Genomic DNA, 57,671 nt, shown 5'->3' with positions numbered 1-57,671 from the left:
ACGCCTCAGCGGCGACGGTTACGCGTGGCTGGAACTCTCCGGCGAGGTAGTCCACTACGACCTGGGTCCCGGCGAAACCCTCCGCGTCCACCCCGGCCACGTCGGATTGTTCGACGCCACAGTCGATTTCGACATCACCATGGTCAAGGGCATCCGCAATGTCCTCTTCGGCGGCGACGGCCTCTTCCTCGCCGCCCTCACCGGCCCCGGCCGAGTCTGGCTCCAGTCCTTGACCATCACCAACCTCGCCCACTCCCTGATCCCATACCTCCCCATCCCCGAAGTCGGCACTCAACAGCGCTGATGTTCTCGAGTGTGCGCACGGCGCGGGCGTCGTGAACACCGGCATTGTGGGCCGAGGGCATCGGTGTGCCGCCCTGGGCCGACCGCGGCACAGCGGCGCACGGGGATATGCCGAACGGTGCCGGCCGAGCCCCTGGTCGATCGGGTTGGGACGCGCGGGGGACGTGGTCGACGCGGGCGTCAGGCCGAGAGTTCGAGCGGGAGGGAGGCGGCGGCGTAGCGGTCCAGCGCGACCTCGGCGAGCAGTGGGTGCGCGCCGATCGTCGCGGCCTGCGGCAGCCACGGTAGGGCGTCTCGCAGGCGGTCGGTGAGCAGGCCCGGGGCCAGGAACCAGGGCGCGATGAGGATCCGCTCGGCTCCGCGCGCCCGCAGCCGGGCGAATGCCTTCTGCACCGTGGGTTGGGTGGTGGCGAAGCAGATTTCGGTATCCCAGCCGGTCATGGCGGAGAGCAGTCGCGCCACATCGCCGGTGCGGGTATTGGCGGCCGCGGATGAAGAGCCCACGGCGGCAACGGCTATGCCCCAGCGGGGACCGGCGGGCCGTCGCCGGACGTGCGGGGACGCGAGCTCGGTCAGGGCCGCGGACGCGCCGTCGGCGGCCATGGCGGCCGCGATGCGATCGCGCAGGGCGATGATCAGATGCGGATCGGGACCGAGCACCTCGGCCTGGGTCAAGCGCAGCTGGGGATGGCGGGCGCGCGCGTCTTCCAGCAGTCCGGGAAGATCCACGCGCGCGTGAAAAGCACTGCCCAGCAGCAGCGGAACCACAATGGCACGCGAATGTCTTTCGGACGCAACGGCATCCACGACCTGATCCACCGACGGGGTGCTCAGATCCAGAAAGGCCAGGCGCACATCGAGATCCGGCCGCTGGGCCGCGATCCGCGCTACCACGGCACGCATGGTCGCGGCCGAGCGCGGATCCCGGCTGCCGTGCGCCACGGCGATGAGCGCGGGCGCGTGCTCGAGTCGGAAGGGACCGCCGCGCACCGTCGACAGGGCACCGGGAGCGCGGTGGGCGGCGGCTCCGCCCGGCGGGACGGCCGGAACCGCGTCGTTGCCGGGCGGATTCACCTCAGACTCCGGCTTCGGAGCCGAATTCGGCCGGAGCGCCGACCTCGACCGCCGTCAGCGCGTCGCCGACCAGGCCGGCGGCGAGGGTATTGCCGCCCGCGGGATCGATCAGCAGGAACGAACCGGTGTGGCGGTCGACGTTGTAGTCGTCGGCCACGATCGGGTCGGCCACGCGCACCGAGATGCGGCCGATGTCGTTGAGCGACAGCGACTCCGGGTTCGGATCGGCGGCCAGATGCTGCTCGTCGAAGCGCTCCAGCAGCGCGCCCACAATGGCCTGGGTAGTGCGGGTGCCGTGCTTGAGCAGCAGGCGCGCGCCCGGGCGCAGCGGCTTGTCTCCGAGCCAGCAGACGGTCGCGTCGAAGGAATCGATCGGCTCGGGGGCGTCGGCGGCGGCGGCGATCACGTCACCGCGCGAGACGTCCACGTCGTCGGCCAGGACGAGGGTGACGCTGCGGCCCGGCTGCGCCGACGCCAGTTCGCCGTTCGGGGTGTCGATGCGCTCGACCGTGGTGCGGGTGCCGGACGGCAGCACCACGACCTCGTCGCCCTTCGACACCACACCCGCCGCGACCTGTCCCGCGTAACCGCGGTAGTCCGGGTACTCGGCGGTGCGCGGGCGGATCACGTACTGCACCGGGAAACGCAGCCCCACCCGATGGCGGCCGTGCGCGTCCGCGTCCACCGGCACCGACTCCAGGTGCTCGATGAGCGAGGGTCCGCTGTAGTACGGGGTGTTGGCCGAGCGCGAGGCCACATTGTCACCGTGCAGCGCGGAGACCGGGATCTGTTGAACGTCCTCCGGAGACCAGCCGAGCTTGGTTGTCAGCTCGTTGAATTCGGACGAGATCCGCTCGAACACGCCCGCCGGATCGTCGACCAGATCGATCTTGTTGACCGCCAGCACCAGCTTCGGCACACCCAGCAGCGCCATGACCGCGGTGTGCCGGCGGGTCTGCTCGATGACGCCTTTACGGGCATCCACCAGCAGGATCACCAGCTGCGCCGTCGACGCGCCCGAGACCGTGTTACGGGTGTACTGCACGTGGCCCGGGGTGTCGGCGAGCACGAAAGACCGCTTGGGCGTGGCGAAGTAGCGGTATGCCACGTCGATGGTGATGCCCTGCTCGCGCTCGGCGCGCAGGCCGTCCACCAGCAGCGACAGATCCGGCGTGGACAGACCCTTGTCGACCGAGGCGCGGGTCACCGCGTCGATCTGGTCCGCCAGCACGGATTTGGTGTCGTACAGCAGCCGGCCGACCAGAGTGGACTTGCCGTCGTCGACCGATCCGGCGGTGGCCAGTCTCAACAGGTCGGACATCAGAAGTAACCCTCTCGTTTGCGGTCGTCCATGGCTGCTCGGGACACGCGGTCGTCGCTCGCCCAGGGTTGGACGCGGTGCGCCACGCCAGGTGCCCTCATCAGAAGTAGCCTTCTCGTTTGCGGTCTTCCATCGCCGCTTCCGACACTCGGTCGTCGCCACGCGTCGCGCCACGCTCGGTGAGGCGGGAGGCCGCGACCTCGGCGAGAATCGCCTCGTTGTCGGCCGCCTCGGAAAGTATTGCGCCGGTGGTGGATCCGTCGCCGACAGTGCGGTAGCGCACCGACTTGATCAGCAGTTCCTCGTTCTCGGCCGGGCCGCCCCACACGCCGGGGGTCATCCACATGCCGTCGCGCTGGTAGACCGGACGCTCGTGGGCGTAGTAGATGCTGGCCAGCTCCACGTCCTCGCGGGCGATGTAGCGCCAGATGTCGAGCTCGGTCCAGTTGGAGATCGGGAACACGCGCACGTGCTCGCCCGGAGCGTGGCGACCGTTGTACAGGTTCCACAGCTCCGGTCGCTGCCGCTTGGGGTCCCAGCGGCCGAAGGCGTCGCGCAGCGAGAAGATGCGCTCCTTGGCGCGCGAGCGCTCCTCGTCGCGTCGGCCGCCGCCGAAGACCGCGTCGAAGCGGTTCTCATTGATGGCGTCCAGCAGCGGCACGGTCTGCAGTGGGTTGCGGATGCCGTCCGGGCGCTCGGTCAGGCGGCCGTCGGCGAGGTAGTCCTCCACCGAGGCGACATGCAGTCGCAGCCCGTACTTCTCGACCACCTTGTCGCGGAACTCGAGGACCTCGGGCAGGTTGTGCCCGGTGTCCACGTGCAGCAGCGCGAACGGCAGCGGCGCGGGCCAGAAGGCCTTGATCGCCAGGTGCAGCAGGACGGTGGAGTCCTTGCCGCCGGAGAACAGGATCACCGGCCGCTCGAATTCGCCCGCCACCTCACGGAAGATGTGGATGGACTCGGATTCGAGGGCGGCGAGGGTGTCGAATTCTGCTCCCAGCGGAGCGAGGACATCGGATTCAGCGAGAGAGGTCATGACGCGTGCAACCCGCATTCGGTCTTGGCGAGCCCGGCCCAGCGGCCGGATCGCGGATCGGATCCCGGTTCCGGCTTCCGCGTGCACGGAGCGCAACCGATGGACGGATACCCCTCCTCCACAAGGGGATTGACGAGGATGCCGTTGGCCTCGATGTAGGCCGCCATCTCGTCATCGGACCAGGCGGCGATCGGGTTGATCTTCACCAGGCCGAAGGCCTCGTCGTAGGAGATGAGGGGCGCGTTGGCGCGAGTCGGCGCCTCCACCCGGCGGATGCCGGTAACCCAGGCGTTGTAACCCGCCAGGGACTTCTTCAGGGGAACGACCTTGCGCAGGCGGCAGCATTCACCGGCGTCCCGTGCGAACAGATCCTTGCCCAGCAGCTGATCCTGTTCGGCCACAGTGTGTTCCGGCTCTACGTTCACGATGTTCACGCCGTAGACCAGTTCCACCGCGTCCCGAGTGCCGATGGTCTCGGCGAAGTGGTACCCGGTGTCGAGGAACAGCACGTCCACGCCGGAGCGGACCTGTGAGGCCAGCTGCACCAGTACCGCGTCCTGCATATTGGACGCCACAATGTAATTCGAGCCGAAGGTGTCCTCGGTCCACTGCAGCAGTTCCTGCGCGGTCGCGTCGGGGCCGAGCTCGGCATTGCCCTTCTCGGCCAGGGAGCGCAGCTCGGATTCCGCGAGTTTCGTTGTGGTCATGGATGTTTCTCCCAACTACCGCAGGTCTGCTTCATCGGCTCGGACCGCCCACCGCGCGAAACGCTCACCCTCATCACGGTTCTTGACGAAGTTGCGCACGACACGCTCGATGTAATCCCCCAGCTCTTCGCTGGTGACCTTGTGCTGGCGCAACTTCCGGCCGAAACCGGAGTCGAGACCAAGGCTGCCACCGAGGTGAACCTGGAAGCCTTCGATCTGATTCCCCTCGCCATCGTCGACCAGCTGGCCCTTGAAGCCGATGTCGGCGATCTGCGAGCGGCCGCAGGAATTGGGGCAGCCGTTGATATTGATGGTGATCGGAACGTCCAGCTGTGCGTTGATGTCGGCGAGCCGCTGCTCCAGCTCGGGCGCCAGCACCTGCGATCGCTTGCGGGTCTCGGTGAACGACAGCTTGCAGAACTCGATACCGCTGCACGCCAGCAGGTTTCGCCGCCAGTGCGACGGGCGGCCGTGCAGGCCCAGCGGTTCCAGCTGCTCGATGAGCCACTCGACCTTGTCGTCGGGCACGTCGAGCACGATCAGCTTCTGGTACGGGGTGAACCGGACGCGATCAGAACCCGCGGCCTCCACGGCGTCGGCCACCTGGGTCAGGACGGTGCCCGACACGCGGCCCGCGATGGGGGAGAAGCCGATGGCGTTGCGGCCGTTGCGCAACTTCTGCACGCCGATGTGGTCGATCGGGCGCTGCGGCTGCTCGGGGGCCGGGCCGTCGATGAGCTTGCGCTTCAGGTACTCGTCCTCGAGCACCTGGCGGAACTTCTCGATGCCCCAGTCCTTCACCAGGAACTTGAGGCGGGCCTTGGTGCGCAGGCGGCGGTAGCCGTAGTCACGGAACAGCGCCACGACGGCCTCCCACACGTCCGGCACCTCGGCCAGCGGCACCCACGCTCCCACGCGCTGCGCCAGCATCGGGTTGGTGGACAGGCCGCCGCCGACCCACAGGTCCAGGCCCGGGCCGTGCTCGGGATGCTCGACACCGATGAAGGCGACGTCGTTGATCTCATGCACCACGTCCTGCTGACCGGAGATGGCGGTCTTGAACTTGCGCGGCAGGTTGGAGTATTCCTTCTTGCCGATGTATCGCTTGACGATCTCATCGACGGCCCAGGTGGGATCGATGATCTCGGTGAGCGATTCACCCGCCAGCGGGGAACCCAGCACCACGCGCGGGCAGTCGCCGCACGCCTCGGTGGTCTGCAGACCGACCTCTTCGAGCCGCCGCCAGATCTCCGGCACGTTCTCGATCTCGATCCAGTGATACTGGACGTTCTCGCGGTCGGACAGGTCCGCGGTGTCGCGGGCGAACTCGGTGGAGATGCCGGCGATGGTGCGCAGCTGCTTCAGGTTGAGTGCGCCGCCGTCGCAGCGCACTCGCATCATGAAGTAGCGGGCCTCGAGCAGGTCGATGTTCTCGTCGCCGGTGAAGGTGCCGTCGTAGCCCTGCTCGCGCTGGGTGTAGAGACCCCACCAGCGCATGCGGCCGCGCAGATCACTCTTGTCGATGGAGTCGAATCCGGCCTTGGAGTAGATGTTCTCGATGCGCGCCCGCACGTTCAGCGGGTTGTCGTCCTTCTTGCTCTGTTCGTTGGCATTGAGCGGCTCGCGGTACCCGAGCGCCCACTGCCCCTCGGACTTGCGCTTCACCGGCCGCGCGGTGCGCTCCCGCGGCGCGACGGGCGCTTCCGATCGCGGGCGATCCGGGCGCACGCGTCGCCCGGTGACGGGCTTCTCGGGCTGGGCGGAATGAGCGCTGTCGGAACTGGTGGCGTCGGTGCTCGACGTCATGGGGTCGCTCCTGAAGAGTCTTGCGGGCAGGCGGAAGGGCTGGCTCACGCCTCCGATATCAGAGAACCGGCTCTTACGGCGTCAGGCGGACGCCGGATTCCGGGAGAATGGGAGCCGATCTACCGGAGGCTTCCCGGCAGACAGCTCGCGCTGCAGACACGCTTGAAGTCGACATGGCGACGCGCCACGAGTCGAACTCCAAGTCCAGTCATGCGGCTTATTGTGCCACGTCAGACGGGTCGTTCCGACTGCTGGGTCGAATTTTCCGCAGTTTTCCGGGAAATCCCCTGGATATCTCGTCCGATTTGTGACGGGCGTCATAGATCAATGCCCGGCTAACCTTTGGACGGTTGACCTGGACGGACGGGCGTCGAGATTACGTGCTCCGGTCGCCGTCGGCCGCCGCGAGCCGGGCCTTGGCCGCGGCCAGCCGGCTCAGCTCATCGGCCAGTTCCGGCGAGATCGCCCAGTCCGGGCGATCGATGAATCCGGCCGGTAAGTACTCGGAGCGGATGGCGGTCCGATAGCCCAGATCCCGCGCCCAGCAGGCCAGACCCAGTAGCGGCAGGGCGAAGACGCCCTCGGGATCGTTGCGCCAGGCGTCGGTGTCGAAGAATGCGCGATGCAGCCGCAGCGCATTGGTCAGCTCCCAGTCGAAGCCGTCCGAATCGCCGTCCGCCAGCCGGATGAACACGTCCACCACCGGGCGGAACAGCAGGTCCGTCACCCGCTGCGCGCCCACCCGGCTGGTGGTGTCCAGCGCCCAGGCCGCCTCGTAGACGCTCTTCGGGCCGAACCGCCAGGCCGTCTGCAGCAGTCGCACCCACTCGTACTGGAAGTCGTCGAAGGCGCCGTCGCCGAACTCGCGCAGCCGCTCGATCGGGTATTCGACCAGTTCACCCATGGCCTCGGCGTCCCGGGCGACGAGCGCCCACCAGAACGCGGCCCGCCAGCCCGCCACCCTGTCGTGGCGGTCGAATCCGGATTCGATGCCGACGGCCCGGAACCGCCGCGTCACCGTCTGCTCGGTCGAGTGGGCGAAATACCAGGTCCGCGCCCGCAATGCGGCCGGATCCGATATGAGCATCGCTGCCAGCAGCGAGCCGTCCATGGACCGTGAGAAGTTCGGTCCCTCCGGCCGCACCGGCATCCGCGACCGATAGACCACCGGAGCCACCGAGCCCTCGTCGACCTCCCTGATCGACCTGGCATCGATCTCGTGCCGCGGCACCTCGATCATCGGCTCGCCCCCGTCCGCACCTGGAGCCGCTCGCGCGGCTCGCCGAAATCCCTTGGAATGTATCCGGATTCGCGGTCGCACGCAGTCCGAGAACGGGTCCCGTCGCGGGCGGGTGCGCTGTGACCCGGACAACCGGTCACACTGGATGGGTGACCTCCACTGCTCCCGAACGGACCTCCGGCACCGCCGCGGCGGACGCGCCCGTGCTGCGCGATTTCGGGGGCGGGGCGTTCGGGATCTATGTGCACGTGCCGTTCTGCGCGACGCGGTGCGGATACTGCGACTTCAACACCTATACGGCGGGTGAGCTGGGCAGTTCGTCCTCGCCGGAGTCGTGGTTCGAGGCGCTGCGCCGGGAACTGGCCACTGCCGCACGGGAATTCGACGCGCTGCCGTCGGCGACGCCCGCGGTCGAGACGGTATTCGTGGGCGGCGGGACGCCGTCGCTGCTCGGTGGGGACGGGCTCGCCGGGGTCCTCGACGCCATCCGCGACAACTTCACCCTCGCTCCCGGCGCGGAGGTGACCACCGAATCCAATCCGGAATCCACCTCGCCCGAATTCTTCGACCGCATCCGCGCGGCCGGATACACCCGCGTCTCGCTCGGCATGCAGTCCGCCGCCCAGCACGTGCTGAAGATCTTGGACCGCACCCACACGCCCGGCCGGGCCGTGGCCGCTGCCGAGGAAGCGCGCGCCGCGGGCATCGAGCACGTCAATCTCGACCTCATCTACGGCACGCCCGGGGAAACCGACGCGGATCTGGACGCCAGCCTCGACGCCGTGCTGTCCGCGGGCGTCGACCACGTATCGGCCTACTCCCTGATCGTGGAGGACGGCACCGCCCTGGCTCGCCGCGTCCGGCGCGGTGAACTCCCCGCCCCCGACGACGACGTCCTGGCCGCGCGCTACGAGCGCCTCGACGCCCGCCTGGCCGCCGCGGGCCTGGATTGGTACGAGGTTTCCAACTGGGCCGCCTCCGACCGGGCCCGCTGCCGCCACAACCTGGGCTACTGGGACGGCGGCGACTGGCTCGGCGCGGGCCCGGGCGCGCACAGTCATGTCGGCGGCGTCCGCTGGTGGAACGTGAAACATCCTGCGCGCTACGCGGATCGAGTCCTCGCGGGCGGCCTCCCCGCCGCCGGCTGGGAATCCCTCACCGCCGACGAGCGCTACACCGAACGCGTCATGCTCACCGTCCGCCTGCGCACCGGCCTCCCACTGGCCGATCTCGACGCCGACGGCCGCGCCGCCGTCGACCGCGTCATCGCCGACGGCCTCGCCGAGCGCGTGAACGACCGCGTGATTCTCACCGACCGCGGCCGTCTGCTCGCGGACGGCGTTGTCCGCACCCTCCTGGGCTGACATAACTCGCTTCCGCGATCGACGCCTCCCACGCCGGCCCGTTCCTCCTATCCGGCCGATGCCGCCACAGTGGTGTAGGCGGCTGCCAGTCGGTGACAATGGGGCATGGCGCTCTCATCGTCCATGGTGCCGATCGGCACGCCCGCACCGGAATTCACGCTGCCCGCGGTGGATGGCACCGAGGTCTCGCTGGACAGTTTCGCGAAGGATCCCGTGCTGTTGGTGGCGTTCCTGTCGAACCACTGTCCCTACGTGCGCAGAATCGAGGACGCGTTCGGGGCGGTGACCGCGGAGCTGGCCGAGCGGGGGCTGGCCACGGTCGCGATCTGCAGCAACGACGTCGTCAACTATCCCGATGACGATGCCGCGCAGCTGCGAGATCAGGTGCGGCGGGCCGGGTTTCGGTTCCCGTATCTGGTCGATGAGTCGCAGGAGGTGGCCCGCGCGTATCGGGCCGCGTGCACACCGGACCTGTTCCTCTATGACGCCGACCGGCGGCTGGCCTATCGCGGGCGGTTCGACGCCGCCACCCCGGGCAATCGGGAACCGGCCGACGGCTCCTCACTACGGGCCGCGTTCGAGCTGGTCCTGGCCGGTCGGCCCGTGCCCGAACCGCACACGCCGAGCGTGGGCTGCGGCATCAAGTGGAAGCAGGGCGGGGCACCTGGCGGCTGGCTGGCTCCGCCCAGGTGACGGGCGGTGGCACGGCAACTTGCGTCGGGGCCACTAAACTGGAGGAGATAATCCGGGAGATCCGCGTGGCCGGCACCGAAAAATCGGCTGTTGCCTGCCGCGGAGGGCTCGGGCGTGCACGACGCGTACCCGAGGGCGAGCAAGGAGGTGGGGCCACCATGTCGAGCACCGAGCAGCGACGGCTCGAGGTCCTGCGGGCCATCGTCGCGGACTACATCGCGACGAAGGAACCCATCGGGTCCAAGACCCTGGTGGAGCGGCACAATCTGGGCGTGTCCAGCGCCACTGTCCGCAATGACATGGCGGTGCTGGAGGCCGAGGGCTACATCACCCAGCCGCACACCTCGTCCGGCCGTATCCCCACCGACAAGGGCTACCGTCAGTTCGTCGACCACATCGCCGAGGTCAAGCCGCTATCGAGCGCGGAACGCCGGGCGATCATGGAATTCCTGGAGAGCGGCGTCGATCTCGACGATGTGCTGCGCCGCGGTGTCCGCCTGTTGGCCCAGCTGACCCGGCAGGTCGCCATGGTCCAGTACCCGACCGTGTCCGCCTCCACCGTGCGTCATATCGAGGTCGTCGCGCTGAACCCGGCCCGGCTGCTGCTGGTGGTCATCACCGACACCGGCCGCGTCGATCAACGCCTGGTCGATCTCGGCAACCTGATCAGCGAGCAGGATCTGGCCGCCCTGCGCGGCATGCTCGGCAAGGCCATGGAGGGCAAGCGCCTGGCCGCCGCCTCCGCATCGGTCGCCGAACTGCCCGAGCATTCCCCGCCGAAGCTGCGCGATGTCCTGATCCGCGTCTCCACCGTGCTGGTCGAGACCCTGGTCGAGCATCCCGAGGAGCGGCTCGTGCTGGGCGGCACCGCCAATCTCACGCGCAATGCCTCCGACTTCGCCGGGAATGGTTTCCCCGGTTCGATGCGTACGGTGCTGGAGGCCCTCGAGGAGCAGGTGATCGTACTGAAGCTGCTGGCTGCGGCGCAGGTCCCGGGTACCGTGACGGTGCAGATCGGCGAGGAGACTCAGCTCGAGCAGATGCGCGGGACGGCCGTGGTGTCCACCGGTTACGGCGTGACCGGTACGGTGCTCGGAGGTATGGGGGTGCTGGGGCCGACCCGCATGGACTACCCGGGGACCATCGCCTCGGTGGCGGCGGTCGCCCGATACATCGGTGAGGTGCTCGCCGAACGGTGAGCAAGCGGAGAGACGAAACAGGACTAGAGAGCACACGTGGCACGGGACTATTACGCACTGCTCGGAGTCGCACGCAATGCGACCGACCAGGAGATCAAGCGCGCCTACCGAAAGCTGGCGCGCGAACTGCATCCCGACGTCAACCCGGATCCGGAGGCACAGGAGAAGTTCCGCGAGGTCTCCACGGCCTACGAGGTGCTGGCCGACCCGGAGAAGCGGCGCGTCGTCGACCTCGGCGGTGATCCGTTGGAATCCGGCGCCGGCATGGGCGGCGGCTTCTCCGGCGCCGGCTTCGGCGGTCTGGGCGACGTGTTCGAGGCCTTCTTCGGGGGCATGAACACCTCCGCCGGGGGCCGCAAGCCGCGCGGCCGCGTGCAGCCCGGCGCGGATTCGCTGCTGCGCACGCGACTGTCGTTGCAGGAGTGCGCGGTCGGGGTCACCAAGCACCTGACCGTCGACACCGCCATCCTCTGCGATCTGTGCCAGGGCTCGGGCACCAACGGCAACTCCAAGCCGGTGCGCTGCGAAACCTGTGGCGGCGCGGGCGAAGTGCAGACCGTGCAGCGGTCCTTCCTGGGCCAGGTCATGACCTCCCGGCCCTGCCCCACCTGCCGTGGTGCGGGCGAGACCATCCCCGACCCCTGCCGCAAGTGCGGCGGCGACGGCCGCGTGCGCTCGCGCCGCGAGATCGCCGCGCCCATCCCGGCCGGTGTAGCCAACGGCATGCGGGTACGGCTGGCCGCGCAGGGCGAGGTCGGCCCCGGCGGCGGCCCGGCCGGCGACCTGTACGTGGAGATCGTCGAGCAGCCGCACGACACCTTCGTACGCGACGGCGACGACCTGCACTGCACCATCCGGGTCCCGATGGTGGACGCCGCGCTCGGCGCCACCGTCGTCATCGACACCATCCTCGACGGCCCGGTGGAACTGACCATCCCGGCCGGCACGCAGCCCGGCGAGGCGTCGGTGCTGCGCGGCCACGGCATGCCCAAACTGCGCGCCAACTCGCGCGGCGACCTGATCGCGCACCTCGACATCGTGGTGCCGACCAAGCTCGACTCCAAGCAGGCCGACCTGCTGCACAAGTACAAGGGCATGCGGGTGAACGAGCACACCGAGGTGCTGTCGGCGCAGTCCGAGCACAACTCGGGCCTGTTCGCGCGCCTGCGGGCCTCCTTCAGCGGACGCTGATCCGTTGGCCGCCACCGTCTTCTACCTCGACGACATCCCCGAACCGGGTGCGACCGCGGTGCTGGACGGCCCCGAGGGCCGTCACGCTGCCACGGTGCGCCGCATCCGGGTCGGGGAACCCATCACCCTCTCCGACGGGCACGGGATCCTCGCCGATTCGGAAGTGGTTGCGGCCCAGAAGGATCGCCTCGAACTGAAGGTGCTGGCCAAGCGGGTGGCCGAACCCTGGACCCCGCAGGTGACGGTGGTGCAGGCGCTGCCCAAGTCCGACCGTTCGGAACTGGCGGTCGAACTGATGACGGAGGCGGGCGCCGACGCCATCGTCCCCTGGCAGGCCCTGCGCTGCGTCTCCAACTGGGAGGCCAAGGCCCGCAAGGGCGTCGAGAAGTGGCGTGCCGCGGCCAAACAGGCCGCGCGCCAATCCCGCCGGGCCTACATCCCGGATGTCGCGGAGCTGCACAGTACGCGGGACCTGCTCGCATTGGTCCGTACCGCGAAGGCGAACGGTGCGGTCGTCGCCGCCCTCCATGAGTCCGGCGAATCCCGTTTGACCGAACTGTCTTTCGACGGCGTCCCCGAGGTCGTCCTCATCGTCGGCCCCGAAGGCGGCTTGGACGATGCGGAGCTGACGGCCCTCGCCGACGTCGGCGCCGACATCGTGCTGCTCGGCCCGACCGTGCTGCGCACCTCCACCGCCGCCGCCGTCGCCCTCGGCGCGCTGGGCGCGCTCACCCCGCGCTGGTAGTCGGCCCCGGCCCGGTTCGCCACGGAATGGATTCGGGCCTGCGGCAGTTGGATGACACCGCGTCGTTCTCCCTGCTGATAGCGGTTTATTCACTGGGCGGTGTCGGTGGGCGGCGGTAAACTTCTGTCAACGCAAACGGCATCGAGACCGGAAAGCAGGCCATAGCCACTTTTGAGAACACCAGGCGAACTCGGCGATCAGAGCACACCCATTGCCGGCATCGGCGCCGGCGGCAACGGTTCCGGACCAGCGGGACGGACCGTTCGTTCCAGCATCGAATTGGCACCGGAATCGGTGTTCGGATTCCTGGGTTCGGCTGACGAGAACCTGCGTGAACTCGAGCGCCTCCTGGATGCCGACATCCACGTCCGCGGCAATTCCGTCACCCTGACCGGCAAACCGGCCGATGTCGCGCTGGCGGAGCGCGTGGTGGCCCAGCTGGTGGCGCTCACCGCGCGCAACCGGGTGGTCACGCCCGAGGCGGTGCGGCACACCTACACCATGCTCACCGAGGGTTCCTCGGATTCCCCGGCGGAGGTGCTGAGCCTGGACATCCTGTCCCGGCGCGGCAAGACCATCCGGCCCAAGACCCTCAACCAGAAGCGTTACGTCGATGCCATCGACGCGCACACCATCGTCTTCGGGGTGGGCCCGGCCGGTACCGGCAAGACGTATCTGGCCATGGCCAAGGCCGTGCAGGCGTTGCAGTCCAAGCAGGTCAACCGCATCATCCTGACCCGGCCCGCGGTCGAGGCGGGTGAGCGGCTGGGGTTCCTGCCGGGCACGTTGAACGAAAAGATCGACCCGTATCTGCGTCCGCTGTACGACGCGCTGCACGACATGATGGATCCCGAGGCGATCCCGAAGCTCATGCAGGCCGGTGTCATCGAGGTCGCGCCACTGGCGTATATGCGTGGTAGAACGCTTAATGATTCTTTCATCATTCTTGATGAGGCGCAGAACACCACGGCCGAGCAGATGAAGATGTTCCTCACGCGCCTGGGCTTCGGGTCCAAGATCGTGGTGACCGGTGACATCACCCAGGTCGATCTGCCCAATAACGCGCGGTCGGGTCTGCGGGCTGCGACGGAGATCCTGCACGCCATCGACGACATCCATATCGCGGAACTCACCAGCGCCGATGTGGTCCGTCACCGGCTGGTCGGGGCTATCGTCGACGCCTACGACCGATACGAGGCGGAGTCGCGGCCACCGGCCGCCGTCCACTATCCGGGCAATCGCGCGCAACGACGTGCCGCGAGCCGGGGCGAGCGACACTGAACTCGGCCACTAGGCTGATCGGGTGAGTATCGAGATCGCCAACGAATCGGGTATCGAGGTATCCGAAGAAGAACTGGTCAGCGTCGCGCGCTTCGTGATCGGCCAGATGGACGTCCATCCGGCGGCGGAACTGTCGATGGTGCTGGTCGATCTCGACACCATGGCGGATCTGCACATGCGGTGGATGGACCTACCGGGTCCGACCGACGTCATGTCGTTCCCCATGGACGAGCTCGAACCGGGCGGGCGGCCCGACGCCGCCGAGCCCGGCCCGTCCATGCTCGGCGATATCGTGCTCTGCCCGGAGTTCGCGGCCCAGCAGGCCGAGAAGGCCGGGCATTCCATGGATCACGAGCTGGCGCTGCTGACCGTGCACGGCGTCCTGCACCTCCTCGGCTACGACCATGCCGAGCCGGAGGAGGAAAAGGAGATGTTCGCGCTCCAGGCCTCCCTGCTCGCGGGCTGGTACGAGCACGTGCGCCGGGAACAGGTTCGCGAGGAACTGGCCGAGCGCGATCGCCGGCTACTGGGCAAGACCGGATTCACCGATTCCACCGGTGATCCGCTGGGTCCGGCGTGAATTCCTTCGTTCTGCTCCTGCTGGCGATCGTCCTGGTCCCCGCGGGCGGCGTCTTCGCGGCGCTGGATTCGGCGCTGAACACCATCTCGCCCGCGCGCGTGGAGGATCTGGTGCGCGCCGAGCGCGCCGGGGCTTCGCGGCTGGCGCGCATCATCGCGGATCGGCCGCGCTACGTGAATCTCATGGTGCTGCTGCGCCTCACGTGCGAGATCACCGCGACGGTGCTGCTGGCGGCGGTGCTCATGGCCTGGTTCGACGAGGTTCCGGCGTTGCTGATCACCGCGGCGGTCATGGTGCTGGTCGACTACCTGGTGATCGGTGTCGGACCGCGCACGCTGGGCCGCCAGCACGCGTATTCGCTGGCGCTGGGCGCGTCGCTGCCCTTGCAGGCCATCGGCTCGCTGCTGGGCCCGATCAGCCGGCTGCTGATTCTGATCGGTAATGCGATCACCCCCGGCAAGGGTTTCCGCAACGGCCCCTTCGCTTCCGAGATCGAACTGCGTGAGGTGGTGGATCTGGCGGGCGAGCGCGGCGTGGTGGACGCCGACGAGCGCCGCATGATCCAGTCCGTCTTCGAGCTCGACACCACTCCGGCGCGCGAGGTCATGGTGCCGCGCACCGAGATGGTGTGGATCGAGGCGGAGAAGACCGCGGCGCAGGCCATGTCGCTGGCGGTGCGGTCCGGGCACTCGCGGATCCCGGTGATCGGCGAGAACGTCGACGACATTCTCGGCATCGTGTATCTGAAAGACCTTGTGCCGTACGCGGATCGGAACCGGAAGGTGAAGGTGCGGCAGGTCATGCGGCCCGCCGTGTTCATGCCCGACTCGAAGCCGCTGGACGCGCTGCTGGACGAGATGCAGCGCCGCCGCAACCATATGGCGGTGCTGGTGGACGAGTACGGCGGCATCGCCGGGCTGGTCACCATCGAGGACATCCTCGAGGAGATCGTGGGCGAGATCGCCGACGAGTACGACAGGGACGAGATCGCGCCGATCGAGAAGATCGGCAGCGGCAAGTTCCGGGTCTCGGCGCGACTGCCCGTGGACGATCTGGGTGAACTGTTCGACATGCAGATCGAGGAGGAGGACGTCGACACCGTCGGCGGTCTGCTCGCCCATGCGCTGGGCCGCGTCCCGCTGCCCGGCTCCAAGGCCGTCATCCACGGCCTGCAATTGAAGGGGGAGGGCGGGGCCGATGCCCGCGGCCGCATGCGGATCCATACCGTGGTGGTGCGCAAGGCCCCGGAGAGGACGAGACCCGAACCGGCGGACAGTGAGCCGGCCGCGGGCGCACACGAGGATGGAGAGGCCGATGACTGAATTGGATGTCGAGGACAACAAGCTGTTGGTCCTCGCTCGTGGCGCCATGGGCCGCACCGGCGGCAGTGGCGGCGCGGCCGTGCGCGACACCGATGGACGCACGTATGCCGCCGGGATGGTGGAGCTGTCCGTGCTGAAGCTGACGGCGTTGCAGGCGGCGGTGGCGGCCGCGATCTCCAGTGGCGCCGAGGGTTTCGAGGCGGCCGTGGTGGTCGCGGGCAAGCTGTCGGATCTCGGGGTGTCGGCGGTGCGGGAGGTATCGCCTTCGGCGCGAATCATTTTCACCGATGCCAAGGGTGCGGTGTTCGAGGTGCTGGAGGCGGGTTCGCCCGCGGATTACGGCGTCGAGAATCCCATTGCGGCACAGCGGCCCACCGCCGACAACGTGGCGGGGGAGCGCGCGGTCCCGGCGGGCTTCGATCTGGACAGCGAATCGGAGGTTTTCGAGTGAGCGACACCGACGAATTCCGTTCCGGCTTCGTGTGTTTCGTGGGTCGGCCGAACACCGGCAAGTCCACGCTGACCAATGCCATGGTGGGGCAGAAGATCGCCATCACCTCCTCGCGGCCGCAGACCACGCGGCACACCATCCGCGGCATCGTGCACCGCGATCACGCGCAGCTCATCCTGGTGGACACCCCGGGCCTGCACCGGCCGCGCACGCTGCTCGGCCAGCGGCTCAATGACCTGGTGCGCGATACGTATTCGGAAGTCGACGTCATCGCCATCTGCATTCCGGCGGACGAGAAGATCGGCCCCGGCGACCGCTGGATCGTGGAGCAGATCAAGCAGATGGCCCCGAAGACCACCCTCATCGGCGTGGTCACCAAGATCGACAAGGTGAGCCGCGATCAGGTCGCCGGACAGCTGATGGCCCTGTCCCAGTTGCTCGGCCCGGAGGCCGAATTGGTGCCGGTGTCGGCGGTCAAGGGCGAACAGGTCGAGACGCTGATCGACGTCATCGCCTCGAAAATGCCGGAGGGCCCGGCCTTCTACCCCGATGGCGAGCTCACCGACGAGCCCGAGGAAGTCCTCATGGCCGAGCTCATCCGCGAGGCCGCCCTCGAGGGCGTCCGCGACGAGCTCCCGCACTCCCTGGCCGTGGTCATCGAAGAGGTCCTCGAACGCGAAGAGAACGAGACGGAATCCGATGGCCCTCGCTCCGCTCGGGACATGCTGGATGTCCACGCCCTCCTCTACGTCGAACGACCCAGCCAGAAGGCCATCATCATCGGCAAGGGCGGCTCGCGCCTCAAAGAGGTGGGCACCAACGCCCGCAAGCAGATCGAGCACATCCTCGGCACCCGTATCTACCTCCACCTGCACGTGAAGGTCGCCAAGGACTGGCAGCGCGACCCCAAGCAGCTCGGCAAGCTCGGCTTCTGACCCGCCACCCGCTCGCGGCCGCCCGCCGTGGCTGCGGGCACGTGCAGCGGATTGCCTTGGCCTGCCAGCTATTCGGTTTCGGTACGTCGGCGCGCCACCCGCGCTGAGGCGATTCGGCGAGTAGTCCGCATTGCCGGCGGGTCGACGGTATCGAGCGGCGGAGATCTTGTGCCGTCGCCGGGTCCAGCGAACCGATGGTCGCCTGGGCGGCCGCCGTTGCCGCGGTATCGATCCGCTGGCTTCTGTTCCCGTTGCCGGGCAGGAGCCCGGCGCATGGGATCAGGGCTGGGGCCACCAGGGCGCCGGGCGGGTCTTGTGCCACTCCAGCTCCGATTCCAGTTGGGCGGCAACGGAAACCAGGAGTGGTTCGGAGTTGGCCGGGCCCATCAGCTGGGAGCCGACGGGGAGGCCGGTGGCGGTGAAGCCCGAGGGGATGTTGACGGCGGGCCAGCCGAGGACGTTCCACGGCCAGGTGTAGGGGCAGGCGGCGGTGATGAGTTCGTTGGTGGTCCAGTTGCCGATGTCGTCGATGTCGTGGACGCCCGGGGGCGGGGTGGCGGTGGTGGGGGCGAGGACGAGGTCGAAGTCGTTGAAGATGCGGCCGGTTCGCTTGCGCAGCAAGGGTTCTGCCTGCCGGGCGGCGAACAGCAGCGGCGAGAGAATGCGGCCGACCGTGGCGTTGTGGGTGGTGCGCGGGTCCACCTGCGCACCGGGGAGGCGGTTCAACGCTTCACGAATGCCGACCATGGAGCGCGGGAGGAAGGTCGCGCCCATCAGGACGCCGTAGTGGACGTCGGCGATGGTGACCTCGTGGCCGAGGCGGCGCAGCGTGGTCGCCGTGGCGTGCACACGGGCCTCGACCTCGCGATCGAGCGTGGTCCTGGTGGCGGTGAACGGGATGCGCAGCGACAGGGCGATCCGGAGCCGGCCGGGATCCCGGCCCACGGCGTCGGAGACGCGCAGCGCGGGCGGAGTGTGCAGATCGCCCGGATGGGGTCCGGCGGCCGCGTCCAGCAGTAGAGCCGCGTCGGCGACGGTGCGGGCCAGTGGGCCGTTCACGGTGAGGCCGTAGAAGGCTTCCGGCAGCGGCCAGGTCGAGATGCGGCCGCGCTGCGGCTTGATGCCCACCAGGTTGTTCCAGGCCGCCGGGATGCGGACCGAGCCCGCACCGTCGGAACCCAGTGCGGCGGGCACCAATCCGGCCGCCACCGCCGCGCCGGAGCCGCCGGACGAGCCGCCCGGCGTGTGCCCGGCGCCCCAGGGATTCGTGGTGTGCCCGAAGGCATCTCCACTGGTGAACGGCAGTTGTCCGAGCTCACAGGTGTTGGTCTTGCCGACGATGACCGCTCCGGCCGCGCGCAACCGCCGCACCGCTTCGGCGTCCTCGGTCTCGGCGGGAAAGTCGCCGCCGCAGCCGAAGGCCGTCGGGGCGCCCGCCAGGTCGGTGTCGTCCTTGATGGCGAGCGGTACCCCGAGCAGCGGATCGCGTTGTCCGGCAGCGAGTTTGCGATCAGCCTCGGCGGCCTCGGCGAGCGCTTCGGACCGCCGCACGATGCGGAAGGCATTGAGCGCCCCCTGGCTGGCCTCGATCCGGTCGAGGGCGGCGGTGGTCGCCTCGACCGAGGTGAGCTTGCCCGCCGCCAGTGCCGTCGCGAGTTCCGTCAGCCCGAGTTCGCCGACCGGCGCCAGTGTCATTGTGAATCCCGTCTCTTTTATACTGGAGAGTAACTTAGCGCGACTCTGACTCACACGTCCAATGTGTCGAGCGCCGGTGCTCACCTCGCCGACGAACCGCTGATCGGCACACACCCGGCGACTCGTCGCCGCCCGGTCGGTCGCGCGTGCGAGACTGTTGCGGTGCGGTTGTATCGGGATCATGCGGTGGTGCTGCGCCAGCACAAGCTGGGCGAGGCAGACCGCATCGTCACGTTGCTGACCCGCCAGCACGGTCTGGTGCGCGCGGTCGCCAAGGGGGTGCGGCGCACCCGCTCCAAGTTCGGGGCGCGGCTCGAGCCCTTCGCCTACGTGGATGTGCAACTGCATCCGGGACGCAATCTCGATACCGTGACCCAGGTGCACACGGTCGAGACCTTCGCCGCCGACATCGTCGCCGACTATGGCCGCTACACCACCGCCTGCGCCGTGCTCGAAACCGCCGAACGCCTGGCGGGCGAGGAGGGCGCTCCCGCCGCCCGCCTGCACACCCTCACCGCCGGCGCGCTGCGCGCCATTGCCCTGGGCCGCCGCCCGCACGAGCTGATCCTCGACGCATACCTGTTGCGCGCCATGGCCTTCGCCGGCTGGGCCCCCGCCCTCGACGACTGCGCCCGCTGCGCCACTCCCGGCCCACACCGCGCCTTCCACGTGGCCGCGGGCGGCGCGGTCTGCGTGCACTGCCGCCCGCCCGGCGCCGCCACCCCCATGGTCGGCGTCCTCGACCACATGAGCGCCCTCAACCGCGGCGACTGGTCCGGCGTCGACGCCGTCCCCGACACCGTGCGCCGCCAGGCCAGTGGCCTCATCGCCGCGCATGTGCAGTGGCACCTCGAACGCCAACTGCGCACCCTCCCACTGATCGAGCGCACCCGCCCGCACGAGGCCGTCGGACGGTCCCGGACTGCCATCGGCTGACGGTCGACGCCGTCGGAGCACCTCGCTGTCAGTGCCCGCGGCCCTTGGCTTTTCGTGTGCGGATCGCCTCGGTCCGTCGCAGCTCGGCCGCTTCGGCGCGGCCGCGTTCGGTTCTCATGCCACGCCTCTTCGTGCCGTCCAGGAAACACGCCGGTTTCCCCCGGCCACCGCGCGCCGTTCGGTGGCGGAAATGTGGAGGTCTGATGGCAATGGTGTAGGCGGCGTCCGGCGCTGTGGGGCGTCGGGCAGGATGGTGGGCGTGATCGGGAACCGGAAGTCATCGACTGAGCAGCGTGTTGTGCGGCCGCCGTCGCCGCATCCGTCGGGGGCGAAGCCGCCGGCGATTCCGGCGGAGTTCGTGCCCAAGCATGTGGCGCTGGTGATGGACGGCAACGGCCGCTGGGCCCAGGAGCGCGGGCTGCCGCGCACGGCGGGCCACGAGCGCGGCGAGGCGGTGCTCATGGACACTGTCGAGGGCTGCATCGAGCTGGGCGTGAAGTGGCTGTCGGCGTATGCCTTCTCCACCGAGAACTGGCGGCGCAGCCCGGAGGAGGTGCGTTTCCTCATGGGCTTCAACCGCGATGTGATCCGCCGTCGCCGCGACGAGATGCACGAGATGGGGGTGCGGGTGCGCTGGGCGGGCCGTCGACCGCGCCTGTGGCGCAGCGTGATCAAGGAATTGGAGATCGCGGAGGAACTCACCCAGGACAATACGGTGATGACCCTCACCATGTGCGTCAACTACGGCGGTCGCGCCGAGATCGCCGACGCCGCACGGGAAATCGCGCGCCGAGTGGCCGCCGGGGAACTCGATCCGGAGAAGGTCACCGAGGCCACGGTCGCCCGCTACCTCGACGAACCCGATATGCCGGATGTGGACCTGTTCCTGCGTCCCTCGGGTGAGCTGCGCAGCTCCAACTTCCTGATCTGGCAGGCCGCGTACGCCGAATTCGTCTTCCAGAAAACGCTTTTCCCCGATTTCGACCGCCGCAACCTCTGGGACGCCTGCCTGGAGTACGCCAAGCGTGACCGTCGTTTCGGGGGTGTGAAATGACCGACCAGGTCACCCCCGCCGAGGCGCTCCAGGACCGCGCCCGCGCCGTGCTGCTGCGCTACGGCGTGGAGGTCCGCGAGGAGGACGGCGGCCTCGGCTTCGAATACGAGGGCGCACTGTGCTCGCTGCGCGGAGTGAACTTGTCGCCCGGCCTGGATGTCCTGGCCCTCATGTGCATCCTGGCCTGGGACCGTCCGGTGAAACCCCAGCTGCACAAGCGGGTTGCCGAGCGCAATGCGGCCCTTCAGTTCGGCACGCTCACCGTGGTGTCCCGCGAGAAGCTCGCCGATGTCATCCTGCGCTACACCTTCCCCGCCGCGGGCCTCGAGGACGAGGCCCTGGCCACGATCCTGCTGCTGACCCTCTCCGGCGCGGGCCGCGCCCGCCAGGGTCTGCTGCCCTGACGCATTCGCCCGGTTCCGCCCGAGATCGGTTCAGGCTCGGGCGGTTTCGGCGGCGACCGCGGCGGCGCGGCGGTAGTCGGGGAGGATCTCGGTGATGCCGCGGGCGAAGGTTTCGGGGTCGACGTCGCCGAGGATCAGGTGCTGGAGGATGAAGCCGGGTAGTAGGCCGAGGAAGATCTTGGCCACCGCGTCGGTGTCGGCGTCCGGGGGCAGCCAGCCGACGTCGCGCATGCGCTCGGCGTAGTCGAACCAGAGGCGGCGGACGCCGAGGATTGTGGTGCGGACGTAGTCGGCGATATTGGCGTCGGTGAGGGCCAGCGACCAGGCCTGCGGAATGATGCGGACCGGCCCGCCGGGGGCGCTGAGGCGGACGATGGTCTCGCACATGATGCGGACCAGGTCGGGGGGAGTGGGCAGCGGGTCGCTGTAGACGGCCTCGCTGAGGGCGGCGCGCAGGTCGACGGTGGCCTCGGTGGCGAGGTCTTCGATGATGTCGTCCTTGGACTTGAAGTAGCGGTAGACCGCGCCGGCGGAGAGGCCGGATTCGGCGAAGACGTCCTGCATGGTGGTGGCGTGCAGGCCCTTGCGGGCGAAGCAGGACTGGGCGGCGACGCGGATCTGCTGCCTGCGGCGTTCCAGATGTTCCTCGCTGACTCTGGGCATGCGCCCAACGTAAAACGAATATCCGTTCTCGACAAGATGACAACTGGATGTCAGCCTTGTCCTAATTGGTCGTCAGTCCTTGGCGTGGCAGCAGTTCTGGCAGGTGCCGAAGATCTCCATGGTGTGACTGATGTCGGTGAACCCGTGCTCGGTGGCGATCGAGTCCGCCCAGGCCTCCACGGTCGGACCCTCCACCTCGACGGTGCGGCCGCACTGGCGGCAGACCAGGTGATGGTGGTGCCCGGTGGAGCACTGCCGGTACACCGATTCCCCGGAGTCGGTGCGCAGGACGTCGACCATCCCGGCGTCGGCCAGCGATTGCAGGGTCCGGTAGACCGTGGTCAGGCCGATGCCCTCACCGCGCTTGCGCAGTTCGTCGTGCAGTTCCTGCGCGGAGCGGAATTCGTCGATGTCCGCGAGCAGGGCGGCGATGGCGCTGCGCTGACGGGTGCTGCGGACCCCGACGGTCTTCTCGCTTGTTCCCACGGATCACCCTTCCTCGGCGTGTGCGACCGCGTCGATGACGATATGCGCCAGATGCTCGTCGACCAGTTCGTAGATGACCTCGCGTCCGGTGCGCTCGCCGCGCACTACCCCGGCGGACTTCAGGATGCGCAGATGCTGGCTGATCAGGGGCTGGGTCACCCCGAGAGTGTCGACCAGTTCGTGCACGCAGCGCGGCGACTCGCGGAGCTGCAGCACGATGGCGATGCGCACCGGGGCGGCGAGTGCGCGCAGTAGCTCTCCGGCGGAGTCCAGAATGGTTCGCGACGGCACGGCCGGCGGCTGGGGAGACCGGTAGGGATACGGGTCATGGGGAATCGCGGCCGGGGTCTCCGTCGCGACGTGCGAGCGCCGCAGGGGCGCGCCGCTGTCCGTGGTCATCGAACCAACTCCTTATTGGAAACCGATGCCATTCTTATATGCATGGGTGCGCATGTCAAACGTGACACGGCCCGTCACGCGGGACCGGTCAGGGCTTGGCCCCGAACCCCACGTGCCCCCGGCCGTCACCGCTTCTTGCGGCGTCGAGCGAGGATCAGCCGCACCGGGCATCGGTGTGAATCCTGTAGCGCCGTGCAGATAGTCTGGACTGAATCCTTTGCAATCTTCCGGACACGGATGGAGAACTGTTCAGTGGCACCCAAGTCGAAGGTGGACACCGTCGCCAACCTCGCCAAACGCCGGGGTCTGGTGTACCCGAGCGGCGAGATCTACGGCGGAACGAAATCGGCCTGGGATTACGGTCCGCTGGGCGTCGAGCTCAAGGAGAACATCAAGCGGCAGTGGTGGCGTTCCATGGTGACCAGCCGTGACGACGTGGTCGGCCTGGACTCGTCGATCATTCTGCCGCGTCAGGTGTGGGTGGCCTCGGGCCACGTCGCGGTGTTCAACGACCCGCTGGTGGAATGCCTCAACTGCCACAAGCGGCACCGGCAGGACCACCTGCAGGAGGCGTACGCCGAGAAGAACAAGATCGATGATCCGGATTCGGTGTCCATGGAACTCATCGCGTGCCCCGACTGCGGCACCGTGGGCCGCTGGACCGAGCCCAAGGACTTCAACATGATGCTGAAGACCTACCTGGGCCCGGTCGAATCCGAAGAGGGCATGCACTACCTGCGCCCGGAGACCGCGCAGGGCATCTTCGTGAACTACAAGAACATCGAGACCACCGCGCGCAAGAAGCCCCCGTTCGGCATCGCGCAGATCGGTAAGTCCTTCCGCAACGAGATCACCCCGGGCAACTTCATCTTCCGCACCCGCGAGTTCGAGCAGATGGAGATGGAGTTCTTCGTCAAGCCCGGCGAGGACGAGCAGTGGCACCAGTACTGGATCGACACCCGGCTGGCCTGGTACACCGACCTCGGCATCGATCCGGAGAACCTGCGGCTCTACGAGCACCCGAAGGAGAAGCTCTCGCACTACTCCACCCGCACGGTGGACATCGAGTACCGCTTCCGCTTCCAGGGCTCCGAGTGGGGTGAGCTCGAGGGCGTCGCCAACCGCACCGACTTCGACCTGAAGACCCACTCCGAGCATTCCGGCACGGATCTGAGCTTCTTCGATCAGAACACCAATGAGCGCTTCATCCCGTACGTGATCGAGCCGGCGGCCGGTCTGACCCGCTCGCTCATGGCGTTTCTGGTGGACGCGTACCACGTCGAGCAGGTGCCGACGGCCAAGGGCGGGGTCGAGGATCGCACCACCCTGCGCCTGGATCCGCGCCTGGCGCCTGTCAAGGCGGCGGTGCTGCCGCTGTCGCGCAATGCGGACCTCTCCCCGAAGGCCAAGGACCTCGCCGCGCAGCTGCGCAAGAACTGGAATGTGGACTTCGACGACGCCGGCGCCATCGGCCGCCGGTACCGTCGTCAGGACGAGATCGGCACCCCGTTCTGCATCACGGTCGACTTCGAGACGCTGGAGGATCAGGCCGTCACGGTGCGGGAACGGGACTCGATGGCCCAGCAGCGCATCGCTCTCGATCAAGTGGAGGGCTACTTGGCCGCGCGCCTCATCGGCGCCTGACCCAAGTTCACAGGAAAGACCGGTCACCCCTGACCGGTCTTTTTTTATTTGATTGCCCCCGAAATTCGGGGCGGCATCGAGGAATTGGGTGTCCGACCGCTCGCGTTAACGGCCCATGACCGGGGCACTATTCAAGTATGGGCAACGGCGCCACCGTCTGCCGTAGCTCGATGTAGCTCGATAGTCCGAGGTGAGTCATGAGCGAGCGTGTTATCGGCCCCCGCTCGGGGCTGCAATGGGTCTCATTGGGGGACACCGGATCATCGTGCCCCGCCGCCCGATCCACGGTGGCGGCTTTTCGATCTTGGGCCGATTCCTATCTGACCCAACCCAGCGACGAACTGGGCCGCGACGGGCCGGTCTGCCCGTACGTACAGCCCTCCATACGGCGGAGCCTGCTCTGGTTGGCGCAGGTCCCAGCGGCGGATCCGAGGCCGATGTGGGTCCGCGCGATCGTCCGCGACGCTCTGGAGATCTATCCGGAACTGCCGACGCGGAACGGTAGTTCGACTTCGGTGCTGCGCGCATTGATCACAGTATTTCCGAACTTGAAGGACCATACGCTGATCGATGAGATCCACGCGGAATTCAAGACCAAATTCGTGGAACGCGGCAGCATGCTCGGACAGTTTTATCCGGGCTGTGATCAACCAGGTTTGTGGAACAAGGATTTTCGGCCGCTGGACGCCCCACTGCCAATGTTGGTGGTGCGCGGCATGATGACCACCGATTTTCCGTTCCTATTGGACAAGCCCGAGTGGGCCGACGCCTACGTGCGCAAGTTCGCGCCGACGCTTCCCGCGCACGTGCGCTCGGTCATGGTGGGGCGCTTGACATCTCGCCCCGCCCTCGTGCCCGCCTACGAGGTGCGGCCAGACGACGAATCCTGCTCCACCAGCAGTTAGGCAGCGCCTCATGACGCGCGAGATCGCCGCGGATCGAACCGCCACCACTCGTTTCGAGAACGCCTTCCCGCTCTCCCCCGCCCAGCTGGGGATGTTCCATGCGCAGCAACTGGATCCGACCGTGCCGTTGTCGGAAGCCCAGTACATCGAGATGCGCGGCCCGCTGGACATGGTGGTGCTGCGTACGGTGGCCGCGCAGGCCGCGCGTGAATTCGGTTCGGGTGTCCTGCGATTCGTCGATATCGAGGGTCGGCCCTATCAGGTGGTCGACGCCGAGCTGGACGCGACGGTCGGTTTCTTGGACCTTCAGGACCGAGCCGACCCGGTTTCGGCCGCGCTGGAGTGGATGCGCGCGGATGTGGCGGCGCCGATCGAGCTGTTCGGCACACAGACCGGGATATCAACGGTGATCCGGGTCGGGGATTCCCATCACCTGTGGTACACCAGAGCTCACCACCTCCTCATCGATGGATTCGGTTCGGTGACCATGCTGTATCGGGTCGCCGAGCTGTACAACGCCGCGGTGCGCGGGCACACGGCGCCTCCCGCCACCGCGGCCTCGCTGCCGGCTGTGCACGAGGCGGAGATGGCGTATCGGGAATCCGCCCGGTACGCCACCGATGAGCGCTACTGGCGCGAGGTCACCGCGGGCATGCCCGACCGCTGCAGCTTGGTCGCGGCCACCGCTCCGGCGAGCGCGCTGGCCCGGGAGGCGCGTGCCCAGCTGGGGGAGCGGACGGCCGCGCGCCTGGAGAGCGCGGCCCGCCGCTTCGACACCAGCCCGGCGACCGTGGTCATGGCCGCGGTCGCGTTCTACTACGCCCGGCTGACCGCCACCGAGGATGTGGTGCTGAGCCTGCCCGTGTCCGGCCGCACCACCGCGATGCTGCGGCGCTCCGGCGGCATGATCGCCAATGTGGTGCCACTGCGGGTGCCGGTGCCGCGCACCGGACGGGTGGGGGAGGTGCTGGACGCCGTGCGGGTGGCGGCGTCGGGGGCCCTCCGTCATCAGCGCTTCCGCCACGAGGACATGCGGGGCGACGGCGAGCGGGACGAGTTCGGGCGGGGTATGACCGGGCCGGTCATCAACATCATGTTGTTCCCGGCCGCCATCGATTTCGAGGGCGTGGAATCGAGCCTGCACGTGGTCACGTCCGGGCCGATCGAGGACCTGTTCGTCAACTTCTACCAACACGGCGCGGGTGGGCCGATCCACGTCGACTTCGCGGCGAATCCGCGCCTGTACGACGAGGATTCGCTGATCAGGCATCACCGGCGCTTTCTCACCGTGCTGGAGTCGCTGCTGGCGGCGGAGGCGCGGACGCCGGTCGCCGAACTGGAATACGCGCTGGCGGACGAGAAGTCGGTGCTCGGCGGTGCGCACGGGGCGGCCGCGCCGCAGCCGCGGCTGTTGCCGGAGATCCTGGCCGCCGGTCTGGACCGGGCGGGGACCGACACGGTCGCCGTCATGGGCCGTGCTCGGCGGCTCACCTATGGCGAGCTGGACGCACTGTCGAATCGGCTGGCGCGCAGGATCTTGCGCGCGAGTGCCACGGGGTCCGAGACCGGTAGCCCGGCAGTTCCGGCCATCGGACCGGAATCGGCCGTGCTGCTGTCGCTGCCCCGTTCTCTCGAAGCCATGGTCGCGCTGTGGGCCGTGGCCAAGACCGGGGCGGCGTTCGTTCCGCTGGGCGCCGCGCTGCCCGCCGATCGTGTGGCCCGCATCGCCGCCGAATCCGGTGCGGCGCTCGGCCTTGCCTTCGCGGAATCGGCTGTCTCACTGCCTGATTCGGTCCGCTGGATCACCCTCGACGATCTGCTGAGCGAGGACGCCGACTCTTCCGATCGGCCGTTGACCGCCGATGAGGTGCGGGGCCGGCCCAGGATCGAGAATCCCGCGTACGTGGTGTTCACCTCCGGGTCGACCGGGGTGCCCAAGGGCGTCCTGGTGACCCATTCCGGTCTGGCGGGCCTGGCGGCGGCGATCGTGGCGGCGTATCGGGTCGAGCCCGGGGCGCGGGTACTGCAATGCCTGAACCCGAGTTTCGATGCGTCGGTGCTGGAGTGGCTGATGGCCTTCGCCTCCGGGACGACCCTGGTGGTGGCGGAATCGGATCCGGTGGTGGGCGCCGATCTGGCCGGGCTGGTCCGGGATTTCGGCATCACCCAGCTGTGCTCGACACCGGCGGTGCTGTCCACGCTCGCGCCCGATGCGCTCGACGGCGTCCGGGCGGTGTCCTCGGGTGGGGAGCCGACGCCGCCGGATATCGTGGCGCGCTTCGGAATCGGGCGAGAGCTGCTCAATTCGTACGGTCCGAGCGAGACCACGGTGGCCGTCACCTACACCGGGGGACTGGTGCCGGGGGCGAATGCCGGAATCGGCGACGCCGTCCCCGGCGCGGGCATGCTGGTGCTGGATCGCTGGTTGCGGCCGGTGCCGATCGGGGTGGCCGGGGAGCTGTACGTGACCGGGCCGGGTGTGGCGCGCGGCTATGCGGGTCGCCCGGGGCTGACCGCCGAACGCTTCGTGGCCGCCCCGTCGGGCGACCGCATGTATCGCACCGGAGATCTGGTGCGCTGGACCGAGAGCGGCGTGCTCGAGTACGTGGGTCGCGGCGATTTCCAGGTCAAGCTGCGCGGTATGCGCATCGAGCTGGGGGAGATCGACGCCGTCCTGAACGCGCATCCGGGGGTCGAGATCGTGGTCACGGTGGCGCGCCCGGCGCCCAGCGGCGGCACCGTGCTGGCCGCGTACGTGGTGCCGCACGCCGGTCATGCGGTCACCGAGCCCGAACTCCTGGACCACGCCACGCATCGGCTGCCGCCGTACATGGTGCCCGCGACCGTCACCGTGCTGGGAGCGCTGCCGCTCACCGCCAATGGCAAGGTGGACCGTCGGGCGCTCCCGGAACCCGTGGTGGCGCACCCGGTGCACGGCCGGGCTGCCGCGACGCAGACCGAACGCCTGTTGTGCGCGCTGTTCGCCGAGATACTCGGCACCGCCGACGTCGGTCCCGACACGTCCTTCTTCGCCCTCGGCGGCGACTCCATCATGGCGATCACGCTGGTGTCCCGCGCTCGCGCCGCCGGCCTGGTCTTCTCCGCCCGGGAGGTCTTCGAACACCGCACCCCCGCCGCGCTGGCGGCAGTGGTGACCCGGTTGGAGGACCGCCACGAGCGGCTGCCCGAGCTCCCGGGCGGCGGTGTCGGCCGCCTGCCGCTCACCCCTATCGCGGCCTGGCTGCTCGCCCGGCCCGGCTGGCGGCATTTCGCCCAGTCCATGGTGGTCCAGGTTCCGGTCGGTGCGGAGCTGCCGGTCCTGCTCCGCGCCGTGCAGGCCCTGCTCGATCGCCACGACCTGCTCCGCGCGCGCCTGATCGACACCGATGACGGGCTCCGATTGGATGTTCCACCGGCGCGTTCCATGGATGTGGCCACGCTGCTGACCCGAATCGACTGCACCGCCGCGGATCACGTGAACGTCGAGGGTGACGGTCACCGCGATGCCGGAGCCGCCGTCTCCGAGGCCGCGATCGACGAGGCCCTGTCTGCGGCCGTCGACCGACTGGATCCGCGTGCGGGCGTCATGGTCGCGCTGACCTGGCTGGACGCGGGCGCCTCCCGCTCCGGACAATTGGCGATCGCTGTCCATCATCTGGCCTGTGACGCGGTCTCCTGGCGAATCCTGTTGCCGGACCTGATGTCCGCGTGGGCGCAGGCGTCCTCGGGGATCGAACCCGAGTTGCGGGAGACCGGGACGTCGGTGCGCACCTGGGCGTATGCGCTGCGGGCCCTCGCCGCACCGGGTACGAATGGCGCCGCGGCCGGTGACGGCTCCGGCGGGTCGGTGAGCGAATCATCCTGGCCGGTGGCCGAGCTCGGACACTGGCGGGAGGTGCTCGCCGCGGACGCCCTGATCGGGCGACGCAGGCTGGACGCGGCGGTGGACACCCACCGGACGGCCGGGCGGATCGATATCGAAGTGCCGGGCGAGGTTTCGGCGGCGCTGGTCGGCCGGATCGCGGCAACCTATCGCTGCGGTGTCGAGGATGCGTTGCTGGCGGCCCTGACCTTGGCACTGGCCCGGTGGCGGATCAGCTCCGATGCGGCGCATGATGGCGCCGTGGTCGCCGTCGAGCGGCATGGCCGCGACGAGGCCGCGGTGGCCGGGGCGGACCTGTCGCGGACGGTCGGTTGGTTCACAGCGCCGGTGCCAGTGCGACTGGGACCTGTCGCGGTAGAAGGTGATTCCAGTACCAAGATCGTCGATACGGCCTTGAGGACGGTCAAGGAACAGTTGCGGGCCGTGCCACGCGGTGGCTTCGGATACGGCCTGCTGCGCTACCTCAATCCCGAGACGGCCGCGGAGCTCGCCGCGCTGCCGGATCCGCAGATCGGGTTCAACTACCTCGGCCAGATTCCCGATGTGGCGGCGGAGGGCGATTGGCTGCCGGTGTCGATGGGGGACCGGCTGGGCGGACACGCCGATCCGGACATGCCGTTGGCGGCCGTGGTGTCGGTGGACGCGGTCACGCTGGAGTCGGAGGGCGGGCAGCGGATTTGGACGGTCTGGCAGTTCGCCGCCGAGGCGATCGCGGCCGACGCGGTGGAAGCGTTGGCGCGGGAATGGCTTTCGGCCGTCGGGGAGATCGCCGAGCTGGTGCGGCAGCCCGATGCCGGTGGCCTCACACCAGGAGATCTGCCGTTGCTGAGTGTCTCTCAACCGGAGATCGACTCGTGGGAGCGGACATTCGGCCGTTTGACCGACGCCTGGCCGCTGACGCCCTTACAGCGCGGCCTGCTGTTCCAGGCGCAGCTGGCCGAGGGCGGCCCGGACGGCTATTCGGTGCAAGCGATCATCGATGTCGAGGCCGACCTCGCTCTCGACCGCCTGACAGCCGCCGCCGAGGCGCTCGTCCGCCGCCACGACGTGCTGAGGGCCGCATTCCTGGCCTCGGATACCGGTGCGGTGCAGGTGATTCCGGCTGAGGTCGCCGTGCCGTGCGCCTATCGAGAGGCTTTCGGCGCGACGCCGGAGGAACTCGATGAGATCGCCGCGGCCGAACTGCGCACTCCCTTCTCGGTCGACCGCCCACCCCTGATCCGATTCCTGTGCATCGCGGCGGGGGACCGGCGCTTCCGGCTGGTCATCACCAACCACCATCTGATCCTCGACGGCTGGTCCATGCCGCTGCTGTTCGCGGAACTCATCGCCCTCTACGAAACCTCCGGCGACGACGCCGAATTCGTTACCCCGGCCCCGTTCCGCACCCACCTGGAATGGCTGGCCGCGCGCGATGACGACCGCGCCCGCGAGGCCTGGACGCAGTCCCTGTCCGGCCTCGACGGCCCGACCCTGATCGCCCCCGCCGCCCCGCGCGCCGACGCCGCGACCGTCCCGGTCGCCCACGAGGTCCCGCTGCCCGATGGCCTGCCGGATGCCCTGCGCCGCACGGCCGCGGCCTGTCAGGTCACCGTCAATACCCTCGTGCAGGTGGCGTGGGCGCTGCTGCTGGCCGAGCGGACCGGCGGCTCCGACATCGTCTTCGGCGCCACCGTCTCCGGCCGCCCGCCGGAACTCTCGGACGCCGAGCGCATGGTCGGCATGCTGGTCAATACCGTCCCGGTCCGCATTGCCCTGGACCCGGCCGAATCCATCGCCGACCTGCTGGCCCGCGTTCAGCGCGAACAGGCCGCCCTGGCCGAGCACCAGCATCTGGGCCTCGATGAAATCCAGGCCGCCACCGGCCTGGTCCCGCTCTTCGACACCGCCACGGTCTTCGAGTCCTACCCGGTGGACGCGGCCGCCCTCACCGCCGCTACCCGTGACGCCGCCCTCACCGTCACCGGCCTGCGCGCGCAGGACGGCACCCACTACCCGCTCTCCCTGGCCGCCTACGCCGATAATGGTCTCCGCCTCGAACTGACCCGCTCTCCGCGCTATTTCGCCGCGGCCGAAGCGGATTCGCTGGCGGAGTCTCTCGCCCGCCTGCTGGTCGCCCTCACCGACGCCTCGACCCGGCGAACCGCGCGGCTACGCGGCACCGATCCGCTCGACGCCACCGCGACCCGACACGGCGGCCCGGCTCACCGGGTGCGTTTGCTCCCGGATCTACTGTCCGCCAATGGTTCCCCGACCGCCACGGCGATCGTCAGCGCCGAGCCGTCGGCCGCGGCGGCCGGGCTGACCTATGCCGAGCTGGCGATGGCGTCGAATCGATTGGCTCGGTGGCTGATCGGTCGCGGGGCCGGCCCCGAGCGGGCCGTGCTGGTAGCGCTGCCGCGGTCGGTGATATCGATGGTCGCGGTGCGGGCCATCGCCGAGACCGGTGCGGCGTTCGTGCCGGTGGATGTCACGCAGCCGGCCGCGCGCACGAGGGCCATCGCCTCGGAATGCGGTGCGGTACTGGGGATCACCTCGGATATGGTGACGGATCTGCCGGGCGAGGTGCAGTGGCTGCGGTGGGACGGAGATGAGCTTGCCACCGCGTGCGCGGCGATGTCCGCGGAGCCGGTGACCGACGCCGACAGGCTCGCGCCGCTGCACCCTGAGCATGCGGCCTATGTGGTGTTCACCTCGGGCTCCACCGGCACGCCGAAGGGTGTCGTCGTCTCCCACACCGGCCTGGCCGATATGGTGGCGGCGATGGCGGAACGCGGCGGCATCGATCGCGATTCGCGCGTGATGCACTGCCTCAACCCGGCTTTCGATGCGGCGATGCTGGTGTGGATGTCCGCCTTCGCCGCCGGGGCGACGCTGGTCGTGGCGCCGCCGGAGGCGAGTGCCGGGGCGGAGTTGGCCGCCGCGCTCGATGCGGGCTCCGCGACCCATCTGACCTGCACCCCGAGCGTGCTCGCGACCCTCGACGCGGCCGATCTGGGCGGCGTGCGGACGGTCGTCATGGGCGGTGAGCCCTGCCCGCCCGCGCTGGTGGCGCGCCTGGGCGAGGGTCGTGCGCTGGTGAATTCCTACGGCCCGGCGGAGACCACGATCGCCGCGAGCTTCGGCGACCCGATGACCGTCGATACCTCGACCCTGCTGGGCGCCCCGGTGCCCGGCGCGACCCTGCTCGTGCTGGACGCCTGGCTGCGCCCCGTGCCGCCCGGTGCGGTCGGTGAACTGTATGTGCGCGGTCCGGGGCTGGCGCGCGGCTATGCCGGTCGCCCGGCGCTGTCCGCGAGCCGGTTCGTCGCCGACCCGTTCGCCGCCGGTCAGCGCATGTACCGCACCGGGGACCTGATGCGATGCGCCGCGGCCGGTTTGGAATACGCGGGTCGCGGCGACTTCCAGGTGAAGATCCGCGGCATCCGGGTGGAGCCGGGCGAGGTCGACGCCGTACTGCTGAGGCATCCGGGCATCGAAGCCGCCGTGACCGTGGCCCGCCGCAACCCCGCCGGCGCGATGACGCTGTGTTCGTATGTCTCCCTGCCGGATCCGGCACCGGTGTCCGAGCTGCTGGCCTGGGCCTCCGATCGGCTGCCGCGCTACCTGGTGCCTTCGAGTCTTCAGGTGCTGGCGGAGTTGCCGTTGACGGCGAGCGGCAAGGTCGACCTGCGTGCCCTGCCCGAGCCCCGGCTGGTGCGGGCCGAGTACGTCGCCCCGGTCGGGGCCGAGGTCGCCATCGCCGAGGCCTTCGCCGAGATACTGGGTCTGGGCCGTGTCGGCGCGGGCGACGACTTCTTCGCGCTCGGCGGCGATTCGCTCATCGCGACCCGCGTCGCCGCCCGCCTCTCCGCTCACCTGGGTCGCACCGTTGCGGTGCGGCTGCTCTTCGAGGCCCCGGTGGTGGCCGATCTGGCCGTCCGCCTGTCGGCCGCCGAGATCGGCGCCGCCGCAACCGCTCTCACCCGCGCCGAGCATCCCGATCTGGTCCCGCTCTCCCCGGCCCAGCAGCGCATGTGGTTCGTCAACCGCTACGATCCGGCCTCGCCGGCCTACAACGTGCCGGTGGCCCTGCGCCTTTCGGGCCACCTGGACCACGCCGCCCTGCGTGCCGCGCTGCGCGATGTCCTCGACCGCCACGAGACCTTGCGCACGGTCTACCCCGATATCGACGGCGTCGGCATGCAGCGCGTACTCCCCACCGGGGACGTCCCACTCGATCTCGACCCGGTGCCGGTGTCTCTCGATCGACTGCCCGAGGTCGTCGCGGAGACCATCGGCCGAGGATTCGATGTCACCGCGGCTGTCCCGCTGCGGGTCCGGGTATTCGGTCTGGACGACGGCGGAACAGCCTCGGCCGCACCGAGTTGCGGTCCGCGCACCGAATCGGCCGGCCGCTTCGACGAGCATGTGGTCGTGCTGGTCGCGCATCACATTGCGACGGACGGCTTCTCGATGGCCCCACTGACCCGCGATGTGGCCGCGGCCTACGCGATGCGGGCGGCCGGGCACGCGCCGACGTGGGAACCGCTGCCGGTCCAGTACGCGGACTACACGCTGTGGCAGTGGAATCGGCTCGGGGCCGAGGAGGACCCGGACTCGCTGACGGCCCGGCAACTCGACTACTGGTCGCGCACTCTCGCCGAGATGCCCGATCACCTGGAGCTGCCCGCGGACCGGCCGCGCCCGGCCCGCGCCTCGCACCGGGCGGCCGAGTGCACGGCCCGGGTGGACCGCGAAATGACGGCGGCCATCGAACGCTGTGCCCGCGAGCATCGCGCGACGCCGTTCATGGTGGTGCACGCGGCGCTGGCCGTGCTGCTGGCGCGCCTGAGCGGCGCCGCGGACGTGGTGGTCGGCACTCCGGTCGCGGGACGTGGCGCGCGCGAACTCGACGACCTGGTCGGCATGTTCGTGAACACGCTGGTGCTGCGCACCGATATCCGTCCGGATGAGGCCTTCGGCGCCCTGCTGGATCGGGTGCGGGACACCGATCTGGCCGCCTTCGAGCGCGCCGATGTGCCCTTCGAGCGGCTGGTCGAGGTGCTGGCGCCGGCCCGGTCGCAGGCCCGGCATCCGCTGGTGCAGGTGATGCTGGTGTTCCAGAATCTGGCCATGCCGGAGCTGCGGTTGCCCGAGCTGACCGTGTCACCACTCGAACTGCCGCAGACCGCCAGCCGTTTCGACCTGAGCGTCACCGTCGTCGGCGATACCGACGGCCTGGAGCTGCGCTGCTGCTACGCCACCGACCTGTTCGACGCGTCCACCATGGCCGACTTCACCGACCGGCTGGTGCGTGTGCTGACCGAGATCACGGCCGAATCGTCCCGCCCGGTCGGCGATCTGGACCTGCTGACCGCGGCGGAGCGCGAGCGGCTGCACGGCACCGCCGAACCTGTCGCGGCCCCGCGCATGCTGGCCGACCTGATGTCCGACGCGGTCGCCGCGAATCCGGACGGCATCGCGGTCGTGTGCGGGGAGCGGCGGCTCACCTACCGTGAGCTCGATACCCGGGCCGAACGACTGGCCCGGCGGCTGGCGGCGGCAGGGGCCCGACCGGAAACGCTGGTGGCCGTGGGTATTCCGCGGTCCATCGAATCGGTGCTGGCGGTCTGGGCCGTCGCGCGGACCGGCGCGGCCTTCGTCCCGGTGGACCCGGCCTATCCGCCGGATCGGATCGCCCGGATCATCGACGTTTCCGGGGTACGTCTCGGTCTCACCGTGAGAGCACAGTGTGACCGGCTTCCGGGCACGGTGGAATGGTGGTGCCTGGACGACCGCGATGAGCAGGAGTATCCCGTCGCGGTCCATGAAATCGACAGGGACACCGCCCATCCGGCGTATGTCACCTTCACCTCGGGTTCGACGGGCGCGCCGAAGGGCGTGGTGGTCTCCCACACGGGTCTGGCGAATCTCGCTGCCGCCCAGCGGGACCGGGATGCGATCACCTCGGCCTCCCGGGTCCTGCACGTGGCGTCACCGAGCTTCGACGCATCCGTGGCGGAACTGCTGATGGCGGTGGGCGCGGCCGCCACCCTGGTGATCGCGCCGCCCGCCGTCTTCGCGGGTCCGGAGCTCGGGGAACTGCTTTCCCGCGAACGGGTTTCGCATATCGCCCTCACGCCCTCGGCGTTGTCCACGGTGGATCCATCCGGCATGGACGATCTGCGCCTGATCGTCACCGGCGGCGAACCCTGCCCGCCGGAGCTGGTCGCCGCGTGGGCGGCCGAGGGCCGCAACCATTTCAACGACTACGGCCCGACCGAGGCCACGGTGTGGGCCGCCGGTGCGCCGGTGCGCCCGGGTGAGCCGATCACCATCGGTGATGCCGCACCGGGCATGCAGGCCCTCGTCCTCGACGAGCGGCTGCGCCCGGTACCGGACGGCGTGGTCGGCGAACTGTACCTCGCGGGAATCGGTCTGGCGCGCGGCTATTTCGACCGCTTCGACCTGACCGCCTCGCGATTCGTGGCCCACCCGCACGGCAGGCCCGGGCAGCGCATGTACCGCACCGGTGACCTGGTGCGGCGGCGTGCCGGAAAACTGGAATTCCTGGGCCGCACCGATGCCCAGGTCAAACTGCGCGGCCTGCGCATCGAACTCGGCGATGTCGAGGCGGCGCTGACCGCGCAGCCCGCGGTCGCCCGCGCGGTCGCCGTGGTCCGCGACGACAGGCGCGGCGGGGTGCTCGCCGCCTACGTGGTCGCCGCGGACGGAGCAGAACCCGACCCGGTAGCCCTGAAGAAGGCCGCCGCGCACCGACTTCCGTCCTATATGGTGCCGTCCGCCATCACCGTGCTGCCCGACCTGCCGCGCACCGCCAACGGCAAACTGGACCTGGACGCCCTGCCCGCACCGCGGCTCGTGGCCGGGGAGCAGCAGCCGCCGGAGGGGCCCGTCGAGACGGCGGTGGCGGCGGCCTTCGCCGAGGTTCTGGACATCGAGCAGGTCTGGCGTGAGGACGACTTCTTCGCCCTCGGCGGCAATTCGCTCATCGCCACCCGCGTGGTGGCGCGGCTCGGAGCGGCGCTCGGCACGGCCGTTCCGGTTCGCGCCCTGTTCGACGCCCCGAAGGTGGCGGAGCTGGCCGCGCTCGTCGCCTCCGGCGGCGCGTCGGATCGTCCGCGCCCGGGACGGCGTCCGCGCCCGGCGCGGATTCCGCTGTCGGCGGCCCAGCAGCGCATGTGGTTCCTCAACCGCTACGATCCGGGCTCACCGCTGTACAACATTCCCGGCGCCTTCGAAATCACCGGCGCACTGGATGTTTCGGTGCTGCGCGCCGCGATCGACGATGTCGTCGCCCGGCACGAGACCCTGCGCACCATCTATCCGGTCGGACCGGACGGGCTGCCGTACCAGCGAATCCTGCCCGCGGCATCGGGTTCCGTGCCGATCACCGAGGTCGAGGTGGATGCCGACGGCATCGCCGAAGCCCTTGGCACGCAGCTGTCCCGCGGCTTCGACATCACTCGGGAAACGCCGCTGCGGGTGTGCGCGCTCCGCCTGGGGCCGGACCGCACGGTGCTGGCCATGGCCGTGCATCACATCGCCGCCGACGGCTGGTCCATGGCGCCGCTGGCCCGGGATGTCATGTACGCCTTCGCCGCTCGCTCGGCCGGGGCGGCGCCCGAGTGGATTCCGCTCCCGCTGCAATACGCCGACTACGCCCTCTGGCAGCGCGAACTGCTGGGCTCCGACAGCGATCCGGACAGCCTGGCCGGCCGCCAGTTGGATTTCTGGCGCACCACCCTGGCCGCTGTGCCCGAGGTCCACGCCCTGCCCACCGACCGTACCCGCCCGGACGCCCCGTCCGGCATCGGCGATCGCATCGAATTCACGGTTCCCGCACCGGTTCACGACCGAATCCAGGTGCTCGCCCGCAGCCACGGCGCGAGTCCGTTCATGGTGGTGCACGCCGCGCTGGCGGTCTTGCTGGCCCGGTTGTCCGGCCGCACCGATATCGTCATCGGCTCGGTGGTGGCGGGTCGCGGTGACGGCGAATTCGACGATCTCGTCGGCATGTTCGTCAATACCGTGGTGCTGCGCTCACGGGTCGATCCCGCCGCCGGCTTCGACGGCGTCCTTGCCGCCGTGCGGCAGGCCGATTTGGCCGTCTACGGCAATATGGACCTGCCGTTCGAGCGGTTGGTGGAGGCCCTGGCTCCGGCCCGATCCACCGCGCATCATCCACTGTTCCAGGTCCTGCTCGCCTTCCAGAATCTGCGGACCGAGGCAACCACGGTGCCCGGCTTGGCGATTCGACCACTCGAGGCGCCCGCGCCCGGATCCAAGTTCGATCTGGAATGGATGCTGGCCGAGCAGTTCGGGGCGGCCGGGGAACCGGCGGGCATCGCCGCCTCCCTCACCTTCACCACCGACCTGTTCGACCGCGCCACCGCCGCCGCCATGGTGGACGGCTTTCTCGCGCTGCTGGACGCCGCGACCGCAGCGCCCACGGTGGCGGTCGGCACGATGGACGTGACGCCCGCCGGTGGAGCGCCGCTACCGGCGCTCACCGTGAATCCCCAGAACGAGTCCGCACCGGTGGTGGAGACTCATCCGGCTGCGGCCCGCCGCGCCTACCGGGCGCCCCGCACGGCTGCGGAACGCACCCTCGTCGAAGCGTTCGAGACCGTCGTGGAATCCTCGCGAATCGGTATGGACGACAACTTCTTCGACATCGGCGGTAACTCCATGGGCGCGGTCCGCCTGGTCGGCCTGGTGCGCGAACGAACCGGCATCCCCATGCCCCTGCAGTGGATGTTCCTCGATCCGACCCCCGCCGCGCTGGCGGTGCGGCTGACCGAGGCCGCCGACCAGCCGGACGTGGAAGCCTCCCTGCGGGTGCTGCTGCCCATGCGCCCGCGGGGCGAGGCGCCGGCCCTGTTCTGTGTGCATCCGGCCATCGGATTGGCCTGGTGTTATGGCGGATTGGTGCGGTACGTCGACAGCGACCGGCCGATCTACGGTATCCAGTCGCCGGGCGTCACCGATGGCGGCACCGCCGACCGCACCGTGCGCGATCTGGCCGTCCGCTATGTCGAGGAGATCCGCCGTGTGCAGCCGGAGGGCCCGTACCACCTGCTCGGCTACTCCGCGGGCGGTCCGCTGGCGCACGCCGTGGCCGTCGAATTGCGGCGCCGGGGCGCCGAGGTGCCGTCGCTCATCATGATCGACTCGCGCGCCGACGTCGCCGTGCCGGACGACGGCGCCCTGCCTCCGCTGTCGATGCTGCTGGCCGAGTTCGGCGGCATCGACATCCCGCCCGAGCTCGAGCACATCACTCCCGTCCAGGCGGCGTCCCTGCTGGAGACGTCCGGAATCACCTTCACCGCAACCGAACTGGAGAACTTCTACAGCGACCTGCGACACCTGCTGCGCCAGATCGCCGCGCACGAGCACGAGGTCTTCGACGGCGACGTGCTGTTCTTCGCCGCCGCCTACAACCCGGACCCCAACCCGAACGTCAGCACCTGGCGGCCCTACATCGCCGGCGCCATCCACGAACGGCCCCTGCCCTACGGCCACAACGAGCTGATCACCGCCGAGGCCCTGGCCCGGATCGGTCCGGTGGTGGACGCCTACCTGAACCGCTGACCCGGGAAACTCGCGGTCCACTCCCGCGGCTGGGGAAGAATGGGCCTGGAAACCCGGACGGCTAGGGAAGGTTCGAGCAAGTGTCGGTGAACGGGAAACGGCGGCCGCTGGGGGCGGCGGCGGTGGGACTGGGCGCGCTCGGCGCGGGTGAACTGCTCGCCGCCGCCCGGGGCGGGTCCATGCTCGACGGGATCGGGCGGTTGGCCGCCGACTACGCGCCGGTGCGGGTGGTCGAGACCATGGTGGCGCGGGCCGGTGAGCACGACAAGGAGACGACGCGGCTCGGGGTGGCGCTCGGCGGCATCGCCGCGGCCGCCGGGATCGCGCTGCTGCCGCCGCGGCTGCGCACGCCCGCGGCGGCGGCCTTCGGCGCGGGGGTGGCGTCCGCGGCCCTGCGCAATGCCAATCGATCGGTACCCGGGGCGGTCGGTGGCGTTGCCGCGGCCGCGCTGCTGCGCACCGGGCTGCGGCGTTCCGGTGGCGCGGGTAGCGAAATGCGTTGGGCGGCAGCCGGAATCGGCATGCTCGTCGCCGCCGAGCTGCTGGTGCGCCGGGCCGATCTCCGGTATCGCGAGGTGGCGCGGCGGGTCGGGCCGATGGGCGCCCACGTGCCCGTCCCCGAGGACGGTATCGGCGTCGAGCGGGGCCTGTCCCCGCTGATCACCACTACGAGCAAATTCTATGTGGCGGACGTGAATTCGCGCCCGCCGCGCATCGACCCCACCCAGTGGCGGCTGTCCATCGGCGGCCGGGTCGCCCATCACCTGCGGCTGTCGCTGGCCGATCTGGCCGAGCAGGCCGTGGAATTCGATGCCGTCATGGTGTGCGTGCACAATACGGTCGGCTCGGGCCGCTGTGGCAACGCCCGCTGGTTCGGCGTCCCGCTGACCGCGCTGCTCGAACACGCGGTTCCCGAATCCGGCGCGACCCGACTGGTCACCCGCGCCGTCGACGGCTACACCATCTCGCTGCCGCTGGAACCGCTGCGCACCGGCGAATGGCCGGGCTACCTGGTCATCGGCATGAACGGCGAACCGCTGCCCCCCGAACACGGTTTTCCGGCACGGGTTTTCGTGCCCGGCATCTACGGTCAGTACTCCGGCGCGAAATGGATCACCGAACTCGAACTCGCCGACGATACCCACGTCGACTACTGGTGGAAGCGCGGCTGGCCCGCCGAACCGCTGTGGGTGCGCCCACAGGCGCGCATCGATGTCGCCACCTGCGGCGCCTCGGGTTCCGGCAAGTTCACGGTGGCGGGTGTGGCCTGGGCGCCGCCGCACGGGGTGGCCAGGGTGGAGATCCGCCTCGACGACACCGAATGGCTCCCGGTCGAACTCGGCTCCGAGCTGGCGCCCGCCGCCTGGCGGCGCTGGCGCACCATCGTCGACCTGCCGCCGGGCGTCCACACCATCCAGGCCCGGGTGACCAGCCGCTCCGGCGAGGTCCAGGACGCCGTCGAACGGCCGCCCTTTCCGTTCGGCCCCGGCGGCCTGCACACCGTCACGGTCATCGCCTGAACGAGTGCGCCACGGCGAGTCCATGACATCTGTCATGGCCGAGTGATGACGGACGACGCAGGTGCCGCGGCTTCGTCCGGCCGACAGTGGAGGAATGAACGCCATTGCCAATGGCATTGCGGTCGGCCGGCCCGGGCACGCGGTCGTTCCGTCCATCGCCCACGGCATCGTCCTGGCCATCGTCGACGTGGTGCCGTGGGCGGCCCTGTTCACGCTGGGCTCCGCCTTCCTCTTCCGCCGTGACACCGCACGCTGAGGCTTTCGCGCACCGCGATCCGGCCGCCCCCGCCACCCGGCCGCATCGGGGCATCGGCTCGGTTCGGGTAGCGTCCGGCGCTGTGGACGCGGAGGAACAGGGAATTCAGCGCCGCCGGCGGTTCGGGGCGGTGTTCGCGGCGGTGTGGGCGATCTACCTGATCGATCCGCTGCGGAAGGGCTGGGCGCTGGACGATCCGGTGGCCCGGGTGTACACGCTCGCGGTGATCGTGGCCTTCGCCGCCTGCTACATCTGGTCGTACTGGCTGCTGATGCGGGGGCGGCCGTCGAGCGGTTCGTGGCCGCCGAACCCGGAGCCGCGGACAGTGCTGATTCCCCTGCTCGCGCAGGCGGCGCTCATACTGGCGGCCTCGGTCACCCTGTACTCCGAGGTGCTGGGCATGAGCATCTACCTGGCCTCCTATATCGCCTTCGCGACGCCGGTGCGGTGGGCGATCCCGTTGGAGCTGGTTGTCATGGTCGCCGCCGGCGTGGTGCCGCAACTGGCCACCGGGCGGCCACCGGACTATGGGCTCATACCGTCGCTCGCGCTGGCGGGCTTCGCGGTCGGCGGTGTTCGCGTGATCCTCATGCGCAATCACCAGCTGTACCTGGCGCGTAAACAGCTCACCGAGCTGGCGGTGGCCGAGGAGCGGTTGCGAGTCGGCCGTGACGTGCACGATATCCTCGGCCACTCGCTGACCGTCATCACCGTGAAAACCGAACTGGCGCAACGGCTCATCGATATCGATCCGGAGCGCGCGCGGTCCGAGATGGCCGATGTGGAGCGGCTGGCGCGGGAGGCGCTGTCCGGGGTGCGCACCACGGTGGGCGGGTTGCGCGAGGTTTCGCTGGCCGGTGAGCTGGCGAATGCGCGCACCGCCCTGCGCGCCGCCGAAATCGACGCCGAGCTACCGGATTCCGACGATCTCCCGATTCGCCACAGCGTGGTGTTCGGTTGGGTGCTGCGCGAGGCCGTCACCAATGTGGTGCGGCACAGCGGCGCGGCGCACTGTTGGGTGCGGGTGACCGCCACCAGCATCGAGGTTTCCGACGACGGCGTCGGCATGGGCGAGTCCGCGCGCGTCGGCTCCGGCCTGTCCGGACTGCGCGAGCGGGTGCGGGCCACCGGCGGCGCCCTCACCCTCGCCAACCGGCCGGAGGGCGGATTGCGGGTGCTGGCAAGCTTTCCGGCGACCATCAAGGAGCCGGAATGATCAAACTGCTGCTCGCCGACGACCAGGCCCTGGTGCGCGGCGCCCTCGCGGCCCTGCTGAATCTGGAACCCGACCTCGACGTGGTCGCCGAGGTGGGCCGGGGTGACGAGGTCCTCGCCGCCGTCGCCCGCACCGCACCCGACGTCGCCCTGCTCGATGTGGAAATGCCCGGCCTGGACGGCATCTCGGCCGCCGCCGCCCTGCACGCCGCGCACCCCGAGGTCCGCATCCTCATGGTCACCACCTTCGGCCGCCCCGGCTACCTGCGCCGCGCCATCGATGCCGGAGCCTCCGGGTTCGTCGTCAAGGACACGCCCGCACGCGAACTGGCCGATGCGGTCCGACGGGTTCACATGGGCCTGCGGGTGGTCGACCCCGCGCTGGCCACCGAAACCCTCACGGCCGGTACCTCACCCCTGACCGCCCGCGAACGCGAGGTCCTCGCCGCGGCGGCGGACGGCGCGACCGCGGGCGCGATAGCCAGGCGACTGCACCTCTCCGAGGGCACGGTCCGCAACCACCTGTCCTCCGCCATCGGCAAGACGGGCACCCGCACCCGGGCCGAAGCGGTCAAAGCAGCTGAACGCCTCGGCTGGCTCTGACCATCAGAAGCGGCCGCCACGGCTGATGCGGCGGGAGCCGTCGGACCCGCCGAAGGAGCCCGGGCCGTAGCCGCCGCCGAAACCGCCGCCGCCGAAACCGCCGCCGCCGAAACCGCCGCCGCCGAAACCGCCGCCGCCGCGGCGGTATTCGTTGCCCATGCCGCGGAGCACGCTGTCGATGAGGATGCCGCCGAGGATGGCGCCGGTCTGGGACCCGGAGGTGACGCGCTGCTGCTGGGCCTGCCAGTCGCCGACCGCGGCCTGGGCGGTGCGGAGGGCGCGGGCGCCGAGTTCGACCGCGCGCTGGGCCGATTGCAGCGCCTGGCCCGGATCGGAGGCGGCGAGTTGTTCGGCCTGCTCCAGGCTTCGCTGGGCCTCGGCGAGGCGGGTGCGGGGTTCGGCGTCGATGCCGCCGCGCCGGGTGCTGATGAAGTCGGCGGCCGCGTTGATCTGGCCGCGGGCGGCGGTGATGGTGTGATCGAGGCGGCGCCGCAGGTCCTCGGCGGCGCGTCGGCGATCGGTGGCGGTGGCGATGGCCTGGTCGAGGGCTGCGTCGGCCGCGACGGCCCGCCGGAAGACGCCGAGGGGATCGGTGGCGGGATCGGCGGTGGCCTGGTCCAGGGCGGTGCGGGCCGCCGTTGCGGCGGTGGGCAATTCGGCGCCGCCGTGCTCGGACAGTCCATTCGCGGTGGTCAGATCGCGGCGCAGTTCGTCGATGACGGCGGGCAGTCCGGCGCGCGCCTGGTCGATATCGGTGGCGGCGGTGTCGACCGCGTCGAGCAGGGTACGGGCGGCGCCCACGGCGGATTCGGCGGAACGGATATCCGCGACGGCCGCGCCCTGTTGGCCGACCGGTTTGGCGACCGCGGCCCGCCCGTCCTCGATCATCTGCTCCGCGAAGCCGATTCGCTCCTTCGCCATGGTCACATTGTCGTGGATGGACGCGAGCACCGACGCCGGATGCGCGGCCACCAGCTGCGTGAGCGTGGCCTGTGATGTGGGCAGCCGCGCGGTCAGTTCCACGATGTCGCGGGTGAGCGCGTCCAGGCGATCCCCGGCGTTGATGAGCAGATCGCGCATCGAATCGAATTCGCCGACCTTGGCGTCCAGCTCCCGATTCGCGTTGCCGCAGCGGCTGATCAGCTCGACCAGCATGCGCTGCTGCTGATCGGGCGTCTCGGGGAGGTCGTCGTCGAGCTGTTGGCGGATCGAGAATGCCTTGGCCAGAGCGTTCTTCGCGCCCTCGAGCGCGGCCGTGAACGGCGCGGTCGCGGTGGCCCCGAATTCATCGGTGGCCAGGCGCAATTCCTCGCCGCTGGTCCGAATGGCGTCGTCGGTGTCGACCAGCGTCTCCTTGGACAGGGCGTCGAGGACCATGAGGGGCAGGGCTTCCAGCGCCGCGGTATCGGTCGGATCGGTCTTGCGCGCCGAGTCCATGGCGGAGCGCTCCCGCCGCGTCTTGCGTCGCCGCGACCACAGCCACAGGCCCAGCACCGCCGATGCCACCACCAGCGCCAGGACCAGCAGGGGAATGACGCCGATCCCGCTGGAGCCGCTCATGGCGTGCGACAGTCCGCTCGCCGTGGCCAGTCCGGCTCCCGCCCAATCCCCGGCCCGCAGCTTGGGCTCGACCTGATCGATGAGCAGCCGGTCCAGCTCCTTGTCACTGACGGACGCGGGCAAGGTCCCGGTGAACGCGTACGCCCGGTCGTCGACGGCCACCGACAGCAGCACGTCCCGATCGCCGAATCCGGACAGCCGCGCGGTCTGCTCGCCCCACGAATGCGAGTCCATCCCAGCGAAATCGCGCACGTAGACGACCCATAGTCGCTCGTGGTCGCGCGAGTACAGCGAGTCGATGGCCTGCTGCAGTTCCGCGGTCTGCCCGGGGTCGAGCGTGTCGGCTCTGTCGGTCACGTAGCTCGGCAGCCGCAGCGGCTCCTCGGCCATCGTTGGTGCGGCGCGCCCGCCGACCAGGGTCAGAGCCACCAGCAAACCGGTCACGAGGAGGGACAGCTGCTTCGATAGCCGCATGCGTCGAATCTAACTGTCGAACGTGGAGGGTCGGTTTCTTCTGCACACTGTGTCAGCGGCCATGACTACGATCAGTGACGTGATCACGATCGATTCGCCCTACACGGGACACGTCTCGCCAGGCTCCAATCCCCAGCAGCGTGAGGTGCCGGGCGCGCGCATCGTGAAAATGTCGGTCGGCGGCATGGACAACAACACCTACCTGGTGCAGTGCGCCACCACCGGTGCGACGCTGCTCATCGACGCCGCCAATGAGGCGGACCGGATTCTCGAGCTCATCGGCCAGGAGGCGCCGGGCCGGGTGGAGCTCATCGTCACCACGCATCAGCACCGGGACCACTGGGTCGCGCTGCCGGATGTGGTGAAGGCGACCGAGATCCCCACCGCCGCCCACGCGCTGGACGCCGAGCCGCTGCCCGTCACCCCGTCCCGCCTGCTCGCGGACGGTGACAAGATCCAGATCGGCGACCTCGAACTGGAGGCTATCCACCTGCGCGGCCACACCCCCGGCTCGGTGGCCCTCGCGTTGACCGACGGCGCCGGCCGCACCCACCTGTTCACCGGTGATTCCCTGTTCCCGGGCGGCGTGGGCAGAACCCTTTCGCCGGAGCAGTTCACCTCGCTGCTCGGCGATGTCGAAACCAAGCTCTTCGATCGCTACCCGGACGACACCGCGGTGTACCCGGGCCACGGCGACGACACCACTCTCGGCGTCGAGCGCCCGGCTCTGCCCGAGTGGCGGCGACGCGGTTGGTAAAACTCCGGAACCGCCCCGCCGATCCGGACTGGCTGGTCCGGCACATGACCGATTCCAACCCCTCGGGAGGTAACAGCGTGCTGCGCTGGGCCCGGCGGTTGCTGATCGGTTCGCTGCTCATGGGCATCGTGGTGGTGGGCGGCACCGCGGTGCGGGTCTGGCAGGTGGCCCGCATCGACGACTACACCCCCGCCGACGCCATCGTGGTGCTGGGCGCGGCCCAGTACGACGGCACCCCCTCCTCGGTGTTCGAGGCGCGATTGGACCAGGCGTACAAGCTGTACCGCAAGCAGATCGCGCCGATGGTCGTCACCGTGGGCGGCAAGCAGGTCGGCGACAACTACACCGAGGCCGCCTCCGGCAAGAAGTATCTGAGAGACCGTGGCGTGCCGGAGGACCGGATCCTGGCCGTCGAAACCGGTTCCGACACCCTGCAGAGTGTGGAGGCGGTGTCGAAAGCGCTACTGGCGCGCGGCAAGTCGTCGGTGGTGCTGGTCAGCGACCCCTGGCATTCGCTGCGTACCCGCACCATGGCCCGCGACGCCGGGCTGGCCGCCTGGACCGCGCCCACCCGTACCGGCCCGGCGGTGTACACCCGGGAATCGCAGGCGCACGGCATCTTCCGGGAGACCTTCGCGTTGCTCTGGTACCAGCTGACCCATTTCTCGGCGGACTTCAAATACACAGCGGATCAGTGAGAGATGAACGCGCGTATCGACTATGACCGGGTGTACTCCGATGCCGATCGGGAGCGCATGGTGCCCGAAACCGATCGGACCGCGGGACTGAGCTGGTCGCCGTGCCCGGCCCGGCGCAGTGAGTTCGCGCGCGACCGGGCGCGGGTGCTGCACTCGGCGGCACTGCGGCGGCTGGCGGACAAGACGCAGGTGATGGGTCCGCGCGACGGGGACACCCCGCGCACGCGGCTGACCCACTCGCTGGAGGTCGCGCAGATCGGGCGCAGCATCGCCGACAGCCTGGGCTGCGATCCGGACCTGGTGGACCTGGCCGGGCTCGCGCACGATATCGGGCATCCGCCGTATGGCCACAATGGCGAGAAGGCGCTGGACCAATTCGCCGACGCGCACGGCGGTTTCGAGGGCAACGCCCAGAATCTGCGCATCCTCACCCGGCTCGAACCCAAGGTGATCGACGATCAGGGCGTCAGCTTCGGACTCAACCCGACGCGGGCCGCCCTCGACGCCGTCATCAAATACCCTTGGGGCAGAATGGGTCCCGGCTCCAAGTTCGGCGCCTACGGTGTGGACATGGACCGCCTGGACTGGGTCCGTAAGGGCACGCCCGACCGCCGCCAGTGCCTGGAATCGCAGATCATGGACTGGTCCGACGATGTCGCCTACTCGGTGCACGACGTCGAGGACGGGGTGATCGTGGGCCACATCGACCTGCGCGCGTTGGCCGATCCGGTCGAACAGGTGGCGTTGGCGGAACTCGGTGCGCGCCAGCATCCTTCGCTCACGGTGGACGAAATGGTCGCCGCGGCGCAACGGCTCTCCGAGATGCCGGTGGTCTCCGCGGCGGCCGAATACGATGGCTCCCTGCGTGCCTCCGTGGCCTTGAAACACCTGACCAGCGATCTGGTCGGCCGCTTCGCCACCGCCGCCGTGGAGGCCACCCGCGCCGCCTGGGGCGGCCGCCAATTATCGCGCTACGCGGCCGATCTCGAGGTGCCGCGCATCGCGGCCGCCGAGGTCGCGATGCTCAAGACCATGGCGCTGCGCTACGTGCTCTCCGACCCCATCCACCGGGTGCGCCAGGCCGGGCAGCGCGAACGCATCCTGCTGGTCGCCGACCGGTTGCTCGCCGCCGCCCCGCACGGGCTGGACCGGCTGCTGCTGCCCTGGTGGGAGGCGGCGGACGACGACACCGCGCGGGTGCGGGTGATCGTGGATCAGATCGCGTCCTATACGGAGAGCCGCCTGGAACGCATCGCCGCCGCGATACCCTGAATTCGGTGGATCCGGCGGCAGGGGGCGCGATGACACGCGAGGTGGACGGCATAGTCGACCTGGACAGGTATCCGCTGGACCGGCGGTCCGTGGCACGGCTGCGCGAGGTGATCGAGCGGGCGCAGGCGGACTTCCTGGTCAGCGGTGTCACCGTGCTGCCCGAATTCCTGAGGCCCGCGGTGGTGACCGAGATGGCCGCGGACGTGCTCTCCGACGGCCTGGGTGACGCCATGCGGTTCGAGTACACGGTGGCCTGTGATCGAATCCCGGATTCCTCGCCGTTGAAGGCGCTCTACCGCTGGGAACCGTTGCGGGAGTTCGTGTCCCATCTGGTGGGGGAGCAGGCGTACCGCTCCGCCGACGAGCTGGGGGCGATGACGGTGCAGATCCACGAGAACGGGGACGTGCAGGACTGGCATTACGACATGTCGGATTACACGGTCATGCTGCACATCGTCGCGCCGCAGCGGGGCGGGGCGCTCGAGTACATTCCGCTGCCCGGGGCGTTCATCGAGCGCGGGGGCGGGCTGCCCATGCGGCACCGGCACATGGTGAAGATGCTGCCGACGGTGCCGGGGACGCTGGTACTGCACGCCGGACGGCGGTCGCGGCACCGCGTGACGCCGGTGCAGGGGGAGATTCCGCGGGTGAGCGTGCACATGGCGTTCAACGCGCGGCCGGGGCAGCGGTTGAACGCGCATGTGCGGCGGCATCTCTTCGGGCGCGAGGAGTGAGGCGGTGAGCGGCGGCGGGGACTGGGACCGCCACGCCGATCAATTCGTGGCGCGCATCTCAGTACGTGGCGTGCAGGGCCACGTAGTGCGCGATGGTGTCGGCCGGCGGGCCGTCGGCGACCAGGCGGCCCTCGTCGAAGACCAGCACGCGATCGAAATCGGCGAGCAGGTCCAAATCGTGTGAGACGACGATCAGCTGCTGCGGAAGTTCCTGCAGCAGACGGGAAATGCGGCGTTTATTGCGCAGGTCGAGCAGGGTGGTGGGTTCGTCGAACACCACGTACTTCGGCCCTACGGACAGCACCGCGGCAATGGCGAGCAGCTGCTTCTGACCGCCGCTGAGCAAATGCGCCGGGTGGTCGCGAAAGGCGGTGAGCCCGTACTCGGCGAGGGTCTCGGTGACGCGGTCCGCGATCTCGGACTTGGCGACGCCGTGGTGCTTGAGCCCGAACGCCAGATCCTCGGCGACCGTCGGCATGACGATCTGCACATCGGGATCCTGGAAGACGAATCCGACCAGTTTGCGAACGGCCTTGCCCTGCTTGCGGGTATCGAGTCCGTCGACCCTGACCTGGCCTGCGGTGGGCACCTGGAGTCCATTGAGCAGCCGCGCGAATGTGGACTTGCCGGACCCGTTGGAGCCGATGACGGCAATCCTGTTCTCGCTCAGGCTCAGATCGAGAGCGCGCAGGACCTCGCGCTCCCCGAACCGGTGCGAGACGCCGTCGAGCTCGATCACGCGTGCGCCGGAATCATCGGATACGCCTTGCGAACCGCGACCGCGGTCAGCGAGCCGATCACGGTCTTGACCACGTCGCCCGGCAGGAACGCCACCGAGGTGGTGATCGCCTTGCCGAGGGAGATGTGCGCGGCCGCGGCCATCCACGGAATGCCGATGGCGTACAGCACGATCGCGCCGCCGAGGAAGTTGATCAGCAGGGCGATGGGCAGGTTGTAGTGCTTCCACGCGCGTTCGGTGAGCAATCCGATCACCAGCGCGCCGATCGGATAGGCGATCACGAAGCCACCCGTCGGGCCCATGATCACCGACAGCCCGCCGCGCCCGCCCGGCAGCACCGGCAGACCGACGAAGACCAGCACGTCGAACAGCAGGATCGCCAGCGCTCCGCGTTTCGCGCCCAGAATCGACCCGGCCAGGATGACACCCAGGGTTTGCGAGGTGAACGGTGCGAAGGCGCCCGGCAGCTGAATGAGGGGGAAGAATCCCAACACCACCATGATTGCCGCGAACAGCGCGATCTGCGCCAAATCCCTACTACGCACCGAGGCATCCTAAAACGCCGTGGTTCGGAGCTTTCAGTCCAGTCCGCGGGCGTCCAGTGCCTCACCTACGCCATCGGCCATGCGCAGTGTGCGGATCAGTAGCGGGACCAGGAAGACCGTGCTGCGCTCGATACCGCGGGCGCGCTGGGCCGAGCGCACGAGTTCGGCCTGGTCGCGAATGACCGGGATGAATCGGATGGTCATGGCGACCAGCAGGCCCACACGCTCGGGGCGGACACCCAGCGGCCTGAGCGGGCCGAGCGCCCGCTCGATGGCCTCGACCATCGCCGAGGTGCGTGTGGTCAGCGTCACCAGATTGGCGAGCAGGATCAGCGTGAGCAGGCGTTCGCCGACCAGGATCGCGGTGTGCCAGTCGGTGAAGATCACCTGCGCGACCACGATCAACGCCAGAAACGGTGCCAGCCCGAGGACCTGCCGCCAGGTCGTCCGCCACGGAATCCGCGCGACCGCGGACAAACCGAGCACCACCGCCAGCGCGACCCCCACCCACCCGATCGACGGCACGAAGAACAACGCCGTTCCCGCGGCAGCAAGCACCAGCACCTTCGCCCCGGCGGGCACGGCATGCACCGGCGTCCGGGCGTGGTGATAGAGGCTGAGCACCGATAGATCCTCCCAGCCCGGTTCCACAGTTCGTCGTTGGGGACGGGACAACTGATTTCGCTGCGAGTGGGGTAACTCGTCGGGTACGTCCGAAATTATCGTGTCACCTGACCGCCGGCACGCGTGTGGAACGGGCAACGGCTCCAGGTTGTGCGCTGAAGTCTCGGGGTGGCGGGATTGTGCGCTGAAGTCTCGGGGAGGCGGACGGGCGCTAGACTCGCTGCGTGGCAGGCCGACTTCCTGACCGCGATATCGCGGCGATTCGTGAACGTGTCCGGATCGAGGATGTCGTGGGTGAGTACGTGACCCTCAAGCGCGCCGGCGCCGACTCCATGAAGGGTCTGTGCCCCTTCCACGACGAGAAGACCCCGTCCTTCCACGTGCGCCCCAATCACGGCGTCTTCCACTGCTTCGGGTGCGGCGAGGGCGGCGATGCCTTCGCCTTCCTTCAGAAGATCGAGCACGTCGGTTTCGTCGAGGCCGTCGAGCAGCTGGCCGACCGCATCGGCTACAAGATCACCTACGAGGGCGGCGGCACCTCGGTCCAGCGCGACCGCGGCACCCGCGCCCGCCTGGTCGCCGCCAATGCGGCCGCCCATGAATTCTACGTCTCCCAGCTCGGCGAGCCCGGCGCCGAGGCGGCCCGCAAGTACCTCACCGACCGCAACTTCGATCACAACGCGGCCCGTCAGTTCGGCTGCGGCTATGCCCCCGGCGGCTGGGACACCCTCACGAAACACCTGCTGCGCAAGGGTTTCGATTTCAAGGAGCTGGAGGCCGCGGGCCTGTCCAAACAGGGCCAGCGCGGCCCCATGGACCGCTTCAACCGCCGCCTGCTGTGGCCCATCCGCAATCTCGGGGGCGAGGTCATCGGCTTCGGCGCCCGCCGTCTCTACGATGACGACACCATGACCGCCAAGTACATCAACACCTCGGAAACGTTGCTGTACAAGAAGTCTCAGGTCCTCTTCGGCCTCGACCACGCCAAACGCGAAATCGCCAAGGGCCACCAGGCCGTTGTCGTCGAGGGCTACACCGACGTCATGGCCATGCACCTGGCCGGCGTCAAGACCGCCGTCGCCTCCTGCGGCACCGCCTTCGGCGATGAGCACCTCGCCATCCTCCGCCGCCTGCTCATGGACGACAATTTCTGGCGCGGCGAGATCATCTACACCTTCGACGGCGACGAAGCCGGCCAGGCCGCGGCCCTGAAAGCCTTCTCCGGCGACCAGAAACTCGCGGGCCAGACCTATATCGCCGTCGCCCCCGACGGCCTCGACCCCTGCGAACTCCGCCAGCGCAACGGCGACGGCGCAATCCGCGACCTCGTCGCCCGCCGAGTCCCGTTGTACGAGTTCGTCATCCGCGGCCTCCTCGCCGAGCACGACCTCGACACCCCCGAAGGCCAGGTCGAGGCGCTGCGCCGCGCCGTCCCCGTCGTCTCCCAGATCAAGGACTTCGCCCTCCGCAAGGCCTACGCCACCAAACTGGCCGGCTGGGTCGGCTGGGACGACATCCAGCAGGTGGTCCGCCGCGTCGGTGAGGAAGCCCGCAAGGGCTCTCGCACCGGCGCCAAGCCCGGCATCCCCGAACGCCAACCCCGCCACGAGGTTTCCCCCGCCCCCGCGGCCCGCCCCAACCCCGCCGACCCCACCCTGCTCCCGCAACGCCAAACCCTGGCCGCGGCCCTGCAATACCCGGTCTTCGCGGGCCCGGTCTTCGATTCCCTGGAGCCGGAAGCCTTTACACACCCCGCGTTCATCGCGGTCCGCGCGGCCATCGCCGAAGCGGGCGGTACGGCCGCGGGCCTCACCGGCGCCGAATGGGTGACCGCCGTCGCCGACCACACCGACGACCTCACCCTCCGCGCCATGGTCTCCGAGCTGGCCGCCGAACCCCTACCGGTCAAATCCGCCGACGACATCCCCCGCTTCGTCACCGGCGTCCTCGCCCGCACCCAGGAAGCCTGGGTAGGCCGCCAGATCGCCGAACTGAAGTCCAAACTCCAACGCATCTCCTCCACCGAAGAGCCCGACGCCTACATGGCTCTGTTCGGCGACCTGGTTGCGCTGGAGCAATACCGCAAGAGCCTGCTCACCCAGGCCATGGGCAACTCGGCCGACTTCGCAGGCGGCGGCTCCGCCGCGTAAGCGCAGCTGCCTGTTCCTGTTCCCATCGCACAGGCGGCAGGTGCCTGCTTCCCACGTCAAAGGCGGCAGGTGGCCTCTCACCGCAGAGGTGGCAGGCGGCGAAGCCCGCCGCTCTACGGCAGGGGTGTGAGGCACGAGGGGGCAAGGGGCAAAGTCCCAAACCCTCAGCGGCGCAGCTGATCCTGGGGCACGAGGATCGTGGTGCGCTCATCCAGCGGCACCATCGGCTCCAGCTTCGGCTGGGTGCTCAACTTGTCCGCGAGCTTCTGCCGCCCCATCTGCACGACCTTCCGTGTGACCGGGCTCTCGCTGATCGCGCGGGTCGTCTTGCTGATCTGCTCATACCGAGCCCGCCCGGCCTTAGCGCCCAGCACATACCCGGCCGCAACACCGATGATCAACCGCAGCATCCCGAGAAGCTCCTCCCATAGACCAGTCGCCCCACCATCCTGCCCGACCCCACCCCCGCCTGTCGATCCGGCACCCCATCCACATCCCCGCAGGTAGAGCCGCGATTTGGGAACTGTACAACCGATACGCTAAAGTTTTCCCCGGCCGGTCCGGAAGGATCAGCCAGGGAAACAATCCCCTATAGCTCAATTGGCAGAGCAGCCGACTGTTAATCGGCAGGTTTCTGGTTCGAGTCCAGATGGGGGAGCAATAACCAGGGCGAACGCTTCAGTTCGTACCTGGTTTTTCCTTTTTGTGCCCGTGAACGACACGGATTCAGCCTGCGAGGCGGTTCAGTGCGGTGGTGAAATCTGGTGCCACGGTGGGCTGGTCGATGTAGTGGCGTTTGGTCACGGAGTCGTTGGCGTGGCCCAGCTGCTGGGCGGGGGCCCGCGGTCCGTACTCCTCGGCGATCATCGACGCGACTGTCTTGCGAAACGTTTTCGGCGTGACCCATTCGAACTTGGTGCCACGGGCCTGCCTCCACAGCCGGTTGAAGTTGTGTGGGTCCCAGATGCCGCCGTCACGGCTGGTAAAGACAAGGTCGAGGTCGTTGTCCTCGGCTTCCTCCTTAACTCGCTTCAGCGTCTCGACGACGAACGGCGGGATGACGACGGTCCGATAGCCGGAGTCGGTTTTCGTCCACTCCTGGCGGATCAAGCCCTTGCCGTCCTCCTTCTTGCCCTTGAGTCGAATGATGGTGCCGCTGAACGTCAGTCGCGGCGGAGTCGACTTGAGGTCGACATCGGACCAGCGCAGCGCCAGCGCCTCGCCGGGCCGGGGGCCGGTGCCGAGCTCCACATCGGCCACATTTTCAACGTGACCGCATCGGGGACCGCCACCATCAGCGAGTGGAAGTCCCCGGATGATGAGCTGGCGGTCAGGCCGTTGAACCATACGCAAGCCATGGCATCCATGGTGTGGACCGGCTGATCACCAGGGGCTTTTTGCAGCGAAACGAGGTAGGCGTAGACCGTGCCTTGAATGGAACCGTGGGAGGAGAGGTTGCTCGAGTTCCAGGCATCGTAGAGATAGTCGATGCTGCCTGACCGCTCCCGATAATTCTGAGGATTGTTTCGCGTGGGTGCCACGGCATGCTTATAGCCGGGGTAGCCGGTGCTGTCGTCGGGCTTGTCGGTTGTCTTCCCAGCCGCGGCGATGAACGCTGATTCGATGGTCGCGCGGGTCACGATCGCCGGATCGGAGTCGAGTGGAAGTCCGGCAGCGGCAGACCATCGGTAGGAGAACTGTGCCCGGTCGGGAATTCGATAGGGCGCGGCTGGTTCATGGTCGTTCGAGCACCCTGCTGCCATGATGACGGCCGAGACGAACACTGCTGTGCGGCTGGCGAACTCGAACATTCGTCCACGTTTCATTTGTGCGGTAACCCATCCTTCCCGTGTGCGTTGGTCCAGCTGGCGTCGTAGTTGGCGAGGTTGGGCTGAAACCGGCGCATGGCGGCCTCGAACTCGGTCAGGGTCGTGCTCGGTGCGTTGCCGGCGATTTCCTCGAGGGACTTCAGTTCACCAGTGCTCGGGTTGAAGTACTGCCCGATGTTCGGGTCCGATCGTAGATTCTCGCTGCCCGGCGTGAGCGCCATGCCTTGCAGGATGTTGTAGAACCGCTGTCCAGGATTGGCGTTCGCGCTCAGGTCGACGGTTTCGTGTAGATCGGGTACCGATCCGAGTAGCCATGCCTTCACTTCTGGTGAGGTCATCTTGACTTCCAGCTCCACGGCGTTGCCGATGAGCGGAATCTGTTTGACGGAGAAGGCGGTCCCATCCTTCAACGAGTCGAAGATCGCCTGTTCTGCCTTCAGGTCGTTGGCTTGCTGGAGTCCCCTTGCTCTGAACTCGGATTGCATCCCGTCCCGGGCCGAGGCATCGATGTTGCCGGCCCAGGTTGCCAGTTGATAGTCCTTGCCTCCGCCGGTTCCGAACTGCTGATTCAGCTGGGAGACAGCCGCGTAGGCCGAACTGTTGAATTGTGTCGCGGCGGTCTTGTCGGAGTCGATCACCGCGAAGATGTTCTTGACGGCGTCGGGATCCGTACCACCGCCGAACCCGCCGGTGTGGAGAAGAGCGGAGTTCACTCCGACCATGTCAGGAATGTAGGGAGTCAAGGTGGCTGCCAGCGCCTGAGTCATCCCCGGGTTGGCGACGCCTAGTTCCTTCGGGCCGGCGAGGGTGTTGATATGCAGCAGGTCGTCCCCATGCGCACCGACATAGTTCGCGAGTGCGCGCGTCGATCCACCCGAGAGATCTCGCAGTGATGCGTTGGGCTCGGTGGCGAACTCACCGGCCGTGCGGATGACCGTCGAGACGCCGCTGTCTTGCCCTTTCCAATCGTGGTTGATCACGTCGGCGATATGCGAGCCGACGTCGTATTTGCCGCCCGGGGTGACGGTGACGTCCATGTGGTGTGTGCCGTCGGGTTGTGTGGGACCGCCGGTGAGGAAGTCGTTGACGGCGACGTTGTCGGTTCCGGCGCGGCTGAGCAGCATGTTCGCTACGGAGTTCGGGGTGTCGGTGCTGTTGTTGGGGATGAACCCGGCTTTGGTGCCCGCGATCTCCGCTCCCTGTTTGAGCAGGCCGCGATCGATGTCGGTGCCCTGGGCCAGGGCCGAGTTCCCTTTGCCGAGCAGGTCGTTGAGCGCCTTGAAGTCGTCCAGGCGTGGGATTTCGATGCCGATGCCGGTCGTGTACGACGACGGCGTGGACGCCCGCGACGGCCGCGTGCGCGACCTTCTCTCCGCCGACCCCGTCGTCTCGTCGGATGGTGACCGCGACTCGGATCGCACTGTCCGCCAACATCTACTACACGTCTGCTGGGCACTGTGGTGGAAAATCGGCCGCCCGTCGGGTCCGTGACACTCACGGCATACGGAGACCATCACGAATCGCCTACATCATGATCGGATTGATCGGTGAGATCGAAGGGATTCGGTGAAATGGGGCGGGACATGGCGGAGACAGGACAAAGAGGTCCGGTGAGGGCGGCGCAACTTCAATCATCTGGCCGGCCGCGCCGTCGTCGCAGGGAATTGCTGCATCTGATCGCGGTCCTGATCCTCGTGCCGATCGTCGCCGCGACGTTGTCATCGTGCAGCTTGTTCAAGAAGAGCAACTTGTGGGACGGAGACGTCGTCTTCGTCTGGCCAACACCGAAACCCGGGCTGGATACCGGCAGCGCCGTCGATGCGCGAGACCTCGCAGACACCGTGATCAAGGATTCGATCCGGCCTCCCGGCCCCGGCGAGGACGTGCTCCTGCTCAACGAAGACGTGATCAAGGACCACAAGATCCCAGTGCCAGAAGGAGTTCGGCCAGGGGATCGGGTCGTCTGCCGTGTGCATCAGGAATACAGCTTCGCCAGTCAAGGCGACGCCGCCCCCGAAGCGACCATCAGCAAGTGTCGTCGCGACGGATGACCGAAGGTTATCGATTGCTGCGGCAGATCGGTTGCAGTGCGGCATGATCAGCGCCCCGCGTGTCCTGCTACCTGTGGCAGGAGTCGTATCGTTCGCGCAGGCTCTTCTGCAGCGCGATGGCGGTGGCGGTGTAGTACTTCTCGGGGGCATTGTCACCGACGGTGGGATCGCCGTAGTCGCAGGCGTGGACGTCGACCGATCCGGAGAAGCGAAGACTGTTGGGTTCGGGGCGGTAGTAGTCGCGCCACTGCAGGAACAAGGGGTGCTGTGCGGACGGGCCGATCGAGTTGATGACGGTGTCCACGGTGGGTTCGGAATCGGTTCGGTCCATGAGACCGATCGATAGCCGCGACACATGTCCGTTCTCGATCGTGACGGCGCTGACCGATGTCGGAAGTCCGTTCAACACGTTCACCACGGCGGTCTGTTCGTCGGCGGTGAACGGAAAGTTGACTGTCCAGATCAGGAGTTCGGAGTTCGAACGGCCGAAGATCGTCACCTGCACTGGCTGATCGTCGATCGCGCCGCGTACCGCGGCGAGGATGTCTTGCGGATATCGAGATTCTCCAAAGTCCATGATGCTGGCGGATTTCGAGTGGAACCAACTGATTTTTTCGGTGTCGGTCGGGACGGCCGAGGTGACCTGCCGCAGGCGTCGGGCATCGTCGGCGATCTGGTTCGGGTCGAAGTCCGCATCGCGTTTGACCTCGGTCTTGTCGGCGACGGTGAATACGGCGTGCTGCCGGTATTCGTCGAAGTCGTCGCCCTCGAGTTGCTTGATCCGCGCGGCCACCGCCGCGATCTGATCCTCGGTCGCCGTGCGCATGTCGGCCTCGAGTCCGAGGTTGGCGCCGTGTTCGAAGTCGTTGGTGACGTTTGCCGAAAACGATTGCACGCCCGGCATCGTCGCGATCTCGGTCTGCAGCCGTGCGGCCTGGCCGCGGCGATCGGGTGCTCCCGTGCACGCGCACAGCCCGACCGCGATCAGCGCCAAGATCGCGCCACCGATTCTCCATCGACCGACCATCACGTTCCCCCTTCTGCCAGATCCGGCATCCGCCGGCGGTTGGCGATCTTCGCCTGTGCGTCGGTTCCGGGTGGGGAGGTCGAAGTCGAGAGCTACCGCCGACCCACGGCCAGATCGACGCCGAATCCGACCAGCACGGCTCCGGTCACCGCGTCCATCGTCCGGCGCACCCGGTCTCGGTTGAGCCAGGACCGGGCGAGGCCCGCCGTGCAGATGATGGCAGTGAACCAGACCACGCCCTCGAGATTGTGCACCATCGCCATCACCGCACCCATCAGCAGATGCGACGACCCGGCCGGGATGAACTGCGGCAGCATCGCCATGTAGAAGACACCGACCTTGGGATTGAGCAGATTAGTGCCCACCCCGCGCGGGCCCAGGATCCGACGATGCCGTGCGACGAGTCGGCCAGGTCCGGCTCGGCGTCGAGCGCGGCGCGGCGGCGCAGCACACCTCGCAGCATGCCCACGCCCATCCAGATCAGATAGATCGCGCCGGCAATCCGCAGCGTGGTGTAGGCCAATTCCGAAGCGGTGAGCAACACCGACACTCCCGCGGCGGCCGCGACGCCCCACACTAACCTCGGCCAATCATGGCGGTTGAGCTGGTCGTCGCGTAGAAATGGCGAAAGGTGCTCTGAACTGCGATAATTCGATTTGCTGAAGATCGAAGTACGCAGTGTGAGGAGCACCTTTCTGGTGCG

48 protein-coding genes, 1 tRNA gene and 1 pseudogene (1 of these 50 running past the window's edge) are annotated in these 57,671 nt (G+C 68.8%); 28 read left to right on the top strand and 22 right to left on the bottom strand.

Annotated elements, in window-relative coordinates:
- Positions 1 to 304, top strand: the 3' portion of a protein-coding gene (locus tag GLP40_RS06480; RefSeq protein ID WP_154786952.1) for a TIGR00266 family protein. Its footprint begins 404 nt before the window's first position; only the last 304 of its 708 coding nucleotides appear in the window; its start codon lies beyond the left edge, outside the window; it ends in the stop codon at positions 302 to 304.
- A gap of 179 nt (positions 305 to 483) precedes the next feature.
- Here GLP40_RS06480 and GLP40_RS06475 read toward each other — a convergent pair whose 3' ends face one another.
- The 7 genes from GLP40_RS06475 to GLP40_RS06450 all read right to left on the bottom strand — a co-directional run bounded on the left by GLP40_RS06475 (position 484) and on the right by GLP40_RS06450 (position 7,487).
- The gene (locus GLP40_RS06475) at positions 484 to 1,206 is read right to left on the bottom strand and encodes a sirohydrochlorin chelatase (protein ID WP_154787279.1); all 723 of its coding nucleotides are present in this window, start codon (positions 1,204 to 1,206) and stop codon (positions 484 to 486) included.
- A 172-nt stretch (positions 1,207 to 1,378) separates the two neighbouring features.
- Positions 1,379 to 2,698 carry a sulfate adenylyltransferase subunit 1 gene (locus GLP40_RS06470; RefSeq protein WP_154786951.1) on the bottom strand — a complete coding sequence of 440 codons (1,320 nt, stop codon included), beginning with the start codon at positions 2,696 to 2,698 and terminating at the stop codon, positions 1,379 to 1,381.
- Between the two features lie 100 nt (positions 2,699 to 2,798).
- Positions 2,799 to 3,752: a sulfate adenylyltransferase subunit CysD gene (gene cysD / locus GLP40_RS06465; protein WP_196054548.1), complete on the bottom strand. Its 954-nt coding sequence runs from the start codon at positions 3,750 to 3,752 to the stop codon at positions 2,799 to 2,801.
- Positions 3,731 to 4,441, bottom strand: coding sequence for a phosphoadenylyl-sulfate reductase (locus GLP40_RS06460; RefSeq protein ID WP_154786949.1), 711 nt, complete (start codon positions 4,439 to 4,441; stop codon positions 3,731 to 3,733). The genes cysD and GLP40_RS06460 overlap by 22 nt, the downstream gene beginning before the upstream one ends.
- 15 nt (positions 4,442 to 4,456) lie before the next feature.
- Complete coding sequence (locus tag GLP40_RS06455; RefSeq protein ID WP_154786948.1) at positions 4,457 to 6,247, bottom strand: nitrite/sulfite reductase; 1,791 nt, start codon at positions 6,245 to 6,247, stop codon at positions 4,457 to 4,459.
- Positions 6,248 to 6,366: 119 nt separating this feature from the next.
- Positions 6,367 to 6,459, bottom strand: coding sequence for an Ms4527A family Cys-rich leader peptide (locus tag GLP40_RS35015; RefSeq protein ID WP_354835468.1), 93 nt, complete (start codon positions 6,457 to 6,459; stop codon positions 6,367 to 6,369).
- Positions 6,460 to 6,623: 164 nt separating this feature from the next.
- Positions 6,624 to 7,487 carry an immunity 49 family protein gene (locus tag GLP40_RS06450; protein WP_154786947.1) on the bottom strand — a complete coding sequence of 288 codons (864 nt, stop codon included), beginning with the start codon at positions 7,485 to 7,487 and terminating at the stop codon, positions 6,624 to 6,626.
- A 203-nt stretch (positions 7,488 to 7,690) separates the two neighbouring features.
- On the opposite strand from GLP40_RS06450, the gene hemW reads away from it, so the two are divergent.
- The 10 genes and pseudogenes from hemW to era all read left to right on the top strand — a co-directional run bounded on the left by hemW (position 7,691) and on the right by era (position 17,248).
- Positions 7,691 to 8,851 carry a radical SAM family heme chaperone HemW gene (hemW, locus tag GLP40_RS06445; RefSeq protein ID WP_328289881.1) on the top strand — a complete coding sequence of 387 codons (1,161 nt, stop codon included), beginning with the start codon at positions 7,691 to 7,693 and terminating at the stop codon, positions 8,849 to 8,851.
- 105 nt (positions 8,852 to 8,956) lie between these two features.
- Positions 8,957 to 9,544: a thioredoxin family protein gene (locus GLP40_RS06440; protein WP_154786945.1), complete on the top strand. Its 588-nt coding sequence runs from the start codon at positions 8,957 to 8,959 to the stop codon at positions 9,542 to 9,544.
- A 158-nt stretch (positions 9,545 to 9,702) separates the two neighbouring features.
- Positions 9,703 to 10,743: a heat-inducible transcriptional repressor HrcA gene (gene hrcA / locus GLP40_RS06435; RefSeq protein WP_154786944.1), complete on the top strand. Its 1,041-nt coding sequence runs from the start codon at positions 9,703 to 9,705 to the stop codon at positions 10,741 to 10,743.
- A gap of 36 nt (positions 10,744 to 10,779) precedes the next feature.
- Entirely contained in the window at positions 10,780 to 11,934 is a 1,155-nt protein-coding gene (dnaJ, locus tag GLP40_RS06430; RefSeq protein WP_328289791.1) for a molecular chaperone DnaJ, read from the top strand.
- A gap of 4 nt (positions 11,935 to 11,938) precedes the next feature.
- Positions 11,939 to 12,679 carry a 16S rRNA (uracil(1498)-N(3))-methyltransferase gene (locus tag GLP40_RS06425; protein WP_154786943.1) on the top strand — a complete coding sequence of 247 codons (741 nt, stop codon included), beginning with the start codon at positions 11,939 to 11,941 and terminating at the stop codon, positions 12,677 to 12,679.
- 210 nt (positions 12,680 to 12,889) lie between these two features.
- Entirely contained in the window at positions 12,890 to 13,960 is a 1,071-nt protein-coding gene (locus GLP40_RS06420; protein WP_328289880.1) for a PhoH family protein, read from the top strand.
- A 22-nt stretch (positions 13,961 to 13,982) separates the two neighbouring features.
- Positions 13,983 to 14,540, top strand: a complete 558-nt coding sequence (gene ybeY / locus GLP40_RS06415; protein ID WP_328289790.1) for an rRNA maturation RNase YbeY — start codon at positions 13,983 to 13,985, stop codon at positions 14,538 to 14,540.
- A complete protein-coding gene (locus GLP40_RS06410) occupies positions 14,537 to 15,862 on the top strand; it encodes a hemolysin family protein (protein ID WP_328289789.1) in 1,326 nt (441 codons plus the stop codon). The genes ybeY and GLP40_RS06410 overlap by 4 nt, the downstream gene beginning before the upstream one ends.
- A pseudogene (locus tag GLP40_RS06405) lies at positions 15,855 to 16,172 on the top strand (cytidine deaminase); the annotation flags it as partial. The gene GLP40_RS06410 and the pseudogene GLP40_RS06405, both read left to right, overlap by 8 nt.
- Before the next feature lie 137 nt (positions 16,173 to 16,309).
- Complete coding sequence (gene era, locus GLP40_RS06400; protein WP_328289788.1) at positions 16,310 to 17,248, top strand: GTPase Era; 939 nt, start codon at positions 16,310 to 16,312, stop codon at positions 17,246 to 17,248.
- A 279-nt stretch (positions 17,249 to 17,527) separates the two neighbouring features.
- Here the strand turns inward: era and GLP40_RS06395 are convergent, their stop codons facing one another.
- Positions 17,528 to 18,943, bottom strand: coding sequence for an amidase (locus tag GLP40_RS06395; protein ID WP_154786941.1), 1,416 nt, complete (start codon positions 18,941 to 18,943; stop codon positions 17,528 to 17,530).
- Positions 18,944 to 19,105: 162 nt separating this feature from the next.
- Between GLP40_RS06395 and recO the strand changes: the two genes are divergently transcribed.
- The 3 genes from recO (at position 19,106) to GLP40_RS06380 (ending at position 21,337) form a co-directional block, all read left to right on the top strand.
- Positions 19,106 to 19,879: a DNA repair protein RecO gene (recO, locus tag GLP40_RS06390; protein WP_328289787.1), complete on the top strand. Its 774-nt coding sequence runs from the start codon at positions 19,106 to 19,108 to the stop codon at positions 19,877 to 19,879.
- Positions 19,880 to 20,129: 250 nt separating this feature from the next.
- Positions 20,130 to 20,933: an isoprenyl transferase gene (locus GLP40_RS06385; RefSeq protein WP_154786940.1), complete on the top strand. Its 804-nt coding sequence runs from the start codon at positions 20,130 to 20,132 to the stop codon at positions 20,931 to 20,933.
- Complete coding sequence (locus GLP40_RS06380) at positions 20,930 to 21,337, top strand: hypothetical protein (protein ID WP_154786939.1); 408 nt, start codon at positions 20,930 to 20,932, stop codon at positions 21,335 to 21,337. The genes GLP40_RS06385 and GLP40_RS06380 overlap by 4 nt, the downstream gene beginning before the upstream one ends.
- 30 nt (positions 21,338 to 21,367) lie before the next feature.
- Here GLP40_RS06380 and GLP40_RS06375 read toward each other — a convergent pair whose 3' ends face one another.
- The 3 genes from GLP40_RS06375 to GLP40_RS06365 all read right to left on the bottom strand — a co-directional run bounded on the left by GLP40_RS06375 (position 21,368) and on the right by GLP40_RS06365 (position 22,885).
- On the bottom strand, positions 21,368 to 22,000 hold the full coding sequence (locus GLP40_RS06375; RefSeq protein ID WP_154786938.1) for a TetR/AcrR family transcriptional regulator: 633 nt from the start codon (positions 21,998 to 22,000) through the stop codon (positions 21,368 to 21,370).
- Positions 22,001 to 22,072: 72 nt separating this feature from the next.
- Positions 22,073 to 22,486: a Fur family transcriptional regulator gene (locus GLP40_RS06370; protein ID WP_328289786.1), complete on the bottom strand. Its 414-nt coding sequence runs from the start codon at positions 22,484 to 22,486 to the stop codon at positions 22,073 to 22,075.
- Positions 22,487 to 22,489: 3 nt separating this feature from the next.
- Positions 22,490 to 22,885: an ArsR/SmtB family transcription factor gene (locus GLP40_RS06365; protein ID WP_040861788.1), complete on the bottom strand. Its 396-nt coding sequence runs from the start codon at positions 22,883 to 22,885 to the stop codon at positions 22,490 to 22,492.
- A 252-nt stretch (positions 22,886 to 23,137) separates the two neighbouring features.
- Here GLP40_RS06365 and GLP40_RS06360 point away from each other — a divergent pair, with 252 nt between their 5' ends.
- From GLP40_RS06360 to GLP40_RS06330, 7 genes are all read left to right on the top strand, one after another.
- Complete coding sequence (locus GLP40_RS06360; protein WP_328289785.1) at positions 23,138 to 24,529, top strand: glycine--tRNA ligase; 1,392 nt, start codon at positions 23,138 to 23,140, stop codon at positions 24,527 to 24,529.
- A 197-nt stretch (positions 24,530 to 24,726) separates the two neighbouring features.
- Positions 24,727 to 25,434: a DUF6875 domain-containing protein gene (locus GLP40_RS06355; RefSeq protein ID WP_230329306.1), complete on the top strand. Its 708-nt coding sequence runs from the start codon at positions 24,727 to 24,729 to the stop codon at positions 25,432 to 25,434.
- Positions 25,435 to 25,444: 10 nt separating this feature from the next.
- Positions 25,445 to 38,914 carry a non-ribosomal peptide synthetase gene (locus GLP40_RS06350; protein WP_154786936.1) on the top strand — a complete coding sequence of 4,490 codons (13,470 nt, stop codon included), beginning with the start codon at positions 25,445 to 25,447 and terminating at the stop codon, positions 38,912 to 38,914.
- An 80-nt stretch (positions 38,915 to 38,994) separates the two neighbouring features.
- Positions 38,995 to 40,434 carry a molybdopterin-dependent oxidoreductase gene (locus tag GLP40_RS34715; protein WP_154786935.1) on the top strand — a complete coding sequence of 480 codons (1,440 nt, stop codon included), beginning with the start codon at positions 38,995 to 38,997 and terminating at the stop codon, positions 40,432 to 40,434.
- Positions 40,435 to 40,528: 94 nt separating this feature from the next.
- Positions 40,529 to 40,690: a hypothetical protein gene (locus tag GLP40_RS33165; RefSeq protein WP_196054547.1), complete on the top strand. Its 162-nt coding sequence runs from the start codon at positions 40,529 to 40,531 to the stop codon at positions 40,688 to 40,690.
- Positions 40,674 to 41,906, top strand: a complete 1,233-nt coding sequence (locus GLP40_RS34710) for a sensor histidine kinase (RefSeq protein ID WP_154786934.1) — start codon at positions 40,674 to 40,676, stop codon at positions 41,904 to 41,906. Before GLP40_RS33165 ends, GLP40_RS34710 begins: the two co-directional genes overlap by 17 nt.
- A complete protein-coding gene (locus GLP40_RS06330; protein ID WP_154786933.1) occupies positions 41,903 to 42,508 on the top strand; it encodes a response regulator transcription factor in 606 nt (201 codons plus the stop codon). Before GLP40_RS34710 ends, GLP40_RS06330 begins: the two co-directional genes overlap by 4 nt.
- A 3-nt stretch (positions 42,509 to 42,511) precedes the next feature.
- Here the strand turns inward: GLP40_RS06330 and GLP40_RS34355 are convergent, their stop codons facing one another.
- The gene (locus tag GLP40_RS34355) at positions 42,512 to 44,542 is read right to left on the bottom strand and encodes a TPM domain-containing protein (RefSeq protein ID WP_154786932.1); all 2,031 of its coding nucleotides are present in this window, start codon (positions 44,540 to 44,542) and stop codon (positions 42,512 to 42,514) included.
- Positions 44,543 to 44,603: 61 nt separating this feature from the next.
- Here GLP40_RS34355 and GLP40_RS06320 point away from each other — a divergent pair, with 61 nt between their 5' ends.
- The 4 genes from GLP40_RS06320 to GLP40_RS06305 are packed head-to-tail and all read left to right on the top strand — an operon-like array spanning position 44,604 to position 48,003.
- On the top strand, positions 44,604 to 45,299 hold the full coding sequence (locus tag GLP40_RS06320) for an MBL fold metallo-hydrolase (protein ID WP_154786931.1): 696 nt from the start codon (positions 44,604 to 44,606) through the stop codon (positions 45,297 to 45,299).
- A 44-nt stretch (positions 45,300 to 45,343) separates the two neighbouring features.
- Positions 45,344 to 45,997: a YdcF family protein gene (locus GLP40_RS06315; RefSeq protein WP_154786930.1), complete on the top strand. Its 654-nt coding sequence runs from the start codon at positions 45,344 to 45,346 to the stop codon at positions 45,995 to 45,997.
- 3 nt (positions 45,998 to 46,000) lie between these two features.
- The gene (locus GLP40_RS06310) at positions 46,001 to 47,269 is read left to right on the top strand and encodes a deoxyguanosinetriphosphate triphosphohydrolase (protein WP_154786929.1); all 1,269 of its coding nucleotides are present in this window, start codon (positions 46,001 to 46,003) and stop codon (positions 47,267 to 47,269) included.
- Positions 47,270 to 47,274: 5 nt separating this feature from the next.
- Entirely contained in the window at positions 47,275 to 48,003 is a 729-nt protein-coding gene (locus GLP40_RS06305; RefSeq protein ID WP_154786928.1) for a HalD/BesD family halogenase, read from the top strand.
- A gap of 58 nt (positions 48,004 to 48,061) precedes the next feature.
- On the opposite strand, the gene GLP40_RS06300 is transcribed toward GLP40_RS06305, so the two are convergent.
- From GLP40_RS06300 to GLP40_RS06290, 3 genes are read right to left on the bottom strand one after another with little or no spacing between them, the layout of a single operon-like run.
- A complete protein-coding gene (locus tag GLP40_RS06300; protein ID WP_328289784.1) occupies positions 48,062 to 48,742 on the bottom strand; it encodes an energy-coupling factor ABC transporter ATP-binding protein in 681 nt (226 codons plus the stop codon).
- Positions 48,739 to 49,287, bottom strand: coding sequence for a biotin transporter BioY (locus tag GLP40_RS06295; protein WP_328289783.1), 549 nt, complete (start codon positions 49,285 to 49,287; stop codon positions 48,739 to 48,741). Before GLP40_RS06295 ends, GLP40_RS06300 begins: the two co-directional genes overlap by 4 nt.
- A gap of 33 nt (positions 49,288 to 49,320) precedes the next feature.
- Entirely contained in the window at positions 49,321 to 49,911 is a 591-nt protein-coding gene (locus GLP40_RS06290) for an energy-coupling factor transporter transmembrane component T family protein (protein ID WP_328289782.1), read from the bottom strand.
- Between the two features lie 224 nt (positions 49,912 to 50,135).
- On the opposite strand from GLP40_RS06290, the gene dnaG reads away from it, so the two are divergent.
- A complete protein-coding gene (gene dnaG / locus GLP40_RS06285; protein ID WP_328289781.1) occupies positions 50,136 to 52,061 on the top strand; it encodes a DNA primase in 1,926 nt (641 codons plus the stop codon).
- Between the two features lie 164 nt (positions 52,062 to 52,225).
- Here dnaG and GLP40_RS06280 read toward each other — a convergent pair whose 3' ends face one another.
- A complete protein-coding gene (locus GLP40_RS06280) occupies positions 52,226 to 52,471 on the bottom strand; it encodes a hypothetical protein (RefSeq protein WP_154786926.1) in 246 nt (81 codons plus the stop codon).
- Between the two features lie 175 nt (positions 52,472 to 52,646).
- Here GLP40_RS06280 and GLP40_RS06275 point away from each other — a divergent pair.
- Positions 52,647 to 52,719: transfer RNA gene (locus tag GLP40_RS06275), tRNA-Asn, on the top strand.
- Between the two features lie 68 nt (positions 52,720 to 52,787).
- Here GLP40_RS06275 and GLP40_RS06270 read toward each other — a convergent pair.
- The 3 genes from GLP40_RS06270 to GLP40_RS06265 are packed head-to-tail and all read right to left on the bottom strand — an operon-like array spanning position 52,788 to position 55,311.
- The gene (locus GLP40_RS06270) at positions 52,788 to 53,312 is read right to left on the bottom strand and encodes a tyrosine-type recombinase/integrase (RefSeq protein WP_196054546.1); all 525 of its coding nucleotides are present in this window, start codon (positions 53,310 to 53,312) and stop codon (positions 52,788 to 52,790) included.
- Positions 53,225 to 53,872: a hypothetical protein gene (locus GLP40_RS33160; RefSeq protein WP_196054545.1), complete on the bottom strand. Its 648-nt coding sequence runs from the start codon at positions 53,870 to 53,872 to the stop codon at positions 53,225 to 53,227. The genes GLP40_RS06270 and GLP40_RS33160 overlap by 88 nt, the downstream gene beginning before the upstream one ends.
- An 11-nt stretch (positions 53,873 to 53,883) precedes the next feature.
- Entirely contained in the window at positions 53,884 to 55,311 is a 1,428-nt protein-coding gene (locus GLP40_RS06265) for a TPR repeat region-containing protein (protein WP_154786924.1), read from the bottom strand.
- 189 nt (positions 55,312 to 55,500) lie between these two features.
- On the opposite strand from GLP40_RS06265, the gene GLP40_RS06260 reads away from it, so the two are divergent.
- On the top strand, positions 55,501 to 55,941 hold the full coding sequence (locus tag GLP40_RS06260; RefSeq protein WP_154786923.1) for a hypothetical protein: 441 nt from the start codon (positions 55,501 to 55,503) through the stop codon (positions 55,939 to 55,941).
- Between the two features lie 67 nt (positions 55,942 to 56,008).
- Here the strand turns inward: GLP40_RS06260 and GLP40_RS06255 are convergent, their stop codons facing one another.
- The 3 genes from GLP40_RS06255 to GLP40_RS34345 all read right to left on the bottom strand — a co-directional run.
- Entirely contained in the window at positions 56,009 to 56,968 is a 960-nt protein-coding gene (locus GLP40_RS06255; protein WP_154786922.1) for a hypothetical protein, read from the bottom strand.
- Positions 56,969 to 57,060: 92 nt separating this feature from the next.
- On the bottom strand, positions 57,061 to 57,285 hold the full coding sequence (locus GLP40_RS34350) for a LysE family translocator (protein ID WP_268867079.1): 225 nt from the start codon (positions 57,283 to 57,285) through the stop codon (positions 57,061 to 57,063).
- On the bottom strand, positions 57,243 to 57,671 hold a 429-nt coding region (locus GLP40_RS34345; RefSeq protein ID WP_196054543.1), incomplete at its 5' end, for a LysE family translocator. The genes GLP40_RS34345 and GLP40_RS34350, both read right to left, overlap by 43 nt.

The sequence above is a fragment of the Nocardia aurantiaca genome, assembly GCF_009708175.1.
Classification (GTDB): domain Bacteria; phylum Actinomycetota; class Actinomycetes; order Mycobacteriales; family Mycobacteriaceae; genus Nocardia; species Nocardia aurantiaca.
This window is presented reverse-complemented; position numbering and strand designations above follow the sequence as displayed.

Bases quoted from the DNA above. Each gene is read 5' to 3' on its own strand.
- GLP40_RS06470 (WP_154786951.1), bottom strand. From the start codon at position 2,698: ATGTCCGACCTGTTGAGACTGGCCACCGCCGGATCGGTCGACGACGGC.
- GLP40_RS33160 (WP_196054545.1), bottom strand. From the start codon at position 53,872: ATGTTCGAGTTCGCCAGCCGCACAGCAGTGTTCGTCTCGGCCGTCATC.
- GLP40_RS06375 (WP_154786938.1), bottom strand. From the start codon at position 22,000: ATGCCCAGAGTCAGCGAGGAACATCTGGAACGCCGCAGGCAGCAGATC.
- GLP40_RS06330 (WP_154786933.1), top strand. From the start codon at position 41,903: ATGATCAAACTGCTGCTCGCCGACGACCAGGCCCTGGTGCGCGGCGCC.
- GLP40_RS06450 (WP_154786947.1), bottom strand. From the start codon at position 7,487: ATGATCGAGGTGCCGCGGCACGAGATCGATGCCAGGTCGATCAGGGAG.
- GLP40_RS06475 (WP_154787279.1), bottom strand. From the start codon at position 1,206: ATGCGTGCCGTGGTAGCGCGGATCGCGGCCCAGCGGCCGGATCTCGAT.
- hrcA (WP_154786944.1), top strand. From the start codon at position 9,703: ATGTCGAGCACCGAGCAGCGACGGCTCGAGGTCCTGCGGGCCATCGTC.
- GLP40_RS06460 (WP_154786949.1), bottom strand. From the start codon at position 4,441: ATGACCACAACGAAACTCGCGGAATCCGAGCTGCGCTCCCTGGCCGAG.
- GLP40_RS33165 (WP_196054547.1), top strand. From the start codon at position 40,529: ATGAACGCCATTGCCAATGGCATTGCGGTCGGCCGGCCCGGGCACGCG.
- GLP40_RS06320 (WP_154786931.1), top strand. From the start codon at position 44,604: ATGACTACGATCAGTGACGTGATCACGATCGATTCGCCCTACACGGGA.
- GLP40_RS06365 (WP_040861788.1), bottom strand. From the start codon at position 22,885: ATGACCACGGACAGCGGCGCGCCCCTGCGGCGCTCGCACGTCGCGACG.
- GLP40_RS06455 (WP_154786948.1), bottom strand. From the start codon at position 6,247: ATGACGTCGAGCACCGACGCCACCAGTTCCGACAGCGCTCATTCCGCC.
- GLP40_RS06395 (WP_154786941.1), bottom strand. From the start codon at position 18,943: ATGACACTGGCGCCGGTCGGCGAACTCGGGCTGACGGAACTCGCGACG.
- GLP40_RS06315 (WP_154786930.1), top strand. From the start codon at position 45,344: ATGACCGATTCCAACCCCTCGGGAGGTAACAGCGTGCTGCGCTGGGCC.
- GLP40_RS06380 (WP_154786939.1), top strand. From the start codon at position 20,930: ATGACCGACCAGGTCACCCCCGCCGAGGCGCTCCAGGACCGCGCCCGC.
- GLP40_RS35015 (WP_354835468.1), bottom strand. From the start codon at position 6,459: ATGACTGGACTTGGAGTTCGACTCGTGGCGCGTCGCCATGTCGACTTC.
- cysD (WP_196054548.1), bottom strand. From the start codon at position 3,752: ATGCGGGTTGCACGCGTCATGACCTCTCTCGCTGAATCCGATGTCCTC.
- GLP40_RS34355 (WP_154786932.1), bottom strand. From the start codon at position 44,542: ATGCGGCTATCGAAGCAGCTGTCCCTCCTCGTGACCGGTTTGCTGGTG.
- GLP40_RS06255 (WP_154786922.1), bottom strand. From the start codon at position 56,968: ATGGTCGGTCGATGGAGAATCGGTGGCGCGATCTTGGCGCTGATCGCG.
- GLP40_RS06350 (WP_154786936.1), top strand. From the start codon at position 25,445: ATGACGCGCGAGATCGCCGCGGATCGAACCGCCACCACTCGTTTCGAG.
- GLP40_RS34350 (WP_268867079.1), bottom strand. From the start codon at position 57,285: ATGCTGCCGCAGTTCATCCCGGCCGGGTCGTCGCATCTGCTGATGGGT.
- GLP40_RS06355 (WP_230329306.1), top strand. From the start codon at position 24,727: ATGAGCGAGCGTGTTATCGGCCCCCGCTCGGGGCTGCAATGGGTCTCA.
- GLP40_RS06310 (WP_154786929.1), top strand. From the start codon at position 46,001: ATGAACGCGCGTATCGACTATGACCGGGTGTACTCCGATGCCGATCGG.
- GLP40_RS06385 (WP_154786940.1), top strand. From the start codon at position 20,130: ATGGTGGGCGTGATCGGGAACCGGAAGTCATCGACTGAGCAGCGTGTT.
- GLP40_RS06280 (WP_154786926.1), bottom strand. From the start codon at position 52,471: ATGCTGCGGTTGATCATCGGTGTTGCGGCCGGGTATGTGCTGGGCGCT.
- GLP40_RS06440 (WP_154786945.1), top strand. From the start codon at position 8,957: ATGGCGCTCTCATCGTCCATGGTGCCGATCGGCACGCCCGCACCGGAA.